The following is a 57,671-nucleotide window of genomic DNA, read 5'->3' as shown; positions in this document are numbered from 1 at the left end:
ATATAGGCTTCACGGCGTTTCTCCACTTATTCTTATTTTGTATGGCACCTAATGTACGGAGGTCGTCATTGATGATAAATACGCAATTTGGGGAATGACTTTTTCCAAAAGTGCTATAATCGCTCAAATATTGAATACAAAGAAAGCATAACGGACATTTTATAAACAAAAAATAGATTCAAATAACGGCTCAGTTGTTAAAAAAGAAGAAATCTGAGAAGGAAGCGCTACTGCTTGAGGCACTAGAGATCGTCATGGGCTATGTATAGTTTAGCCTACCTATTTATAGTTCAACCCATTTATAGTTTAACTAGGTAGGCTAACTTCGGAATAAATGTCTGTTTGATTCTAATGATATTTCTATGGCTAGCGGAATCTCTTTGCCACTTGATGATTTGTATCAAGTGTTTGACTCCAACACTCGCCGTAACATTAGTTACTAGTTCTTTTTCATCATCGGTATCTTGCAACATAAAACTACCCAATGCCCCAGATACCGCTTCATATAATTTATTTTTGGCCTAGTGCCATTCCTTTTGAACGTCATGTAGTTTTTTTCAACTCGCCAAAGGTAAATCACTCAAGTTATAATCTTTCTACTTTCTCAAGCTCAAAGCGCAGATGAGCTTTATTCATTTTTCAATGTTTTACTAGAAAAACCTAGTATTAGGCCAAAAATTGCTATTAAAAAGAATGATAGAGGGAGAAGAACTTCCTTATCCTGTAGTTTAAATGAACCACCAATTGTTGCAGCAATTAATCCAAGTAACACTGCCAATATAGAAATAATACTTATGCACACTGCTATCATGACACCAAGCTCTTGTGTTTTTTAGAATCATTGACTCAACCCAAGGCAAATATTGTTGCTATACTATTTTTCACATCATTTATTCTTTAAAATATCTTTATTTCTATATACATCCAGCAAGAATTTTTCATTTTTGTTTATGTCACACTTTATATTATATGGAGACACACCAAAATTCTTAATCTCGAAAAATTATATTAACTCTGGAACATTAAAGCATTTTCCACGACATTTAACATAAACGAGTAATTATTCCCTTCACTCTTGTAATACTTGCCATATATCACATAATTATTTAATCTTTTTCCTTACTTAAAACAATTTTTCACATAGAATTAGTCTAGTTTTAGTTTATCAATCATTCTTTTAATGGAGTACAAGCCTGATGGGTGAAATTAAAATAAATAGTTCTGTTGGCAAAAAAGCTAAGAATCAAGCTATAGATGTTAAAAAAGTATATGCATTAATTAATGTGTATTTACGTGCACAACAAAAGAGTAGCTTTGATATCTCCGAAGAGAATTCAGAAGCTCTTGAAGCTGCGATAGCAGTGTTTCAAAAAGACTACGTCAGACTGTCGAACCCGGATTCGCTTATCAGCCCGAACGGCAAAACAATAAAGAAACTCAATGAAGTTTTGGAAAACACTTTTAAGCCTTTGGACATAACAAAACCAGATTTCGGTCAAGTAACCTGGGATTCAGAAGGTACAGAAGGCGGCCGTTTTCACAGCCGTAAGCTCCATGTTCCATCTTCTGCCTCAGGTTTAACAATTGGTAGAGGGTATGACTTACGTCGAAAAACCCAAAACACAATTCAAGCTGATATGACCAAAGCTGCTATAGATTCAGAAATAATTAACATTCTTAAGGAAGCAGCAGGGCTATCGGGTGCTACAGCAACTCAATTTATTATTGATAATGACTTACTAGATTTCCAGATATCTAACACTGCACAAAAAGCGCTTTTTAAAATTAGTTACGACTTTGAGGCTAGCGAGGTAAAACGTATTAGTGAAAAAGCTGACGTGGTTAAAATTTACGGTAAAACAGATTGGCATAAACTCAACAACAAAATTAGAGATATAGCAGTCGATTTAAAATTCCGTGGCGATTATACTCCTTTGGCACGTAGGAAAATTCAAAAATCTATTGCAGATAATAACTTATTGGACTTCAAGAAAGAGATTATCGATCAAAAGAACTGGCCAGACGTGCCTGCAGATCGATTTAGTCGGCGTGTTAAGTTCCTTTCGTAATGGGCAATATTGTATATGTATAAGTTCTTGCTTGTGTTTTGTTGTGTGCTTTCATTTTTAGCCTGTGCGCAGACAAGCAGCACAAGCACTCCTTATATTCCAGTATCTATTGATGCTGTTGAAACTCATCGTATAGGCGACGACTTGATAAGAGTGATTAAGCACAATATGGAAATTTCTCCAAAACTGGAGCTAGAAAGAATGAGCTTACCAGGCTTTAAAGTTCTCGAACAGAGATCTATTTCTTCTATTCAATTACCCAAGGAAAGGCTTATATTTGAGAATTCAGAAGGCGTCTTTGTAGAAGACGTTCAGGTCAAAGATAATACTATTTATATGGTATTCGATTACAGTTTTTCTGGCGGTGGATCTGCACTTATTAATTGTACCCTAACTGTAAGAAAAACCTTTGGAAAACTCATATGCGCAAGGGGCAAGTATCGCTAAAGATACGTCTATCAGCCATTGAGATTTTAATTTAATTCACAGCACCTAAAGCAATCACCAGATCAATCGCAAAGTATCCCGTGAAAGATGCTGTGGTCAATAACATGCCATACGACATTAGGTCACAATCAGCATGAACAGAGTCTAAAATACGTTCAGCTTACTGTCACCAGAGTCTATTTACTTAATAGATATACCATCAGACCAAAGCCTGAAAGAAAGGCAAGAGCAATGTTGCCGACAACGCCAAATACCAAAACTCCTACAGCAACTCCAGCTGCCACTTTAATAATCTCCATACTACTCTCTCCTTTTCCCCTTAAGCTTCTTAAGCGCTAAAATGAGTTGGTTTTCCGATTACATGTAATTTTTATATATTACATGTAATGTACATTATCACTTAATTTTTTAATGCACAAGCTAAATAGTAGGTTTAATAAACAGCTCATCCCTGCATGATTAAGGCGCTTTAATTTCGGATAAAAAAAGAGGAGTGAGCATTTGCTCACCCCTCTTATACCAATTGGGAACAACTTATTTGACGCTAAGAGTTAATGACAAACATCCCCTGTAACATCTGATACATTCGCATCTCCATTTGCAATAAAACCAAACTCCACAGTTGATCCAGGATTTATCGTACTATTCCAACCAAGATCCGTAGCTGTATAACTGCCTGTTATATTTGCGTTCCAACTAGATGTTATTTCAGTGCTATCTGAATAACTCCAGTTAACAGTCCAGCCAGAAACGGGCTCGTCACTGTTGTTGTGAAGCTTAATAGCTCCCTGAAAAGTGGTTCCCCAAGAGTTTAAAACAACATGCTCGCAAGTTACTTTGGGCACTGGTAGAGGTGTGGGCTCAGGGGTAGGTGTAAATGTAGGTGCAGGGGTGGCGGTAGGCGTCGGTGTATTTGTTGGAGAGTTACCAATCTGTGAAATATCTAGCCAATTAAGGTTGAACAAAAACCCATCAGGCCCACTAAATACCAAGCGCAGTGTCTGTTTTCCTGAATTAAGATGTGCCGACACATCCACATTAGTAAATACTTGCCAGTCCCCAGTAAAAGGCACCGTGGCTTCAGCTAGTTTAATATCATCAGCAACAATAGCAATTTTACCGCCGGCACCTGCACTAGAAACTCTAAAGTTAAATTTATAATCCGCTGTTTCTGCCACAGCTACATCAAATTCAACATAGTCTCCATTCTCAATAAAGCCGACAACCGATCCACCTCCAACATCTTCCGTCTGCTCTGTGTTTATGCCTAACTGTCTATAATAACTTTCCGCTTCGACCTTGCCTGGAATTGTGATTCGCTCCAACTCTAGAGCATCCATCGGAGGATTCATAATCGCATCCTCTAAAGCTGGAAAGTTCCAAGTACGCGATCTTCTTTGATAGGAGTAAATCCAGGCAATAGGGGTAATATCAAAAGCTTTAGAAGCCGCAGAAAATACTTCATAGTATTTTACTCGTGCCTCTATATTATCTTTGTTTGCCGCACCCCATTCTCCCAGCACAACAGCTTGCCCTTTACTAGTAAAAGCCTCGTGATACACTTTCAGAGAATCAATTAACTGTGCTTTTTCCGGCGTGGAACCCCACTCATCAGTGCCTCCATCTTTAATCGATTGGAGAGTAAATGGAAATGGATGATAGTTATGGATAGAGACAATAATTCTCTCATCATTATTAGGAATAACCAAATCTGATATTGCAGCGCCACCGTGGGCACCGTACTGTGGCGTCATTATAAATCTAGAGGCATTGTTTCCTCCTGTGGCTCTTATAGCGTTAACTGCAGCAAGGTTTAATTGATTAATGACGGCGCGATGCTCAGGTGTTCCACCGCTCCACTGCTGAGGTGTGTCAACAGCACGAGGTTCATTCATCGTTTCAAATATTAGATAATCACCGTAATCCTTGAATCTTTCTGCAATTTGAGTCCATACTTTTTCAAGCTGGTCGATTGTTTGTTCTTTTCTCTCCACTAGAGGGCTTAACCATTTGCCTTTATCCTCTCCCGGTTTATAGTCATCATGGTGGATATTGATAATAACGTACATATCGTTAGTAAAAGCATAATTGGCAACTTCTTCAACCCTATCTAGCCATGCACTATCGATGACGAAATCTGGCCCAGGCCCCATATGGTTATACCAGGTCACAGGGATTCTAAGCGTTTTAAAACCTCTATCACTGATGTCGCTGATCATTTCTAAGGTGGTAATAGGGTTACCCCAACAACCCTCATCACCTAAGCCAAAATTACAACCGTGAGCATCTAGCGTATTCCATAAATTTGCGCCAGGCGACATTTCTGCAGCTATCTCCATTCCAGTAATATTTTCTCGCATACCTGTAGAAGCTGTATCCGCTATAGCGGCAACACTTGCTAAAGAAATTAAGGAGACTAAAGGAAATATTTTTTTCATATTTACGCCTTATAGGAAGGAATAATGAATTAAAAAAGCCATAGTTTTAAATTATGACGAACTAAGCTTGTTAGATTATCTAAAGGACTAGCCGAACGAGTATTTTTTATTTTATAAATGACGTTCGATAAATATTAAGCAATTAAAGGGCTTTTATATCTATGGTAAAAATATTGCTTCATATACAATAATTTTTTATTCTATAGCTACAAATTTTTTTTTAAACTATTTTAGACGTCGATATAAAATTTTAACAAAATATTAATTTTAAGCTAAAACAAGTGACAAAAATATCGTTTTGACTAAGAAGATTTAAAGCATACACACCGAAGAACACGAATCATGTAATTCAATACAACCATATTTTTTTGAGGAGGGCAGATTAATATACTTTTTAATCTATCTAACATATCTAGATAAATTCAAATAGCGATTTGAATATTTTGAAGTTTATTCGTCCTTGAATAAAATTTTTTATTTTTTATATTCCGCAAAGCTCTTACCTTCAAGCGCAAGCTTTTCAAGCAATGGTGCAGGCTCCCAGTAACCAAACTCATTTCCAAAAGTATCTCGATAGCGGCAAATGGTATCGTAAACCTTTCTCAGGCCTATCTGATCTGCATAAAACATTGGCCCGCCACGGTAGGGAGGAAAGCCATAGCCATTAATCCAAACCAAATCAATATCACTTGCTCGCAAGGCAATACCTTCTTCCAAAATACGTGCGCCCTCATTAATAAGAGGATAAATACAGCGAGTAATTATTTCTTCTGTATCAATTTCACGCTGTTCTATGCCTAGACGTTGAGCTTCGACTGCTATTAGAGCCTTTACTTCAGGTGAGGGTTGAGGAGTGCGTGCTCCGTCTTCATAGTTGTAAAATCCAGCAGCGGTTTTTTGGCCAAAGCGCCCAAGTTGATATAGTTTGTCACTAATAAGATTATCTCTCTCGTCTTTAGATGCGAAGCCATCTTTAGCTCGTTCTTCACGAACTTTAGCCCCAACGTCGTTACCGGCCAGGTCGGACACGGCAAATGGCCCCATAGGAAAACCAAAATCATAGACTAACTTATCAATTTGCTCAGGCGTTGCTCCTTCCAATAACATTAAACCTGCTTCTCTACCGTAGCCATGTAGCATTCGGTTACCAATAAAACCAAAACAAACGCCACTCATAACGCCTATCTTGTTAATTTTTTTACTGAGCTTCATTGCTGTTGCAAGTACGTCAAGAGCAGTATGTTCACCACGAACAACCTCCAATAAACGCATAACATTGGCAGGACTAAAAAAATGTAACCCCAAAACATCAGCTGGACGCTGAGTCACTGCGGCAATCTCATCGACATCGAGTGTTGACGTATTAGTCGCCAACATAGCACCCTGTTTACATACCCCATCAAGCTTACGAAAGATTTCTTTTTTGATCTGCATGTTTTCAAAGGCGGCTTCTATAACGAGATCTACTTCTGATAAATCGGAATAATTTATAGTGGGAATAAGCAAGGACATAAGCTTTTCAATATCAGCTTCCGTCATTTTACCTTTGCTCAGTGCTCTCTCATAATTTTTACGAATTGTGGCAAGGCCACGTTCAATTGCTTCATGACTAATGTCAACAATTCGAACAGGGATACCTATTTGAATAAAATTCATGGCAATACCACCACCCATGGTACCAGCCCCTACAACCGCAACTTGTTTTATTGTTCGCGTTGGCGTATCCGCATTAATATCAGGTATCTTCGCAGCTTGGCGCTCAGAGAAAAATAAATGGCGCAAAGCCTCAGATTCTGGTGATTTTAAGCACTCAATAAAGAGCTCTCTTTCTTTTGCAAGGCCATCATCAAAACTAGAACTAACGGCAGCCTGTACCGCTTGAATAATTCGTTCGGGGGCAAAATAACCTCGTGCCTGTTTAGCGATTGACCGACGATACTCGCTAAAGCTATCTTCGCTAACATGTTCAGCAGACATATTTCTCACAGGTCTAAGTGGAGCATTATCTGCCAGTAACCTTTCCATATAAGCAATAGCAGCGGCGACAAGCTCATCATCAACAACTTTATCTACAGCACCGATAGCCTCGGCTTTTGACGCTGATATTGGTTTGCCAGATACCATAATATCAAGGGCTGGAATTGCGCCGACCAAACGGGGTAGACGCTGAGTTCCTCCGGCACCAGGAATAAGCCCCAATAGCACTTCTGGTAAACCAACTTTAGCCGAGCGTTCTGCTAACCGGTAATCACACGCCATTGCAACCTCGAAACCACCACCAAGAGCAGTGCCGTGAAGCGCAGCCAAAACAGGCTTACCATTGCCTTCAATTGTGGAAATAACAGCATTTAAATCAGGGGACAGAGGAGGTTTACCAAATTCGGTAATATCCGCACCAGCAATAAACGTTCTTCCTTGGCAATGAAGTATAATGCCTGCCACATCATCATCTTTTTGCGCTGCAGTAAAACATTCAATTAACTCACTTCTCACTTGCTGAGAAAGGGCATTGACCGGTGGAGAATTTACGGCAATTAGTGCGATAGAGTTATGTTTGGTCAGGGTTACAAGGTTATTCATATCGTTATCACCTTCTAATTTCAATCGTTAGTCATCTTTATTATCAGTATTTTCAATGACATTGATGGTTGGGCGAGAGCAGTCAGTTGGGCTTATATCGTAACGCGCTTTTGCAATATTACCTAAAGTCCAGTTCTAATTATTGGACTCCGACCTCAGGTTAAGGGCGAGTGCGCCTTATATAAGGCGTACTCGCGTGCTGTATATCACTCCCGACCAGCGTAAACACACAGCATATACCAAGACTTTTGATATACATAGCTCCCCTCTCAAATGGCATGTAATGTTATGCACATAGCGACAATATCAAAACCTTAGGGGTAGTAAGTAAGTAATGCTTCAAGTATTACTGGCGTTTAATTTTGTCATCGTACTCTATGCAAGCATAATATTTATCTTTGACTAACAACGTAGTTCAACATTTCTACAACTTGTTCTGTTGTCGTTGCCCATGCAAAAGCTGCTGCATCAACCTCTTTTAAAGGATGAATAATATCTTCACTATGAAGGGTGATATAAGGTTTCCCCAGTGCAGCACAATAACCTGCATCAAAAGCAGCATTCCACTGTTTGTATTTATCGCCAAAACGTATAATCGCTATATCAGATTTCTCAATTAGTGTTTTAATTCTAATTGCATTCACCTTTGCAGATTTGTGATCACGCCAAAAACTTTTCTCTTCATGGCCCAATAAATCACCTGCAGCATCACTCGCTTCATGATTTGTAACAGCTGAAAAAAATGAAAAGTCATGTCCCTCACAACCTTTGATAATTTCCTCTCTCCAATTTGTATGTATCTCGCCCGAAAGATATACATTGAAACTCATATTTTACTTCCTCATAACCATGACTTTTTCTAAACTATTAACCTGGCGAGCTAATAGCTAATATGATAAAAAATATCTCACTATTATACTAGTTAGTGAGATATTTCACTTCTTTTTCAACTTATCAAAGGTATCTAACAGGTCTATTATTCTTGATAAAACGACACCTGTGTTGATTTCGCTTTTTATAACCCCCTTTCTCAGCAAATAGCACTAGAATTTACATTACCCTATAGATAGTTACTATTATTCACGCCACTCACTAGAGCTCAACTCTAGGATCTATGAACTTCAGCCATTGTAGACTCACTATCAGCCTATATTAACCAATATAACGTAGCATTTGGCGACATCCATTTCCAATTGATTACCCTTTTTTACTTATCTTTTACCTATGTGTGCATTTTTTATAGGGCTTTTACTAATGATAGTAATGTAAACAAGGCATAGAAAAGGAGAGTAGAATTCGTGCAAGAAGCATGTTGGATGCAGAGCATTTATCAAAAGAGATTAAAATACAAATTGGCCCTATAATTGAGCAGATCGAAATATTACACAATCAGACACAAACTATATTAGGCCTTCTCGCGAAAAGTTCTAAAGAAATAGAGAAAGTGGCAAGTTGGTCAAAACGTTTGTCTGTAGCAAGCGGAAGTATTTAATGAAGACCTCATTAAAATAAAAAATGTTATTTTAGTGATTAATGCTACTGCAGATACTTCAGGCTCAGTAAAAAATATGAAAGTGGGACAGCAACTAGTTGCACATGTATCAGAACTGAATAAACACTAAAGGATTAGAACCCATAGTCTAATCCCACTAATTTAGGTTGTTAGTTTCTATCATATCCACTGTCGTCAATCATATAATTTAGTGGTGAATATATGTGATATCCTTAATTCTATTAGCAATTCTAATCGTCCTCTAACATATGGAAATCAACTTTATGACTCCCAATGCATATGCTTTCGATAATTGGATTAGAACAGGATTTATTGAAATAAATACTGCTTTAGAAGAATTATATTTTGCTCAAGAAAATAAAGCGAATACCATTGATATTGGCAATGACTTAAAACAACAATTAGTTAACGAGGGGCAACACTATATCCAGGCCTTACTAAGAGAAGGTAATACCGATGAGGGTTTCGATGCAGGTTTTGATCTGCTTGGTAATGTGGGCCTTTATATGGGCGCTTGCAGACGTCATGAAATATCAGAATCCGAGCAATCTAAAAATGCTTCAGCATTGGCACTGCAACTTGGCGCCTCTCTAGGAGTTACACCTCGTTTTGCCACTAGCCATCTAACTACCCACAATTTCGCTCAGCATGGTGTTTATAAAGCATTTACATCTCTGCAAGCAGAAGCATTTTTTTTAGAATATAACACTCGGGGTATTTTTGCTTATAAACGCGCGGCAGATTCCCTGGTGCGTATTCTGCCCATTGGCATTTCACATCCCGTCGCCTGCGATCTGCTTGCAGCGGCAACACAGGCTATCGAAAATGTTATTGAAAACAATAATGAGCTATTTAGCAGACTTGATGTGGACCGCTTTTTTTATAATGTGCGACCTTATTACAAACCTTATAAAGTGGGGCAACAGGAATATCGTGGTGCCAACGCCGGAGATTTTGCTGGTATCAACGAGTTAGATGTTCTACTAGGACTATGTCAGCCAGAAAGTCCTCATTATTCGCAATTACTTGTAGATAAATTCTTATTTATGATGCCCGAGGATCAGGCCCGTTTACGAGACTGTATGCGTCGTAAAAGCCTGCTTGACCAGTTACTTGAAGAAATACCCAGGTCTCAAGCTAAGCCTTGGTTTACAAAAGTCGTTCAGGAGTTTTTAAATGTCTGCCATGCTCACGGTGAAGCAGCCTCCCAACACCACCATCAATTGGTAGAAAAATATATTACCAAACCATCTGAAGATATAGATCAGCAGTATCTAGAAAAGATTACTGCCAGCGGCCCGCCACTAGATGTACTACTACGCTCATTAAATAACTTAAAAGACCTTCGTATCGCTGCTAAACGCGATGATATACCCAGCCGTTATGCGGATCTTGAACGCTTACGCACAGCAATTAATACTAATAAAAAATAAAAGGGAAGAGCAATGATCAAATCCCAGTTTAAAGTTCCTGATGGCTCTTACCTTCTTAGTCATTCAGTTGGATTAATGCCAAATAGTACACCCACGTATTTTGAAGATCACTTTCTAGCACCATGGAAAAATACTCCACATCAAGTCTGGGATACTTGGCTGAAAGATATCGACAATTTCAGGAAAAGTTTAAGCCAGCTCCTTGGAGGAACATATACAAGTTTCTGTCCGCAAACGAATCTCTCTAGCGGTCTGGTAAAATTACTTTACGGTTTACCATTTCGAAAAACCCAATCCCATGTATTACTCACTGAGGCAGCCTTCCCATCTCTTGCCTACGTATTTAGCAAAGCCGGAAGCCAGTGCCAATTTATTCAACACGATCAAGATGTCCAAAATCTTGACTTGTGGGAAAAAGCATTACGTGATGATGTGGATATGGTACTGATTACCCACGTACACTCGAACACAGGGGAACGTCTACCCGTCCAGGAAATTATTGACATTGCTAAATCATTAAATGTCATCACTATAGTTGATATTGCACAATCGGCGGGGATTTTACCTATAAGCATAGAAAAATGGGATGCCGATTTTGTGATCGGTTCATGTGTTAAGTGGCTTTGTGGTGGGCCAGGTGCAGGCTTTTTATGGGTCAACCCCAATATTATCAATCAATGTAAGCCGGTAGATGTAGGATGGTTTTCCCATGAAAACCCGTTTGAGTTTGATATTTACGAGTTCCGCTATGCAGATGATGCACTGCGTTTCTGGGGTGGAACACCATCTGTCGCACCCTACGTAATTGCCAATAATTCCATAACTGAATTATGTGAATATGGCATAGAAAAAATCAACAAACATAATCAAAAGTTAACACAGCTTTGGATCGACGCCCTCGATGAGCGCTGGCTTAATGATTTGCTAGAACCAAATCAAAGAGGAGGGACGATAATACTTAAGCTCGACGACAAATGCGATGACCTTTCAGCAAAACTAAACACCGAAAATATTCACCATGACATAAGAGATCGAAGTATTCGTTTATCGCCCCATATTTACAATACTGAAGATGATGTAAAAAAAGTCATCGATTGCTTAAGGTAAATATTATTAGCTTATAAAATATTTGCATCACATCTATAATGTTTTTAAATACTCAAGTAGCTCTTTCTTTTCAATATTTGTTAGCTCAACCACTCCATATTCATGTCCTTCATTGGAGTTACCCTTTAGGCTAGTATCATAGCGGAAGACCGGTGCATCATCTAAAGTCGATGTTGAAATATAACCGACATTCACAGGATCAAATTCTCTACTTCCCAGATAAAATACCTTAGACCTTTTATCTGATGGCAACAGTAACTCATATAGGCTGGGTACGGAGCCATTATGTAAATAAGGTGCAGTCGCCCAGATTCCGTTTAAAGGCCTTGCTTTGTAAACTTTGAAAGCATCAATACCTGAAGGAGTAGAGGAAGTTTCCTTGTCACTAGATACGTCAGGTGTTTTCTTATATTTATTTTTAAATACTGTAAGCTTTTGCTTAAAAATGTTACGTGGATGATGGTCGAGGTTTTCATCGATACCGTCGCTCGCTTGCTTAGCTGCTTCCCCACCTTTATATTCCGTTATCGCCGCTTCAAGAGTATCAATAGGGTGTTCTAATAATGAACCAACAACAGCATTCACTAAAGGTGCTAAACCATTAGTATTTTCTGGGATAACATCCCCAGCTAAAACAAACTCCTTCCTTTGGGCATACTTGCCAGCCTCTCTTATTTCTAACATATTAATAATTTCTTGTGGGTCTGTCCCTACTTCAGATTGAGGCGTTAGTACAGCGGTATATTTTTCCCCTTCATCTGACCGTTTTATTAGCTGATGGCAGTTGACACAATATTTGGCATAGTGCTTTTCACCTTCAGCTGCACGTACAGCATCGATCGCTGGCAAATATTCAGATGGCCACATTGGAGATCGTAACTCGGCGACCCATTCTTCAAGCTTACCAAGATTTTCAATCTGAATAGATGATTGGTAATGCTTAACAGATTTATCGTCCGGTATAGTGAGTTGTCCGTAAACACCTAATACTTCACCACCATTACGAATTAATGCACCCACACTATCAGGGCCGTTAGGAGCAAATCCCGTCCACTGTACGACATCTGATTGATGTGTGCCCCAAAGAAATGGATAACTGACAGGGGCATCAGATGCACGAGCATTATTCGGCATGTCATTCGATTTTGAAAGTATCTGGTTAAAGATAGCCCCTATAGCATCAACACGTCCATAGCCATAAGCTGGCTGTTTAGGATCTGGATGATTCGCTTGATTACGCTCAGCTAATATTTCTGTTTGTTCTAGAAGTGCTCGTCTAAGTATCACTTTGTCATTTGCGCTATAACCTTTTTCTAATACATTTTCGGCAAAACGATCAAACTTTTCTTCAGACTGATATGTCTCATTCATAGCTTTGACGAGAACCTTATTAAATTCTTCAAAATCGCCTAATGTCGGTCCACCATCGATGCGGATATTAATGCCTTTATATTCTATTTGGGCTGTGTGGCATGCTGCACAGTTAAACCCCATCCACTCTTGTTTTGTCTTTTTATCTACGTCTTTAACAAAACCAACCGCTAAACCATCTGGATTCCAGGTTGTTTTATTCTCAGGTAAATAACGCAGCTGAGAAATATGTTTATTATCTCGAAAAAGCATTTCGGAGCCTGCTTTTTCTAAATACAAGAACCATTTATAAGGCAGAATACGTGAACCCTGAGAGGTAAAATAAAAAGCTTGCTGAGTATCAGTAGTCCAGCTCTGATCTAAATTAACAACATTAGGGAAAGCTCCGGTAACCTCACTACCTTGTTCAATAGCTTTGCCTTTTTGTTCACTAGAGCAACCAAGAACAAAAGCTAGCGAGGCGGAAATAACAATTAAGCAACTATGTTTCAACGACAGACACTTGAACGACATAAGTTTTTCCTTATTAAAAGTTAGCAAAACAAAGGACAAAGTTATTTAAAATATGTTTAATTAATTTAGACGTTTTGTTTAGAACTATTTAGAGCCATATGGATGCAAGATCTCATTATCAGCTAAAAGTATTTTTATTAGTATTAGCAGGCCAATATAATCGTAGAATATTATTTAACTGTGTTCAAAGGGAAGTGAATCTAAATATGCTTTTAGATAAGAAAAAAATAGCTTTTGACACTTAATATTGCTTTTAAAATATGGTCAGCAAGTACCTTTAATATACGGCATTAAGAATGAGAGTAATTGTTATTAGCTATTAATATTAAGTAACGATAGAAATAAATTAAAAGTAGTAATAGTTAACAATACTTGAGCTAAACATTAAGGTATTAAGTGAGTGCTAAACCCAAGTATTAATTGAATAAATATCTTTTTAAAAATACAAAGGTTTACTGTATGCGTGCTATACGACGATAGATATCTTGTGCCGAAAACCACGATTCACAATCGCCAGTATCTAATACTGCTACGGCAACTTCACGCCCTGTCGCTTGAGCAGACAGCAACATTGAATACATACGTGCCCGACCTTCTGGAGACATGCCTGAGCTAATCGCAAAATAATCTTTATCTGAACATTTCGGAACATTAATACCAGGTATAGACAACTTAACTAATATTGTTTCTGCATGTGCGTAAGTAACAATATCCTCAACTTTTCCAATACTATCTACCCAACCCGCATGGGCACTATAAGACAATAATAGCCCCAAAATAAACAAAATAAACTTCATCTTAATATTCCTTGGAATGACCTAGAAGGTTTAACGATTTTACATATATGAAAGAGGACTTATTAGAGCAATTATGCATCCAATAAAAACAATAGGAAGAGAGTGAAGTTTTGCTCCATATTAATATAACCTTAACCAAATCCATTCTATTCAACCTACCTGTAACCTCTTACTCTATAGCACCTTAAAAAATAACACGTTACATTCTTAGCATTACATTTGTGAAACAACACTGTGCAATGCTTACACTAGGGTGGACAGATATTAACTATATACGGGTCTTACTCTTTCTCAGGGTAGTTGTAGCAGCGGCCTCTTTCATCACAATATCTACCAAGTAACTGAAAAAGACTAGAAATGAAAATGGATTGCTTTAAGCATGTAGGTATTGAGGAAGTAAATTTGGATAAAATCTTTATGCCTTGATTTAGGAAACAAAATTATGGGCTTCTCAAAAGTTATGGCATTGGCTGAACTCTAACAAAAGAACTTGCTGAGAAAGATCATGGCAATATATCTGTTACTAGCCAAGTAGAATACTGCTTTTACTATACAATTTGAAAAATCAAAGGTAGCGACTCGTACATTACTAAATAATCATGTGCTGCGTAATTTTTCTGATCTTATATTTCGGACATACTGCTGATGCAAGCAAAACTAATAGCTAGAGGTATACCAAGGGGCTAAGCACGAAAACGCTTGCGATATTCGTTAGGGCTAATATGAATTCGGCGCATGAAAGCACGGCGTATAATATCTGGATTAGAAAAGCCACTGTGCGATGCTATACGTTGTAGTGGTAAATCATTCTCTTCCAACAACCGTCGGGCAGCATCAACTCTGGCTTGCTCTACAAAATCAGCAGGGGTCTCACCAGTCTCTTTTAAGAATACACGGCTTAGATTTCTCACACTCATACCGACTCGATTACCTAATGCATTGAGCGTCAAATCTTCATCCACATGATCGAGAATCCAATGCTGCAACTCTTGTATTCTATCTTCTGTGGCGATCTGGGCAGCCAGATGAGCACTAAACTGAGATTGGCCACCGGGGCGGCGCAAAAATACTAAGAGTTTTCGTGCAATTTGTATAGATAAGTTGCGACCATGGTCATCTTCGATCATTTTAAGTGCCAAATCGATACCAGCTGTCACTCCCGCAGAAGTATAGAGCGGACCATCTTGTATATAAATGGAATCTGCTATCACTTCCGCTTTGGGAAAGCATTCTGCAAGTTCTTCAGCTTGCTGCCAATGTGTTATTACCTGTCTGCCATCTATAAGCCCTGCAGCCCCGAGAAAAAATTTACAATTACTACATAATGACCCACTTACAGTGCAGGAAAGATACTTCTGTGATAATCATCCAAAACCTCGGAACCTACTTCTAAACTAAAACCCAAATTCATTTGACATTCTAGGAACATACTTAAGGCAAGTGTAAAGTGGTAACGCAAAATAATACATATATTGTTCGACGGTTAATTGCTCATCCTATAAGTAGGTTATTTGAAGAAGTATATGAGTATTTTTGCATAAAAAAGAGAACCCCTTCTTAGCGTCGTAGCTTTATGTTGTATAAAGTTTGGCACCTCGGTGAGGTGTTTATCTAAAGCTTGGAATGACTCAACCTTGCCCACACTTGTATCCTAGCTTTACCCGTACCTAGTATTTAAATCAGGAGTTATAATGAAAAGCTTGCTTACACGAATGGCTGCTTTAGTAGGGGCATTCTTTTTTTTCATAGCAACCTTGCTTGTATATGTTTGTTTGATAAATAACGTCACTACTTTACCATCATTAATTATTTTCGTTCCTTTTTCTTTAATTATTTCAATTGTTTTTTCTCAAAAATATCCAAGAAAGTTTTCTGTCTTAGCTCTATTTGGGATATCGCTAATATTGAATGATAGTGAGTCAGGTTCTGCTAATGCATCGCAGTCTAGACAAGATTTAAAAGAAGGTTTTTACGGCTGGGTATTTCAAGTATTACATTTGTTTGGGTGGATTGGACTAATTGTAACAGCGTTCTTTACTGATCCTGGTATGATTCAGCTTCTCATTATGATTATTTCTTCTGTTGCTGTATTCTTCCCACTCGCTTCAGATGGTATGACTAAAGTTAGTTTCGAGTAATTTAGATATTACTCTTTCCATTTAACACGCTTCTCAAAGCATGATGGCTGGCAAATAGTATTCAGGCCAGGGCCGAGATTCGTCATCAGCCACAAATAATATAACTTCGAGATTATTAGGGATAACCAAGCCAATAATCTCTAGACCATCCTCATCGTCGTAACTAATAGTTTTAGCAGGTACTGACAATGACTCCCACCACCATATTTTTCTTTCATCATCAAGACACCATTGAAGTGCACGATAAGAAGTTGGTTTTTACTGTGGGTTAAAAAAATACGTCACCAGTCTTTAATAATTGGCGAAAATTTTAATAGAAGGCATTGGCAAAAAGTATAGAAATAAGTGACAACATTCAAAATACTACCACAGCGCCTTGAGCGTAATAATATGATATTTTTTACCAGTATTAACTTAACTTGCCCATGATGAATGCCGTTACTTCGATAGGGAGTGATACGAGAAAGCGCGAAAAAGAAAGTGCAGAAAAATAATAAGGTATCTGTACACCTGTATATTAACAAGCACTAAGCAGCTACTTGATTTTGACCATTATAATTATTTTTATCGTAACCAATAGAAGGGCGAATACAACTGACTAAATATTCGAGAATCGGTGATACTTCTGCAGGAGCATCTAGATAATGGGGATAATAAATAGGCGCAACCACTAGTTGACGTTCAACCATTTCATTAATAGTAGGTAAGTAATCAAATCCGGTTTTACCTACGTAAAGATTCTTGATACTTTGGTTTTTATACAGTTCTAGCGCTTTGCTAACACCGTTAAGATATAGATAATCTTTGGTAAACCCACCTCCTCGGTGCACTCTTACAGCAAGTTTGAATGCATCTTCTTGAGTTAGATGATGCTCTTCCACTAAGTAACTAAAAGTACGCCTGAAATCATTGTGATCAAGCATTTGCCTGACCGCGAGCACGCGAAGAGCCAAGCCATGTAGCCTGTTCAGGCTCATATTTCCTGAGAGGTACTCGTTTAATATCGCCAACCCTTCCTGAGTGAGAGTATTTCCTGGTAGACCCAATGAAAATACTTTTAAACGCTGTGAACTAGCATTGAGAGTTGTTGCCATATGCACACCAAGCTCATGATGAACGAGAGCTCTAGCTTCTATAGATGAAATATTAAGATCTTTGGCAATCATCAGCGACTTACGACTATTTGAAACCATTGCTGCTGCAACAAGTTTGCTACTTGTTTCTATTTTACAAGGCATTTTCCATTTGGATGCAGCAACCTTCATCTGTTTTTGCAACTCTTCAGCTGTCAACAATTTTTCATTAGCAGCATCTAGACCACTAGCGTGTAGCAAGAAACGTGCATTTTGCTCATCGGTTTGGTCTGGCTCGCCATAGTATTTTAACGATTCGTATAAAAACCCTGGTCTGCCCGCTTTAACCAATAATCCAATCTTTTCGCTTAAAGAATCAATCACATCACGATAGAGAGACTGAATGCTAGGATCTCTAATAGATTCTACCGGTAAACGGTAAAGCTGTTCCCTAAACTGATACGGATCAATATTCAGCTGCCGATATCTGAATTGTGGCTGGTAATTACCATTACACCTTAAGAAAGACTTTCTCTCATTAGGAATATTAATTGGATTGATATAGAAAAGTGTTTCCAGCCCTTTTGCTAATTGGTACAGCGCACGGTCGACTTTGATAACAGCAGAATCCATTTTCTCTGCAAGGATATCGGATTTTCTTGCCCTTTTTTTGGAAGTATAGCGACGGGAAAAAAACGCGGAAATTTCAACTAAACACCCTTTAAATTGCTGATTAAGTGACTGCATGACGAGAGGATAAATCTCTCCGCTTAGCTCGTCCATAAAAACTTTCTTTACTTCAAGAGGCAAAACAAGAGTATTCTGGAAACGGCTGTTAATATGAGAAATCATATAACCTCGACCATAAAAAACAGCGTTTTCACAAGCAAGAGTAGGCATATTAGGTAAACTAATATCTAATAATTTAGCTAGTGATAACCCAATAACACTTTTCCAACGATCTAAATCTATTTGCTCAGTCCCAAGATTAAATGTTGGCGAAGCATCTTCTCGGCGAAGGTGATTATACGAGTGTATATCAAAAACTAATGCAGCTCGGAATAACTTTTCAACTTTTTCTACTAAAGCGTCTAAAACCCTATAAAATGTCTGATGTTTATTTGTGCTTTCTTTCCTTTCTCTACCAGATAACCTTTTTTGCCAAACCGTTTTCCCCCAAGCCTTAGAATAGATGCAATTTGCAATAGGTCGATTTAAGTCGTACTCGTAACGAGAGTCACGGGCAATCAAAGTAATAGGCATGGCTTGAATTAGTTGGTCGGTAAACGGATCTTCCTCATAAAGCCTTTCTGTTTCAGACAAAGCACACTTGGAAATCAAATTACTTCTTAATTTATGTCCTGCGTGAATAGCAGTACATATCACAGGAGTATAGGATTCAATTTTTATACTAAAGCTTCCATCTAAAAGCTCACATTCAAACTGATCCCCGGATTTGATTCGCTGGATAATATCCTGCTCAGATAGCTTCAGCATCTTCAATTACCTTGCGAAAAGAATTCTTGCGCTCAATTACTAATTCACGAGCAGACACGACATTTTCGATAAAATCTATGATATGTTTTTGCAGCCTAGTTCGGTTCAGTTTGTTTATCCGAGTGATTCCTCCGGGGCTTAACACATTGACTTCGATAAGTTTTCCGTTAATCACATCCAGTCCAACAAGATATAAACCATCTCTCACTAGTTGCGCGCCAATTGCCTTGCACAGACGTTTCTCATCTTTCGTGATAACGTGTTTGACTTCTTTACCACCGGCATGAATATTTGAGCGAATATCCTTTTCAGATGGGACACGACGCATTGCTCCAATGGGCTCGCCATTGAGCATCAAAATTCTAATATCACCATAATTCGCACCTTCAACATATTCTTGCAAAATCACATAGTTTTCTTGATCACCGCCAATGTAAAAATCTAAAAGTGATCGAAAATTTTGCTGAGCACTTTTTTCGACGACAATAACCCCTTGCCCACCAAAACCATTCAGGGGTTTCATAATCATTTTTTCCGTGGGCGACTCTTCTAAAACTTGCTCCAGGTAGTCTTGACTCTTCGATACATGAGTCACGGGAATAAAACGCGCTGCATCTCCACTGAATGAAGCAGGATAGAGTTTGTTATTTGCAATACGTAAACCATCGATATCATTCATAATGAATACGTCGTTGCGCACAGAGTCAAGAAAATTTAGTGCAGTGGTATCCAACGGTGGATTCGCACGCATAATAATGACATCGAATCCTCCCATCGGTAACTTACACCGTTTAAATTCCGCCGATTTATAGAAAGATGGAATGTTAGTACTGACCTTGGTGGTTTTTTTTAAAACATTACAAAATGCATAAGCCACACTTTCTCTAATAGTCAGATTATTTGGCGTGGTGAGTACCACAGTTAAACCCCTTAAAGCAGCTTCGTGGATCAACCGCAGAGTGCTATCTGTTTCAGGCTCGATACGTTCCCATGGGTACATTAAAAAACAAATTTTCATGCCAGTACTTACCACTCTTCATCATCGGAAGATACCGTAGTACCAAAATCCTGCAGTTGAGGTTTGCCAGAAAATGATTCTCCTGTATTTCGTTCTTTAATCTTATGGCAGTAATATATCCAAACCATTTCGTGCTTAGTTTTTGGTAGCCTCTCACCATTACAAACCAAAACAAAATTTCGTTCCTCATCATTCACAGGCTGTCGCTCACCTAAATGTAGTTCTCGATAAGCGCTACCGTACTCTTCTAGGAGTTTCGCTTGGTCCTGGTTGAACTCGCCACAACGGGATAAACCATAGGGGAAGTGATCCTTGGCATAAAACTTTTTATTGGTGAAAAATGAGCTTAAACTTTGCATTTTAATCAATATCTCTTATCGCCGAACTAAACTGCTATATATTATTTTCTTGATTCTCGCTTCGGTAAAATGATAGATTTTTGTAGTTATTGATAAAAATTTTTGATCGAAGTGTTGATAAATGAATACTGATCTTTTAAGAACTTTTCTTGAAGTTGCTAAAACGCGACATTTTGGCCACTCTGCAGAGAATCTATATTTGACTCAATCTGCAGTTAGTTCAAGAATCAAACAGCTGGAAGCAATGATAGGAGTGCCAGTTTTTACCCGACAACGCAACAATATCCTGCTAACAACGGCAGGGGAGCGCTTACTTCCGCATGCCGAGAGCCTATTAGCTTCTTGGCAATTAGCAGTTCAGGAAGTAGGGGTTCCGACCAAAAAGAACGCGCAACTATCTCTCGGCGGTACTTCAAACTTATGGGATACGTTTTTGCAATCTTTACTGCCAAAGCTGGCCATAAAATTTCCCAATCTATACATGCGAACAGAAATTAATAATTCTCAACACTTGGTGCGCTCATTATTAGGAGGCAGAGTAGATATTTTCGCGACATTAGATCCACCGGCAAACAACGACTTTGAAGCTGAAGTAATAGGCGACCTTGAGCTTATTATGGTGTGTAACCATGCTGGAAAGCAGATTGAAGACATACCTAACCTGGGTTATGTGTTTGTTGATTGGGGTACTGCATTTAATATTCAGCAAGCACGACTATTTACTGAACCGGTAGCTCCTATTTTACATACAGCACAGAGTCGGATCGCTTTGGAATTTATACTAAGCCACAGAGGGGCAGCTTACTTACCTAGGGCCTTAGTACAATCCTATTTGGATGATCAGAATCTATTCCAAGTTTCGGACTGTTTAGAAGTTAAACAAGAAGTCTTTGCCGTATACATAAAAGGATCTGATACTAGTCTATCTTTGGGACCGATTATTAACTTTCTAAAAGCTAGAGATATAAAACCTGAAACAGCTCTGGCACCAATCGAAGATGAGTTCTAGATATAAAAATTTAAAGGGCTTAATTCTATCGAATCGATTTTATCACTGATTTTAAAGTACCAAATAGGAAGTGTATATCGAAGTAGCACACAGTTACTTTGTTAACTAGTGTATATGATAGGTCTCTAAAAGCTTATATCGCGGCAAGGTTATAATGAGAGACTATCTAAAATTTAAACTACTCGGAACATTGGCTTTATTTCTTGTTGGCTGCGGAGGTGGTTCGAGCGATAGCTCTTCTCTGCTAAGTGGAGAAAATCCAAGCCCAACAGCAACGCCGACAGTGCCTCAGCCCTCGGCAATACCCGAGCCGAGTATCGCACCATTGCCCACGGTTTCACCGGTAACCACTCCTACACCGAGTGCACAACCGAGTCCAACTCCTACGAGCACAACTTCACCCCCACCCGTTGCTAGAACTTCTATAGAAGCTTGGAAGCAATTTGTCAGAGCCAAAAATAGTGGCGAGCAATTACCTTTTCCTGATTTTTCTTATGCAGGTTTTAAACAAGGCGAAGAAGCAATTCCAAACCCGTCCTGGCAACAGTTCGATGTTACGGACTTCGGAGCAAAACCAAACGATAACAAAGATGACTTAGCCAGTATCAAAGATACGATAGCAGCGGCTCAGAAAGCCGACGGTGCTATTGTTTTTTTTCCCAAAGGTCGCTACTTATTGAGTGAGCAAGATGATATTTATGATTCTCTAATTAACATTAACGGCTCCAAATTAATTTTACGCGGGGAAGGTTCAGGTGTTGGTGGTACAGAACTATTTTTTCGCGAACACCTTTTGAGTAGAACACCAGAGAAAATGTGGACGACGCCACCAATGATTTCAATCAATGGTTCTACTTCAAGCTCTTCGGGAAATAAAATAACGAATATCACGAGGAATGCGAAAATAGGTGATTTCCATATTACGGTAGCCAACGCAAGCGCCTTGCGGGCAGACGACAATATTATTATTAATTTGAAAGACCCTAAAGCGGCAACTGATGATGCACTACAACCTTACAAAGTAGAAGACAATTGGACTGAGTTTAAAGAAGGTGAGTTTTCACGAGAGTTTCATAAAATTAAAAGTATTAGTGGTAATACTATTACTCTCACAATGCCTTTAGCTATGAATATTAGCAAGGACTATAATTGGGAGCTAAGAAAAATAACATTAGGCAATAATTTTGGCATTGAAAACATAGCCTTCGTTGGTAATTGGAAAGAAAAATTTCAACACCATAAAAGTATTATTCATGATAGCGCTTGGACAGCAATTCGTATCAACAAATATGAGAATTCGTGGTTAAAAGACATTCGTTTTAAAGACTGGAATCAAACACTCAGTATCAATGCAAGCCACTCCTTTAGTGTCATAAACTCTCTTGAAGAAGGTAATAGAGGACATCAATCAATTCTTGTTCAAAATAGTTACGGTGTTCTTGTCACCCACTCTCACGACAAAATTGATACGGGCATGCACCACGCTTTTGGTGTTGCATCAAGAGCGGCCGCCACGGTTTTCCATCGCAGTAGTTGGCCAAAAGAAACGACTTTTGACTCTCACGCCAGCTTTCCCCATGCCACTCTTTTTGATCGCATTGATGGTGGCTTTAGTGGGGCAAGTGGTGGTCATGGCGGTTCTGATAAATCACAGCCAAATCATATGCACGATTTAGTTTTCTGGAATTTTAAAGATCTTGGGAATAACGACGGCATAACCAGAGACTGGTGGCGTACAGATAGTATATACAGCCGCTTTTTAGAGATTAAGATGATAGGCTGGCATGGCGCTCGAGCAAATTTCATCGACCCTCAATTAGCGCGCAATGATTCTTACGGAAGAGATGTTAACCCGGAGTCTCTATACGAGGCTCAATTAGAATTACGACTCGGAAAATTGCCAAACTGGTTAAACCAACTAAATAAGGAGGCAAAAGAAAAATAAGTTACCGCTTTGATATTTAATAGGATAAATTTATTAACAAATCTTAGCTGACCTAGGCGTCTTAGTTTAAGTATGCCTTTTCTCTTAGGTATAGGTATTAGTAATTGTAAAGCACTGTGCAATTTCATAGTGCATTAAGAAAATGTTCCCTACCAATTTAAGCTGCGAGGTAATAAATTCAATGCCGCTTAAGCACCTATTTCAAGCAAGCAATAGGTCTATTGTTCATAGATACAAAGTTACCCACCTAGAAGCGAATAAAAATATTGATAAAACAAACACAGCCAAGTGTAAATGAGAATGATTCGTGTTATAGTGCGCCACCTCTAAATCTTTAAGCCTTTTTATTCTAGGAATAGGAATCAATCCATGCGCTTTTTCGCCCCATATTTAATTGGTATATCGTCAATGCTGCCTAGTGCATTGAGCCTTGCAGATGACGATACAAAGGAAGTTGAAACAGTTTCAGTGATCGGAACACGTCAAGCCTACCAAGGTGCTTTTGAATATAAGGAGGTGCCAGCAGCATCTCAGGAAATTGATCTTGAATTAATAAAAGATGCCGGTGTACTCAACCTCAGTGAAGCGCTTGATTTATCCGCTACTGTGGCGCGCCAAAATAACTTCGGAGGGCTGTGGAATAGTTTCGCAATTCGAGGGTTTGCCGGTGATGAAAATTTACCCAGTGGTTTTTTAGTTAATGGATTTAACGCTGGCCGCGGATTTGGTGGCCCAAGAGACTTGGTAGGTATTGAAAGAGTTGAAGTTTTAAAGGGGCCTAAGGCAGCGCTTTTCGGCCGGGGTGAGCCTGGTGGTGCAGTAAACCTTGTGACAAAGCGCCCCGAATTTGAAAAGGGTGGAGAAATTCGAACTACCGTTGGTAGTTGGGAGCAACTGCGCTTTGAAACTGATGCTCAAACGGTACTTGGCGAAGATGAAAATGTCGGTGTGCGCTTAGTAGGCTTTTTTGATGACGCAGAAAGTTTCAGAAGAACAGTAGAAACTAAGCGCGTTGGCTTTTACCCATCGATTGCATGGGAAGCTTCAGATAGTACCACTGTTAACTATGAGCTGGAATTTACCCGGCAAGAATTGCCTTTTGACCGTGGTGTCGTTTCTTTAAATGGCGAACTTGGCATCATGCCAATAGAAAACTTTATTGGTGAACCTGGCGATGGTGATATTGAAACTGAAGTAATGGGACATCAGTTGGAAGTAGAGCATGAGCTTTGGGATAATTGGACCCTTCTTACTGGGCTCGGTTTAAGGGATACCACGTTTGTTGGTTTTGCTTCAGAACCCAATTTCGAGGGGCGTCAAACCCTATTTTTAGATGGCCGCACACTTTCTAGATTTAGGCGCTTTAGGGACTTTGATACAGAATATGCAGTTGTGCGTGCAGAGCTTTCGGGTGAATTTAGCACCGGTACTCTTGAGCATCGTCTTATTGTTGGTGCAGATCTCGATCGTTTCGAGAATGATCAAATTATTCTACGTGGCCGTCCACCGTCAATCCCTGACGGCGCAACCTTAGATCAACTCGACCTCGATCAGTATCTTGTATTAGATATTCTTGATCCTGTATATGGGGCTGTCCCGCTGCTTGAGTTAGGCCCTAATACTGATCGCTTAGAAGTGCAAAAAGCATGGGGTATTTACATTCAAGACCAGATAGATATCACTGAACAATTTCAAATCCGCTTAGGCGGACGTTTTGATGACTTTAGCCAAGATATCGACAACCGCCGGGCAACCCCAGTAACAACCACCTCCCAATCAGATTCCCGTTTCTCTCCTCAAGTGGGAGCCGTTTATTTGGTGAATGAAAATACCAGTGTCTATGCCACCTATGGCGAAGGCTTTAGGCAATTAACTGGCTCAGATTTCGCGGGTAATGCCTTCGACCCCAATAAGTCAGAGTCTTCAGAAATCGGTATCAAAACTGATTTACAAGGGTTTTTTGATAGTGTATCCGGCGTCGCTACGCTGTCACTTTTCGATATCCAACAAAGTAATATTCTAGTTTTCGATGATCGTCCTGAGGCCTCTGATGGTTTCTTCTTAAGACCAGCTGGAGAAGCAGAGAGTCGCGGCATAGAACTTGATATCAATGCTCAATTCCCTGGCAATGTAGAGTTCTGGTTTTCCTATGCCTTTATCGATGCGGAATATACTAACGCGAACCCCGATGCAAACTTTGGTGCCACCATCGAAGCAGGTGACCCTCTTATTAACGTTCCTGAGAATCAGTTAAGTGTGCAATTAAGCAAGGGCTTTACATCATTGGGTGTACCTGCAAAAGTTGGCGCAGGTGTTCTTTACGTTGATGAGCGCTTAGGTCAAACTGCGTCTGACTTTTTCTTACCAAGTTACACAACCGTAAGAGCATTTGCAGAGTTAGAGGCCTCTCGGGATATTACTCTTCGAGTGGATATAGACAATCTATTCGATGAGGAATTCTATACAAACTCTTTTGCTGATATCTGGGTTGAACCAGGAGCACCAAGACGTTTCCGTTTTACCGCAGCATTTAAGATTTAAGTACTATTGAAAAGCGAAGGCTATGGCTATGAACCATAGCCTTTCACTGTCAATTTAAATTGTCACTTTAAGATGCAGGAATACAATGTCGGTTAGTACATCTATAAAACAGTCGAACGACACTGAAGGCAAACCTATTAATGCGTTAAGATTAGCCTCAATAGATCTCTTGCGCGGCTTGGTTATTCTTATCATGATGCTTGATCACGTGCGCGAACGTTTTTTTATGCACACATCAACCGGTGATCCGATACATGATACGGTAGCACCCGAACTGTATTTTACCCGCTATATTACCCACCTTTGTGCACCAATTTTTATATTCCTTGCCGGCATCTCTGCCTGGTTATATGCACATCCAGCTAATGGTAATTATCGTTCTCCCACAAGTTTTTTATTCAAGCGTGGAATGGTGCTTATTTTTATTGAAGTTGTCTTTTACTATCTGCTTTGGATCGACACAATTGCTACTACAATTTGGCTTCAGGTACTGTGGGCAATTGGTGTTAGTATGATCTGCTTATCTCTTGTGTGCCATTTAAATTATTGGCTCATAGGCAGTATTGGCTTGGCAATTGTATTTGGGCATAACGCGTTGACACCAATTGAGTTTGCGCCCGATGAATTCGGTTATACTTTATGGTCAATTCTTCACGATCAAAATAATATCGGTGAAGTAGGTGGGTTAACGATCAGAGCATCTTATCCCGTACTCCCCTGGATAGGGGTGATTCTACTGGGATACTTTACAGGGCCATTATTTGAAGAAAAAATTACAGTTGCTAGTAGGCGTAAGACTTTAATTATAACTGGGGTTATCTGCTTACTTACCTTGCTCATACTGCGCGGATTTAATATTTATGGTGAGACATTGCCCTGGAGTGTCCAAGATACTGTTATCGATACTGTAAGGTCATTTCTTAACTTTTCAAAGTATCCGCCTTCGCTGGACTATCTATTGATTACACTGAGCACTGGCCTATTTTTATTAGCTTGGTTTGATTCCTTACGCAGCCAAAACTTTTTTTTAAAGATTCTTAAAGTTTATGGCTCAGTACCCATGTTTGCATATCTGGTGCACCTTTATACTTTGCTTGTAGCATATTGGGTTCTTTATCTATTTTTCGGCCCCACTCATGGAGAACGCTTTGGCCTAAGTGGTGTTTGGCAAATATGGGTTGGCGCAATAGTTCTGACACTGATGCTTTATTACCCATCCAAACTATTTTCTAGCTACAAACACAAGGAAAAATACCGTAAGCCTTGGTTGAGTTATCTATAGCAATAATAAAATAGGCCAGATATCACCACTAAATGTCCTTACTAACACTCGCCGTCATCGCGTAGCCCAATAGAATATACCTAACAGCCACTATTCGTTTTTGGTTTAGGTATATTCTATGAAGATAACCATAGTCTCAGGTGACGCACTCCACCAACAACCGTGTGGATATGAATATCAGCAAAATGAAGAAAAGCGTCCGATGGCATTGGATGTGCTAATTCAAGCAAAAGCTTCTGCTATGCCTGAACTAGCTTTTCGTTATGGTTGTCGAAATGAGTTGTGTGGTGTTTGTACTATCGAGGTAAACGGCAATCCAAGACTTGCTTGCCGTTGTCGAGTAGATGAGGGCGATGTGTTAAGCCCATTAAGTACGCTACCTCATATTCGTGATTTAATAGTCACACGCAGCCAGGTGAACCGGCAACTGCAAAATACTATCCCCCCAACACCAGCTGTATCTCAACGCTCACCGTCTCCTGAAGAAATTAGTCTTAATCGTTGCATTGAATGTTATAGCTGCTTGTCAGATTGTCCGATGTATGAACGTAATAATATTTCTAAAAATAATTTTTCCCAAAAAAGTGACCCAGAAAATAAACAAACGGCTGAAGAGTTGAAATACGGTAATCCTTATACCTTGTTAAAAATTAGACAGGCAACATTAGCTGAGCAATACAGTGACAAGAATAAAAACCAATTAGTCGAGAATACGATCGAGCTAGGCTTAGATAGTTGTTTGGATTGTGATGGCTGTAAATGCCAAGTGGGTATTAGCTTAACAAGCGAAGTGATTGGGCCACTTTTAGCCCTTGCCGCAGCTAAGAATAGCCGGTTTTAATTGTTTGAAAATAACAGTAAAGGCTGAGGTGTATTGCCATGTTTAAAATCAAAGATAAAACATTCGATGTGGTGATCATCGGTAGCGGCGGAGCTGGAGGCGCAGCAGCTAGTGCTGCCGTTCAACAAGGTGCGAATGTACTTGTTGTCAGCAAAGATCCTTTGATATGCAGTGATAGCAAGATTTCTGAGGGCATCGTTACAGTCAGAAATGTGGGGGAAAATAAAGACAGCGAAAGTAACCTGTCTACCAATATGCGAGTTGAAGGTAGCGATATAGGCGATCCTCAGTTAGTTCAAGCCTTCGCTAAAGACTCAAAAAAAGCCTACAAGTGGCTCGAGAAGTGGGGGTTAAAAGCCAACCGTAGTCATAACAATGACAACAAAAGATCTCACGCTGAACTTGGTGGTCACAATAGGCCGCGCTCAATTATTCATCCTAACGGTGGGCTAGATTATGGCCATTCCGTTTGGCAAGCGCTGTTACAAAACGAAAACGCTATTAGCCTACTTGAAGACGCTTGGTGTTTAGAAGTGATAACCGATGAGCAAGGTAAAACTAATACTAAACAAGTTATCGGGTGTTTGATTTATCACGCTGTCAGTGGCGAAATATGGCGAATAAAAGCCCCTTCGGTTGTGCTAGCGTGCGGAGGACTCAGTACTCTCTACTTCCCAAACACAGATACTATGCGCGGTAACACGGGCGACGGCTATGCAATGGCAGCAAGGCTAGGCTGCGAATTGGTCGATATGGAACAAGTCCAATTTATTCCCTTTGCACTAGTGGGGCCTAAATCTTTTGAAGGCTTGGTGGTGGGCGAGCCGGCCAGTGCAGGCCCTTTGGGAGTTTTACGCGACCGCAATGGCAATATTTTAATGAAAGGCATCATGCGTCGAAATCGTGCTGAAGTAGCTGCTGCTATGGCGCAGGCGATAGCACAGGGGAAGGGTACAGATAAGGGGGGATGCTACCTGGATTTAACTCGTAATGTAGAGGGACCAAGCGGAGCAATGTTTTATCGCTTGTTTAGCACTGTTGGCCATGCATTTGTAAAGAACATTAGGGCTGCACAAGGAGTGAAGGCATCTCTATTACAAGAACCTTGGGAGGTAAAACCATGTGCTCATTATTGTATGGGAGGGATAAGGGTTAATGAACAAGGAGAAGCAATAAGCCAAAGAGATATAAAAGGATTATTAGCTGCAGGTCAGGTATTAGGCGGCTTACATGGTGGCAACCGCCTGGGTTCAACATCGTTAGCCGAAAATGTCATATTCGGATTGCGCGCTGGCAACCAAGCCGCTTGGATTGCTAACACGCAAACAATAGATCACAAAGTGTGGCAACAAAAAACCCATGCTGCGTTGAGGCAATATACCTCATTGCTCGGTGCTAAGTATCCTTCATCTGCTAGCGAACTTACTATTCAATTACAAAAAGTCGCTTGGGAATACCTTGGCCCTACGCGCACTGGCGATAAGATTAAACAAGGTATTAAAAAGGTCGCAGTGTTAAAGCAAAAATTGCAACGAGTAAAAATATCTAATAATACGATTTGGAATCAAAGTTTTATTGATTATGTTGAGCTTTGCAACTTGATCACCTGCGCCGAGTTAATAGGGCTATCTGCATTAAAAAGACCACTTAGCGCAGGCGCACATGTCAGATCAGATAAGCCAGCATTACTGTCCAAGGTTTTTGATTGTCTGCCTTATAGCTTATCCATCAAAATAGATAAACCTACAGCATCACTTAGTTCCACAAGCGTTTGGAATACCACCAAAATCAAGCGAGAACACACACCACTAATGTCCGCTTTAGCTCATAAAACCAAAAAACAGGTGGGAGTATTGAGTCTGGCATTGCTGTATGGTGTTCCCCAGCAACGCTTAACTCAGATTCTGAGCAAGATATATCGCAAAAAAGCCAAAGAAATGGGTGTTGTTTTACCTGATGAGCAAACTATATCTGAAAACATACCAGAGCAAATTCAATCCTACTCACTGCGCCTAGTAGAAAAATTACCTCAAACTCACGATAGTGTATCATTTCGTTTCGTAAAAAATAACACAAGAGCATTTTCTTTTAAGCCTGGACAGTTTGGCAATTTTACTTTTGTTATTAGAGGTAAAGCTATTACCCGTTCCTATTCTTTTTCTGCATCGCCGAATCAGAAAGACTTTATTGAAATTACTGTCAAACGCGAACCAGGAGGATTAGTTTCCAATTGGATGATTGACCATTTAGCCGTTGGCGATACAGTTGAGATGAAAGGGCCTCTGGGTACATTCACTTTACCACCCCATGGTGCACCGTTACCGCCAAAGAAACTTTTATTAATTGGAGCTGGCAGCGGCATTACACCTCTGATATCTATGGCTAAGTGGATCGTTGATCAGCAATTTGAAACGAATGTTATTCTAATTTATTCGATGCGCACCAGAAACGACTGTATATTCAGGCAAACCTTATATGATCTAGCTAGTAAGTACAGTAACCTTCGAGTTTGTATTAACTACACTAGAGAGAATAATATCCCTATCAATATAAATGATGAAAATGATATCGCTCTGGGAAGATTATCGATGACATTGCTAAAGCGGTGGGTACCCGATTTAACAAGGCGTCATGTATACATGTGTGGGCCAAATCTATTTATGCAGCAGATTCAAGACAAACTTCAGCATCTCGGCTTAGCGAAGCGAAAATTACATCTTGAACATTTTAGTAAGGCTTTAGATATGGATGCATTCTCAGATATCGGCCAGTTCAATATTCATTTTACTCGATCCAATATCAAAGCAGAAAGCATCCCTGCTAAATCTATTCTCGATGTGGCAGAACAACACGGTATGGATGTGAGTTTTAGTTGCCGCAGTGGTACTTGTGGGGAATGTAAAACACGGAAATTATCAGGTGATATTCGTATGCTTTGCGATGACGGCCTAACTTCTGCAGAAAAACAAAATAACTATATTCTTACCTGCACCGCATTGCCGCTAAGTGATTGTAAACTAGAGATGTAAAGCATCTTAAAAACTGTATTCATCTAAATCTAAAAAATTCTAAACCCTAAAATCACTGGGCCGCTTACCTGTCCATCGTTTAAATGCGCGGCCAAAATTTGATTTGTCAGCAAAACCCACATCATATGCAATTTGATTGATAGGTTTATTAGTAGTGGTTAAATACTTGATAGCAATATTCTCGCGTACTTTATCGAGCAAGGTCTGATAAGTAGTGTGTTCTTTCTGCAATTCACGTCTAAGTGTTCTTGGCGACATAAAAAAGTGGGCTGCAGCTTCGTCTAAAGAAGGAAATTTTCCTTCTTGTTGTAGGATAAATTGTCGGACTTTTACCGCCAAAATGTGTTGTCTTTCTAATTCAGATAATTGTTTTTTACATAGGGCGTTAATGGCATTTTTTGTGGCTGGATCGGCCGCAACGCTTTCTTTTTTTAGCACATCGGATGAAAAAACTAGACGATTATATAAAGCCCCAAACACTACAGTGCAACTCATAGCACTATACACAACTTCCCAATCCTCAGGCTGGGGAACGGTTAGCTCAACACGTTCGACTATATTGTCTTGGCTTTCATTCCCTTCACCAGTACCCCCTTTGCTGCAATAGTAACTCAACAAATTGGCAGCGCCACTTAATGCACTACTCAACAAAAAATACTCTATTTCTGCAAAGTCAATGTTGCTATCAATTTGCAAGGCACTTTTGTCTTTCAAAGAGGCGTACGGTGTATCGATAGAAGTGAGTAATTTGAGGCTATACAAGGGCGCACGTAGCTTAAAATATTTAGCAATGGTTTGCAGGGCTTCCTCCACTGAGTCGCAGCTCATCGCAGCATACCCCAATAGGCCTAACGAACTTACATTTAATTGTTGCCCAAACCACCATCCTAAATGAGAATTGCCAGTGACTTGTATCGCATTGAGAATAAACTGTTTATGCTCGTTGAAGCTAATTCGTAGATTTTCATCCAAAAAGCTGTCAGACGTAAGATCAGTAGACTTAAGTAGTTGCTCAGAAAGAATCCCTTTTTTACAAAGTACGCGATATAAAACACTAGGGAAAAATATAGGTAAGATAGCTTCATCTTCAGAAGACTCTGACGCTGTCACTTGGGTTTCCTCATATGCTTTGCATTAGTTGATTACCGCTAAGGCATAACATAACTTAACTGGCCAAATATGACCACAATATGTCCCCATACACACTTTTTCTGTATACAAAAAGTATTACACTGGGAAATCCTTGGCGAAACTATCTTGATTGTATTGAAATGAAAAAATCGCTCATGCCCTATGTGGCACGCACTATTTCAAGTGACGCTTTACTCAAAGCTAAACGTTCGCTGTTTAATTTACGTGCCAAACTCAGTGGCCAAGCGTATGTGATTAACATATTTATTAAGCCTGATGATCCATATAGCTACCTACTACTTCAAGCCCTACCATCTATTCAGGCTCGTTTCTCTATTGCCATGCGCTTTCACGTGATCAACGATCTTGACGAGCAGATGTATCCAAGACTCGACATGTTAAGGGCTTATGCGACTTACGATGCACATCAACTTGCCCAGCTATATAGCCTCGACTTTCCCGAAGAGGTGCCTCATGTAAACCAGACAGATACCGAGACCTTGTCGTATTACCTTGTTGCTTTGAAAAATGACGAATCATTTATTACGCAAGCAAGACATCTGCTTGAGCAGTTTTGGTTTAATGGCAACGTACCAGAGAAAATTCTTGAGGGAATATCAGAGCGACAAAACAAGCTATCAAATAACTTTGAGCTATTGAGTAAAACAGGTCATTATCAAGGCGCTATGATAAGTTTTGACGGCGAATGGTATTGGGCAATAGACAGGCTTGACCACCTAGAAGAACGCTTACTTCAGATGGGCCTGGCCAAGCAGCCAGATGAGAAAATATATTTTGACAAAACATATAAGAATTTTTGTAAGACCCAATTTAATAACAGCGAAACTACTGAGCCCAATACACCCTTAACACTATTTTGGTCGGCCAGAAGTCCTTATTCGTACATAGCGATAGAAAAAGCTGTGACAATGGCGCAACACTACCACCTACCTCTCGAAATTAAACCGGTAATGCCCATGATGATGCGTGGCATGAATGTGCCGCATACCAAGAAAATGTACATTTTTTTGGATACAAAAAGAGAGGCACGAAAGCTAGGAATTCCTTATGGATTTGTTGCCGACCCTCTTGGTAAAGCCGTTGAGCGTTGTTACGCACTCATTGATTACGCCGACTCAAAAAATCTACTTAATGCGTTCTTACTAAGTTTTGCCAGAGGCGTTAATGCCCAAGGAATACGCGCAGAAACGGACAAGGGAATGAAAGAAATAGTGACAAGGTGTGGCTTAGATTGGTCTATTGCCAAAATGAAACTGAACAATGATCAATGGAAGCTACGAGTGCAGAAAAACCTCGATGAAATGTTTGCTATGGGATGTTGGGGTGTACCGTGTATTCGATACGAAGATCAACATTATTGGGGACAAGATAGGTTTGCCATGCTAGAAAACCATATCTTGAGAAACAAATAGTAACCATTCTGTTCTCCAGCTCTTAAGAAAGACTTCAGCATAGCACTAGTACTAAGAACAACGAATCCCAGCAGTAACCCGGCAGACTAACCTCTTTGCTACTTTACGGTATACATCGTTTGCAACCATAATTTTGAAACAATAGCTAAGACGAAATCCCATAGCATCCACATTGTAATATTTCCTTACTAATATAATTTTTTCCATAAATTATACACATCATGGTCATTATCTCGTATTTTTTATTGATTTTAGGCGATACACAGGTATATTAACGACCATGAATGACATTGATAAACAAATCGCCAACATTATTCAGGCTGATGGCAAGGCATCAAGTGCCGAAATTGCCAACCACGTCGGAATATCTGTGTCTTCGGCTAATGAACGCGTTCGCAAACTAAAGTCAATTGGCGCAATTACACAGTGGCGCGGCGTTTTAAACCCCAGTGCTTTTGGCGTTGAACTTCTGGTATTTATTTTTGTAGATATGAGCTATGAAGGAGAGTATGAGGCAACCTGTGCATTAACCGAGTGCCCAGAGGTTCAAGAGATCCATCATATTAGCGGCCCTCATTCCTACCTACTGAAAGTTCGAGTTAAGAATACTGTTGCCCTTCAAGAGTTCATAAACACATCTGTGAAACCCCTTAAAGCAGTCGTTAAAACAGAGACGCTAATGGTTCTTGACACGTCTAAAGAAACCACTGAAATTGATCTCGGTCATTTAAATAAAGGGGGATAATTTTGCACAAACAACTCGAACATATTGCTATAGTCGGATGCCACTTTACTGGCATAGCGCGCTTCATCAATTCGTGGCAACAGAGGAGAGCTAGATGAAATCTTTATATATTCCTTTTACTGTATTAGTTTCCGTTTTTATTTTTTCATCTGGTTGCCAGAAGAATAATGCCCCCAGCAATCATAATGTCACTGACGCCAGCGCGTCCGATTCAAGTGGTTATATTGTTGTCACAGCGAATCCGCACGCAACCAATGCAGGTAAAGAAATCATTGAAGCGGGTGGTTCCGCGGTTGATGCGGCTATTGCCATTCAGTCGGTTCTTAGCCTTGTCGAACCTCAGAGTTCTGGATTAGCAGGTGGTGCTTTTATGATGCACTATGATGCCTCTGAAAAAAATTTAACGGTCTATGATGGCAGAGAACGCGCACCCAAAAGTGCTACCAAAGATATGTTCTTAAAAGACGACGGTACTCCTTTCTCTTATTTGGATGCTAAAAACAGTGGGTTATCCGTAGGCGTTCCGAGTGCTATTGCCATGTTAGAAATGGCGCATAATGATTTTGGAAAACACTCTTGGAAGTCACTTTTTGGTTATGCGAAGGCGTTGGCAACAAATGGTTTTTCCGTATCGCCCCGCCTTCACAACATACTAAAACGTTACGGTCGTCTGATCCCATCAACCCCAGAAGAAGGGCCAATGGAGGCATATAACTATTTCCATATTGATGGTGAGCCTCTTCCAGTCGGCCACATTTTGAAGAACCCTGATTATGCTGAAGCATTAGACATCATCTCTGCAGACCCATCAGCTTTTTACAAAGGTTCAATCGCAGAAAAGATAGTAGCAGAAGTAGCGAGAACGCCACGCGCCGGCGCAATGACACTTGAAGACCTCAGCTCATACAAGCCCCAAAAGCTTGAAGCATTGTGTTCGCCCTATCGTGAAATGTTAGTGTGTGGCCCGCCACCGCCTTCTTCTTGGATTGCAGTGAGTACAATCATGTCTTTGCTCGATAAAAACCCTTTCCCCGAGCAAAATAAAAACAATAGCAGCGCAAATTGGCAACACTTTATCAATGCACAGCGACTTGCTTATGCCGATAGAGATCATTTTATTGCCGACCCTGAATTTTCTAATGTTCCTATCGATGGCCTTTTAAACTCGGATTACATCGCGGAACGTGCTAAGAAGTTGAGCTCACAGGCACCCGTTGCTATTGAGGTTGGCAATCCATGGAAGTTTAGTAGCAACAAGCAAGCGAGTTTAATCGGTAAAGATGCAACAAATGATGTCGCAGGTACTAGCCATTTCGTTGTCGTGGATAAAAACGGAGATGCTGTATCGATGACGACAACAGTAGAGAGTATCTTTGGTTCCTCACGTATGGTCGGCGGTATGTTTTTAAACAACCAGTTAACGGATTTCTCGTTTAGGTATCAAGATGAAAAGGGCCTTCCTATAGCCAATGCGGTACATCCAGGAAAGAGACCTCGATCCTCAATGTCGCCAACAATTATCCTTGACGAAAACCGCGAATTTTTAATGGCAACCGGCTCCCCAGGGGGTAGTAATATTATTGCCTATACCGCTAAATCCATCGTTGGAGTTCTCGATTGGGGACTCACCCCCCAGCAAGCAGTAGCACTCCCGAATGTAGTGGCGCGCGGCGATATTGTCAGAATTGAAGCAAATACTGGCTCTGAAGATCTGGTCCAAGCGTTTAAAAAGGCGGGTTATAATGTAGATGGCTCAAGAGGCGAAAATTCGGGCCTAAGCATGGCCGTGCGCAAACCCGATGGCAGCCTTGTAGGTGGAGTTGATCCGAGACGCGAGGGTACTATTGGCAAACCCGAGTAATTTATTTACAGAATGCTCAAGGTAGCTTTCACTCAGAGGGAAGGGATTCCCCTTAATACATTCTCCTTTACCACGACTCATATTGTGCCTAGTGCACTGCAACTGTTCTAATGACGAGTTTGCTCACGAAATTCTGACGGTGTCATTCCAACCTTTTTCTTAAACAAACGAGAGAAATATTGCGGATATTCAAATCCCAAAGCATAGGCGATAACAGAGACTGAATCATCGGAACCAAGCAGCATGTTTTTGGCTCGTTCAATTTGGTAGAGATGAATATTTTCTAGTGCTGTGTGGCCTGTCTCAACTTTTAAAGCATCACTCAAGTAGCGAGCCGTAACATTTAGCTCAGAAGCGATTTTTTCAACACTAGGAATTTGGTCAGAAAGCGTGTTTTTTAAAGCTGCAGAAAAACGTTGTTTTAATGTCGACTCATGACTCTCCATTCGTTGCTGAAACTGACGTTGATAAAAGCGCTCCGCGTACGTCAATAAGGTTTTGAGTTGTGAGATCATAATATCCTTACTAAAGGCATCGTGATTAAGTCGGTATTCTTGTTCAAGGGTGTCGAAAATAGTTTTGAGTAATGTTTCTTCACTCGGTGATAAATGTAGGGCTTCATTTACCGCATAGGTAAAATAGGTCGCTTCTTCAAAGGCGGACTGAACATTTGTCCCACGTAGAAAATCTTCGTGTATTAGTATTGTTCTAGCGCTACTTTTGGTCTTCACGTCTTTTGTTACAACCTCTTGACGAGGAGCTATACAAATTAAGCTTCCATTTTTAAAATCATATTTTGTTCGCCCATAGTGAATCTCACCTTCGATGATCTGTTTCAGGCTAATTGAATAAAAGTCAGTGCTCAACACGAGTGGAACATCCGGGCAATTAATCGGATTTGTAGTATCCGTCTCGATATGAGAGATAGAAAATAATGGATGCTCAGGAGCAGGCAGGTTGAACAGCCCATGAAATTCATGCAAGTTAGAAATATGTTTCTTTTGAGTCACAGTTCTGCTCCTAGTTATACTCCAGAGTGCTGAGCTTGAATGTATGCTAGGCCAGCTTATCGCTGGCTGCTAGCAATTTTCCACCATCACTAACGTTACTAATTATTTATTAAAGAATTCTGCCACTGCATCCGCTGATATTTTTACAGCCTCTGGTTTGTGATAGAAATCTACATGGCCAAACTCTTCTAAAGCTATCACTTTATGTTCATTTGTAAGCTTTTCAATAAATGCCGTTGAGCAGATAGCAGTAAAGGCAGTTTTACTGTAAATAATCAGAGAAGGCTGCACAATCTTGTCTGCATAAGCTTCCCCAATAGAAATAAGCGATTGCATTGCTTGGTCGCCAATATGCATATTAGTATAGTTTTCAACGGTTTTAGGACCTTTAATTCCATCTCTGCCATAATAGTCATAAGATTCGCCAGCCATTGGAGACCCTACTGCTGCAATATGTTCCTCTCTTGATTGTTCATCATCAAGTCCAAAAGGAGCAACATAATCTGGTTCTCCTGTTTCATATATAGCCTGTTTTGAAGCATTTGCAGCCGCAATCAGTTGGTTCGCCATAGCTTTATCAGCCCATTGGAAGGCATCAGCTGCCATCATTCCTGAAACTGTCGCTATTTTCTTAATTCTGTGATCTGTCACTGATGCCGAGGCTATGATTGAACCTCCCTGACAAACACCTAGTCCATAAATTTCTTCTACAAAAGGAAGTGTTCCCAAATAGGAAACGGCATCCCATGTATTTTCCAAAAGTCTAAACATATATCTAGATTGTTTAAACTCTCCTGGTAATGCCGGTGAGTCTCCCATTCCCAGATAATCAAACCCTAAGAATACGAAACCCCTGTCGGCCATTTCTGGTCCATAGGTAGCTAGAACTTGCTCTTTAACCTGTGGAAACGGACTAGCGCCAACGATGGCTTTGTATTTTTTGTTCTCATCAAAACCTTGCGGGAGGTATAAATCACCAACCAAATCTACGCCAAATGATTTAAACGTTACTTTTTTAATATTCATATATTTATTCCTAGATTTAATTATGTAAAAAGATAATGGCATAATGATAGATAAAGCTGTTTCGGTGATCACTACACAAAACTACATAATGTGGATACAAAACAACGTCAAAATATTTCAATAACGAATAGGCTCTACTAATTATGGTTATCCAGCTCCCGTCTCAAATCACTTGGCGACCGACCAAAGTGCCTTTTATATTCTCGACTAAACTGTGTCACGCTCTTATAACCGGATTTACTCGCCGCATGATTAACTGATTCTCCAAACATTAGCAGCTGGTGTGCATTATTAAGCTTGAGCCTCTTAACGTACTGCATCGGCGGAAGTGTTGTTGTTTTTTTAAAGTTATCATGTAGGCTTGACTCACTCATTCCAAAACGGCCAACGAGATCTTCAATTGTTATATCTTCAAGTAAGTTATTCTCAAGATAATGTAGGACAGGTGCTAGCTTGTGTGCTCTAGCATGCTGAAGAGCACAATTTCGCATGTACGTGCCCGCTGTACTTTTAAGTAGAAAATAATATATTTCGCGAAGGTACTGAGCGCCTAATATTTTTTCATCCATAGGGTTACCCAAAATACCCAATAGTTGAGCAACCAGTTCATAGAGCTCTTCAGAAGCATCAATAGTGGTTATAAGTCCATCAACTTTAGTATCAATTTCTTTATCAAATTGGTCATATTCAATTAATAGTTGGCTAATGACAGAAGCATTTAGAAGTATGGCCATCCCTAGGTATGGCGCACCTACGCTTGCTTTTTTTAACTCGGCGTATATTGGCAGTTTAACTGTTCCCAAAAGGCAGCGATCTTTATTGTATATATACTGTTGTTCGCCTATATAAATATATTTTTCTCCTTGGCCTACCATACACAAACCCGGCGGTAATACAGCACTAGTCTTAGCAACTGGAGCTGTTAATTTAACAAGTATCACTTCATCTATACTTGTTTGATTCACGCCTTCCTTAGTTATTTTTTGTTCAAGTAAATCTTTGATCATTCTAAGCCTCAGAATATTTAATCCGAATTTAATATATCCCTTACTTTTGGGCAACGCACCAGAAGCAAAATCGGAGTTTTAGGCAAACATATAGCAGTTTTGAGCTGACATGCTTAAACAGGATTGTTTAACCTTGAATTAATTAATAAAGAATAGGAAAAACGATATGTGTAAATAATAGGGGGCAGCACTGCACAACTAAATAAACAAAATTACGCTTTCTTTATACAAATAAGATAATAACTAACCCTTTATAAGGGTTAGTTATTATCTTATTCAAAGTGAAAAGTATTTTTTATGGAAATAATGAGCCAGTATAGAATATAAGGCTCATTTCACATGATCTTAGCTAAAAAGCGAATATAACTCGCGTCATATAAACCAAGTTGATGAAGTCATTGAAAATATATCATTAAAGCGTCATGATGATCATTTTTAATAATCTTTACTTACAACCATTAATATTATACTCCAGGGTTAAAAATTTCCTTGTTGTTAGCTTTTTTAATGGAGCATCTATCAATTATTAGCATCTTTTATCTGGATGCTCTAAGTCTTACTCAACTGTCACCGATTTAGCCAAATTACGAGGCTGATCCACATCAGTGCCGCGCATTACAGCAACATGGTAGGACAGCATTTGTAAGGGTAGGGTATAGACGATCGCTTCTAAACTTGCAGGAACGTGGGGTAGGCTGAAAACAACGGTGTTTTCATCTTCAGTAAAGCCACTATTTCTATCGGCAAAAACATAAAGTTTCCCCCCTCGGGCTTGTACTTCTTCTAAATTAGATTTTAATTTTTCCAGTAACTCATTATTTGGTGCGACAGTAATAACCGGCATATCACTGTCAACCAAGGCAAGGGGGCCGTGTTTTAGTTCTCCAGCTGGATAGGCCTCAGCATGAATGTAGGAAATTTCTTTGAGTTTCAATGCGCCTTCAAGTGCAACAGGATATTGCACACCACGGCCTAAAAATAGTGAGTGGTGTTTTTCTACAAATTGTTCACTAATTTTTTCTATTTGTTCATCTAGTGCAAGAACTTCTTTACATAATTCAGGCAAAGTCCTTAATTCTGAGATAAGCGCCTGTTCTTTTTCCTCGCTCAAACCATTATTGCGTCCAAGGATAAGTGACAGTATTTGCAAGGCAACAATTTGAGTTGTAAACGCTTTAGTAGAAGCAACCCCAATTTCTGAACCAGCTTTGGTCATTAACGCAAATTCAGACTCACGTACCAGCGAACTACTAGGGACATTACAAATTGTCAGTGAAGAAAGATAACCAGAATCCTTAGCCTTTCGCAGCGCCGCTAAAGTATCAGCCGTCTCCCCTGATTGGCTAATAGAAATAAGTAAGGCATTATTAGGTGTGATCACCTTGCGATAACGATATTCAGATGCGATATCAACTAGGCAAGGAATATTTGCCCACTCTTCAATAAAATATTTAGCGATAAGGCCTGCGTGATAACTCGTACCACAGGCAACAATTTGTACGTTCTCTATCTTAGGTAGTACATCTTTCGCGTTAGCTCCAAGAAACTCTGCAATAACACCGTTATCACTTAGACGCCCTTCCAATGTATTGGCAATCGCTTTGGGCTGTTCATGAATTTCTTTTTGCATATAGTGGCGATAGCCCGCTTTATCGGTGGGGTCGACGATATCAGTAATGGCCACTTGCTCTCTTTCAACAGGCTGATACTCGCTGTCAAATAGCTCCACGCTGTCTTCTTTTATACGGGCAATATCTCCTTCTTCTAGATAAATAAATTTATCCGTTACCTGACGCAGAGCCAGTTGATCTGAAGCCAAAAAGTTTTCTTCAATGCCTAAGCCTACAACAAGGGGACTGCCACTGCGCGCGCCCAATATAACACTTGGGTCATCGGTCGACATGACACACAAGCCATAAGCCCCTTTTAAGCGGGCGATGGTCAGTTTTAGAGATTCAAAAAGATCACAATTTTCGCTGTAGATTAAATGCAAAAGATGGGCAATGGTTTCTGAATCAGTGTCAGAATTAAATGTATAACCAGCTTCTTCAAGCTCGTCTCGCAGCTCTTTATAGTTTTCAATAATGCCATTATGAACAACAGAAATGCTGCCGGAAACATGAGGATGTGCATTGCTTTCGCTTGGCGCGCCATGGGTTGCCCAACGAGTATGAGCAATACCTGTTTTACCTGGCATAGGCTTGGCTTCTATAAGGCTCGTCAATTCTTGAACCTTGCCAACCGCTTTGTTAACCAGTAAATTTTTTTCTTGATCGATGGTAGCAATACCAGCGGAATCATAACCACGATATTCTAAGCGGCGCAAACCCTCTAATAAAATTTTGACAACATTTCGCTGGCTGACACCGGCTACAATTCCACACATATTGATACTCCTAAATTTTAAATTCGTTTACTGCCCATAAGGTGCACTAATCACTTTTACACTATGGGATTCAATACTATTTCTATCATGAGCAGTGATATCACTATCGGTCACCAGTACATCTACCGATGACCAAGGCAGCTCAAGATTATGAATTTTGCGATTAATTTTTCCAGATTCGGCCATAACCACAACTTCGCGGGCAACGTCAGCCATAACGCGACTGAGGTTGTATAACTCGTTATAGGTAGTCGTACCACGCTGAACGTCGATACCATCTGCCCCAATAAACAGCTGATCAAAGTCATAGGCGGTAAGTATTTGTTCAGCAATCTGCCCTTGGAATGACTCTGAACGAGCATCCCAAGTACCGCCAGTCATTAGAATAGTCGGCTCATTTTCGAGTTCGCGCAGCTTATTGGCCACATCCAAAGAATTCGTCATCACCACCAAACCATTTTTATTCTGTAGCAAAGGGAGAAGAGCGGCGGTGGTGGTGCCACTATCAATAATAATTCGGTTGTGGTCGCGGATTAGCTCGGCTGCAGCCGCTGCAAGCGCTTGCTTACGCTCATTGTTATCCCTGTGGACAGTGGCTCCTACCATCTCTGTAGGGATGGGAATAGCGCCACCATGACGGCGTAAAAGCAACCCATTGGCTTCAAGCTCGGCCAAGTCCTTTCGAATCGTAACTTCTGAAGTTTCGAAGTGTTGTGCGAGAAAATCAACACTTAATTCACCTTTCTCACCTAAAAGCGTGACTATTCCGCCTCTTCTTACTTGTGTAAAGCGCTTTGCCATAATTCAAATCGTTTTCTATAAGCCAAAAACTTTCATATCGAAAGATATTCTAGCAAAACGAAAGGAGATTACAATAAGAAAGAACTAATCCAAAAAAAATACTACTTAAGGACATGGAAAGTGCGGGAAGATCGGGGGAAAACCCATCATCACCATTTTCACACTAATTTTTAATGAAAATCAGTATCTAGCTATAGTCGCTTAGGTTTACTCTCAAGTTAAGATGCAATCGCTTAAGAGTTTCCGCAGCGCAGCTAGCAAGCCCTTTAAAGAGGCAAGCGCTAAATTTCGCCTGTAATGGAAAAGGCTACAACCAATATCGGGATTATTCTATAGCGCTAGACATTGGAAGTGTCGTGGGCTTTTCTACATAGAAAACGAATTTGGCATGTAATATATGAGACCCTTGAATTTAGTCAGATCTAACTCTTCTCCATCATTAATACAGGCTAGCGATACAGGCACAAAACACGTAGACGGGAGAAATGCTCTCGCTCAGAAAATACAGTCTGTCAAGGCTATGCCTTGCAGTCTCACCCCTATAGAAATAAAGGTTTCAGCATCGTGGTTGGATAAAGACACTAGACCTTCTCGTAAATACTCCCCAGTAAAAGTTAGTAAAGACCCTAAACAACTCGAAGCTATGCAGAAAGTGGAGGAGAATAGAATTAGCATATCCAGAACGCTTGCTTCAAATGGTAAAAATGGATCTAGTTGGCTTTCCTTTATAAGAGACCCCAATGATATTGAAGGTCGATACCATAAAAAAAACACACCAGCAATAGTTATTAGTGGGGGGAGTGCTAAGAAATTAGCTAATGAAATGAGCCGTAATTATAGTTTGGCATTTCACCCAAAGAATATGCGAGGAGAGCCAGTATATATTATGGTTCATAAAGAGGATTATGAAACTTACCATTCTGAACTGAATACTCTTATGACTCAGAATAAGAACTTGCACTTGGTTGGATGGGATGGAGGTAAACTAACAGGTTTTGGCGCTTCTCGCGCTGCTGCATTATCTTTTGCGGACTCTCTGCCATATAAGCCAGATAGGGTTTTAATGATGGATCAAGATGTTGTTCAGACAGAAGGAACCAGACATACAAGACCAGAAATCAAATCAAACATTAGCCGCATTCATAATGATGGAAAAAAAGTAATCGCTGGATATGGTGTAGGCTATCCAACAAGGCAGGAAGTACCAAGTCCTTTTAGCGAATTAGAAGCCCCAACGGCCTCAGACTTTAACTCACCGGCACAGCAATTCGTCTCTATCGAATCTCCATTCCGAGGACGCTTAAGCGACGGGATTTATCCTGCATACATGATTACAGGCGGCGAAGATATGCTGATGGGATTAGACCTTGAGTTAGTTGAAAATGGCCATAATAACTCTGTATTGAATGAGCGAATAATAAAAAAACAACTCAAAGGAAGTGCAGATACTCCTAATAGATACTGGAACGAAAGCAGAGTTGAAACCTTAAAAGAACTTTTTGAATCAGAGAAAGACACGACGTTTTCATTTGAAGGTCAAACCATAACATTAGATGAATTAATGAAATTATTTGCGGATAGGAAGTGGATTTCTAAACATCCAAGTGCTGAGTCCTATAATACAGCCAGTTGCGTTATAGAAAGAGTAATACTTCGACGCAACAAACTAGACAAAGATAAAATGATAACGGATAAATCTATATTCAATAGATTATAGTCATCGTCAGCAAACCATTGGCTTCAAGCTCAGCCAAACCCTTTCGAATCGTAACGTCTGAAGTTTCGAAGTGTTGTGTGAGAAAATCAACACTCAGTCCACCTTTCTCACCTAAAAGCCTGACTAATTCGTCTATTCTTACTTGTGTAAAGCGCTTTGCCATAATTCAAATTGTTTTATACAAGACAAAAACTTTCATATCGAAAGATACTTTGGAAAAGCGAAAGTAGATTACAATAAAAAAGAACTATTCGGACGAAAACACTACTTAAGGTTATAGATATCCCAAGTGAAATTGTTAGCCTCACCAGGTGAGGGCAAAAAAAAAGAAAAAAACAATTCGATAAACATCATTTTATATAAACTAATAACTAAAGGTAATATCCAGCTATGGTAGCTTCGGTTTCTTCTCAAGTTAATATGCAATCGGTGCAACACATGCTTAGGAGTGCCGGCAGCACCGCTAGTAAGCTTTTCAAACAAGCAAGTTCCAAAGCCCCTATGATGGGTAATGCGGCAGCTAATATGATGATGAACGTTGCAAGCTTAGCAGCAAAAGCTTCTGAGGCTTCAGGTAAAGTTGCACAAGCAGCAGATAGAGTAACAATAGCAAATGTAAAAACTGCGTCTCTCAGTCATCCGGACGATCCGTCCACATCAGATATTATGCTGAAAGTTGCAAGAAGCACTGCGCAAGCTGCAAAATTTGCGGACAAAGCCTCTAGCTTTGCAGACAAAGCAGCGGAAGGAGCGGCCAAATTTGCAACGCGTTTAAGCGTATTGGCTGATACCTCTGCTTCAAGCACCGAGAGCCCTTCTGCTTCTGAGGATACTCAACCTGCAGGACGCAGGCAAGATGGGCCTCCCATTTCAGAAAATCCCAGCGCCACAACTCGACCAGCCCAGGACGAAACACCTTCTACTCAGCTAACGGGTTCAAAACGCCTTAGAGAAGATGACAGTCAGATCACTGATTCACCTGCTACCAAAAAGCCTAATACAGCAATGGGGCGCGAAGCTGGGCCTCCCATTTCTGAAAACCCTGACGCGATTACCAGACCGCCCCAGGATGAAACACCTACTACTCAGCTAACGGGTTCAAAACGCCCTAGAGAATATGACAGTCAGATCACCGACTCACCTGCTGCCAAGAATGCTAAGGTAGATACGCCTGCAGAAACTGCACCACCAACAGCATCAAACATTCAGCCGACACCAGTTGTAAGTGATACCGCAGCGACAGAAGAAACACAAGCAACAGAGACATCTGCAACACAAGAACCAAACGAAGCCCAATCTACCAAAAAGAAAGGTCTACTGAGTAGACTCACAAAAGGAATTGGTAAATTCCTAGAAAAGAATCTACCTAACTTAAATTCAGGAATTAAGGAGCTGGCTTCGGATTCCGAAACGACTGCAGATGAAGGAGGGAGTAAAAAAGGCAGATTTGAAAAGTTTGCTAGCTCCCTCATAGAGGCTAGATCACAAATTAAATCAGAAACTAAGGAGAGTCTTAAGGATCTCAAAAAAGACTTAATGTTATATATACTCTCTCCAGAACAGTTTTCTAAAGATGATTTAGCAAGTATATTGACAAAAATAGATGACGTACATGATCAGGTTAGTAAATCTGTCACAGGCCAGCTACAGGGCTTTATGGAGAAAGGGCTTATACCAGAAAAACTTGTAAACAAACTAGGTGGCGATAAAGCTCTTGGACAAATGGGGCGTGCTATTGCAGGTGCCCTAATGGGAAAAAAAGAAATCTATAAATCAATGCAAGCTGCCAAGCAGAATTCAATAAGACAGCAGAATCCAATGATGGCAGGCAACAAGAATCAGCAAATCAATAATCTGTTGCAATTAACGCAAAATCCTCAGCTTATGGAAATGCTGGTCAAAGATCCGAGCCTTTTAAGTACATTCATGCATAATTCTAGCATGATGTCGCAATTACAGAATCAATCAGTGAGCGGTAATCCCCAGCTTATGCAAGCACTGGTCAATCAGTCAAGAATAGGTGGAGATAGTACCCAAAACAGTTAACACTGGAGCCAGTAGTTAACATGTGTTCGACAAGTAAAACATAGCAACTATTCTGAGACTGTCTTTAGCCAAATAAGGCAACGCCTTTAAACTATGGTGGATGCCTTTAAAATTATAAAGGGCTTGCAGTATCTTTAGTTGCTATGATTTGAAACCCACTGAATATTCAGTGGGGCGAAATCACTAGCATTGATTACAAAGGAAAATCTTAGGGAATTAAATAAGCCTATAGTTTCATTAAAAACTATGAAATTACCACTCACCATTGTCTAATAGACTGCTATCTTCGCACTTGGATAAGAGTCATAAGAATTTTGTTTAATAAATTTTTTCATAGCTAGAGCATAATCATCACTTTGTATTCCCAGAATTTATATTCCTTTTTATCGCCATAAGTAAAATGGCTCATATACTCTTTACAGAAAAACTTGTTATTCGAACCAATGCGGTCTTACCAATAATATCCAATAACTCGACGTTTAGGTCTCAAAATAGAGTTATAACTTCAAATTAAAATAAATCTTAAATAGTTTCTCTATCAGTGAAAGTATCCACATTTCTATAATTACTAGAGAATTAAGTTGTTGGTTCGGTAGGTTATTTATGGGATATAACCCTGTTCCAGTGCTAACGCTATGGCTTACTTTTTTATGATACCTGGTATCTTTTATATATTTATTTTTCATTTACGAACACTTTAGTTATTGACGCCATTTAGACAAAAACACGTTAATGACTTTGATAAGTATAAATCTTCAAATTCTTGTAATACTCTCACACTTAAATATGAGTATTAATTTAGTGAAATAACCCTAAATTAATCAATCGCTTCTAATAAAAAAGCCAGATACGAAGATCAAACATAAAATAAAGGGTAGCTTTTAATTTTATGTTTTCTACTTTTTATTTTTTATTGTGAACAATTTTTAGATTAATCGGCCTAATCAAAATGAAAGAAAAACTAAAAGCAATTATTGCAGAAATAAAAAAGATTGATGTTAATAATATTGATGACGAAGCCAACCTTTTAGATGATATAGGATTGGGATCATTAGATGTTGTATCGTTGATGTTTAAAATTGAAGAAGAATTTGATATGGAAGTTGATTTTGATAGCTTTCAATATGAATATTTATCGTCTCTATCGAAATTAGTAGCTTACTTAGAAGGTAGTACGCCTACCGTTGTTAATATAATTTAGATCCGAGTGTCAATATAAATGAAAGTCCAAATAGGAGCATTTGATTTTGAACGTTTTTTAAATGCTCCGAATCAGACACTATTGCCTAGTTTTTCTAAATCCAGTGCCAATAATTCAGTATTAGCGATGGATGAGCTTCAATGGGTATTTACTTCATCTTCTAATGATCTTTTGTTAACACTTTTACCTTTTTCAAGAGACTTACAAGAATATCTAAAAAAATTAGGTTTTTTTTTCAATACTCGACACTTGGTAGATACAGAAGAAATAAGTCAGGAACTTTATCAACAAGATATATTTGAAATTGCTGCTATTGATCAAGATCTTAAAGCTGAGCTATCAGGTAAAAACTATAGCCTTGATCCGTTTTGTATATTACCAGGTACTGAAAAATTTAATAAAAGCTTAGATTTAGTCGCTCATATACCAGACTTTAAGATAGTACAAGAGGTAAACTCTAAAAAGTATTCCTATGAACTTAGGTCAAAGATAAATGCAAATAACAATATAGGTTGCATTGTATATTCTGCTGACCAGCTACTAAAGGAAGGCGACCAACTCCTATTAAAAAATAAATTTTTAGTTAAAGATTTTTTTGGTGTTTCAGGAAAAGGTAATCTTTTAGTTGATTCTCCTGTTATGTTGAATGCCCTTTGTCGACATTTAAAAAAACAAGAAAAAAATGGCAAAAAAACATTTTTCTTGATAGAGCCCTTGCTTGATAAGAAATATGATTTTTGTTGTCAATTTAGAATTGAAAAAAATGGAGATCTTACTGTTATTTCGACTAATACGCTACTAAACAGTCAATTCTCTTACTTAGGAAGCAAAGAGATGGATTCAGAAAGTAAAGCCTTACTCGAATCTAAAGGATACTATTCTGTCATAAATAAAATAGCTCAGGCTTTATTTAATGATGGGTATTTTGGAGATGTTTGTGTAGATTCAATGATGTTAGCCGATAACACACTAATGCCTATTGTTGAAATCAATTGCCGTAAATCTATGAGTTTATTGAATTATCATTTAGGGGAAAAATTATTGAGAGATGATTTATTTGGCCAAATGATTGGGCTTAATATTAAATTAAATTTAAACTTCGGGTTTAATTGCATTATGGAAATACTAGATAACAGCAGATTATTGTTATCAAAAGTTGGTAACGAGGGTGTTGCTATAATTTCATGTAACACACTAGAAATTAATAAATATAGCTCTGACAGAAATAAGCAGTTCTATACAGGCAGAATATATATGTATTTATGCTCAAAAAACATTGAGCAGTTATTTAAAAAATTAAAAGAATGCTTGTTGAATGCCAAAATAGAAGTTTTCGATTGAGATAAATATGACAAGTAACCATAGGATAGCAATATTAGCTTCTGCTACAACTTTGGGTGTTTATGTGCCAGCATTGACACTATATCACCAGTTAGTAGATGAATATGGTGAAAGCAATGTGTTTTTCTTTGTATACGAAGATTTGTATGGTGAAAATCTTCAAAAAAATATACAAGAAGTCAAAAAACTATACCACTCAAATTTTAAAATAGCGTTAATGGGGCAGAAGATATCTGTTCAAAATAATAGTAGCAAAGTTGATCAAAGCATAACAAATGATTTGCTTGGACTATGGTATAAATCAGGGATTAATAAATTTTTAGTTTTTTCTGGTTTTTGGACACCAGTATTAAACTATTTTTATAAACAAAAAAAATTCTCATGTAATACAATTATTTTAGATGCGATTGAAGCTCAATCTTGGAAATCAGAGTCTCCCAAATTCCCTGTTTCCAGGTATGAATTATTTTCTATTGACAGGGAAGAAGTAAACTATTTTATTAACATTAAATCCGATGAATATCTGGAAGAAAAGAGCAATAGTATTATTGTGCATGGAGGGGGTTGGGGTATTGGTACTTATCAAAAAACAATTAAAGACTTAGACCAACTGGATAAACATATTTATTGCTTAACTTATTTCGAGGACGACATAAAAACTGGAAGTAATACCGAATATTTATGTCAAGATCCTTCTTGGAGGCCAGGAAGTCACTTTAATAGCTTTGATATTTGTTTTCCTAGATTAATACCAGTATCAGAAAATGCTCCTAAAATTTCTAATAGCTATCAAAAAATTTCAGATTTATATGAGCTTGTTAAAAAAAGTAAAGCCATCGTTAGTAAACCCGGTGGAGGAACACTAATCGACTCATTCTCAGCAAATACACCTATTTTATTTCTGGATCGATTTGGTGACCACGAAGAGGCCAATGCTCAACTTTGGAAAAAAATGGGTTTTGGTATGGAGTATGATGAGTGGAAGAATCAGGGATTTCCAGACGATTCCTTGTTGAAGATGTCAAAAAATATTCAAACTTATAAAACAACTAGATCAATTAAAAACTTGATGAGAATCATAGCATGAGACCAGAAAATAATGTGGTTTTAGACCGAGAGTCATTTAAATGGGTAAAAGAATCTATGCGGCTATCTGCTCAGTCAGATAGAGCCAGAAAAATTAATCCGTCATTCGCGACTCCCTATCCACAAGAAATTGGTATGCAGCTCACTTACCAGTGTAATTTGCGCTGTGGTCATTGTTTTCAATGGAATGACAAGGGATTCTTTCATAACTATGAAAAGGAAATTCAGAGAAAAGAAATTGATATTGACGTTGTCATCGATACTCTAAAAGTAACAAAATCGGTAAAGTCGAGGCTTTATTTTTGGGGAGGGGAGCCACTCGTTTATTCTAAATGGGATAAGCTATGTGAATATATGATGGATGACCCAAGACCAAGTGTCATTTGTACTAATGCTTTAAAACTCAATGATAACTTCCAATCTATTGTTGACTTACCTGAACACCCTAACTTATTGATAAGTGTTGATGGCCTAAGAGAGAGTCACGACGAAATAAGAGGTAAGGGGACCTTCTTGAAGGTATGGGATAATATTATGCCATTTATTGTGCTTAAACAGCGTAAAAAATACAAAGGCAACATTAATATTAACCTAGTTTTAAATGATGACAATGTTGGTGAATTGTTTGATTTAGCTGTCATGGCAGAAAACATGGGAGTCGATGCTATTTATTACTGCTTTCCATGGTTTATTCCAACTGATGTTGCCGAACATATGGATGAATATTTCAAAGAAAACTTTATGTGGTTAAATCCTACGTTTGGTCAAAACGGTGTAAAAGCGAGTTGGCATTCTTATACTCATAGGATTAGTGAGGAATCAAAAGCTATATTGGACGAGCAGGTTGCAAAACTAAATGCTCGTACTTGGAAAACAAGAATACGCTTCAGACCTGACTTAGGAAAAGAAGAATCTATGGGGTTTTTAATGGGCACTGAGACCCCGGGACAAAATAGAAGAACTTGTCATGCCGTTAGTAATAGGCTTGATATTTTAGCGGATGGCTCCGTGAGTTCTTGTAAGCTTTTCCCAGAATTCAAATTAGGTGACCTTAATACCGAAAATGCGTTAGATATTTGGCGTGGCGAAAAATATCAAAAACTACGTTCAATTATGTATAAAGGGCTAACTCCAATCTGTTCAAAGTGCATACAGTTGTATTTAAATGGAAAATAATAATCAATTCGGTACCGTTCCTAGGTGGTTAGTTTTTCAACTAACTGAAAATTGTAACCTACGATGTCATATGTGCTATCAATGGGGAACATCGGGTATTTACTTAGATAAATCACCAAAAGAGATTTTAAAACTGGATCCCGAAATTATCTATAAAACCCTTGAAGATGTTAAAGATTTTAATCCATATGTCGGTTTATTTGGTGGTGAACCCCTACTGTATAAGAATATCTGGGACATTATTTCCCTAGTTAAAAGTAGGAATGGGGAAATCTATATGGACACTAACGGAACCACATTAGAAGCGCATGCTGAAAAACTAATTAATTATCAGCCCGATCGCTTGTGGGTTTCACTGGATGGTACTGAAGAGGCAAATGATCAGCAAAGAGGAAAAGGTGTTTACAGAAAAGTATTAAGAGGGATTAGAACACTAAGTATGCTTAAAAAACAGAGAGGTTTGAAAAAACCGGAAATTGGTATCACATTTATTGTTACCGAGCTTAACCAGGATGTTATTGCTGATCTCTTTATAAATAAACTTGATAGTAATGTTATAGATAATATTAGTATTGAATTTCAAAATTTTGTTTTGGAAGATGAATGGAAAGATTACGATATTTTACTGAAAGATAAATTCCAACAATCTAATGGTGCAGCCTTTGCTAAAGGTTTGGTTCGTAAAAAATCTGATTTCGATAAATTAGACTATAAAAAAATTAGCTGTCAGATAGAAGAGGTTAAGTCATTTTATTTATCGAAAGGTAAAAGATTTATGACATCTCCAAAAGACTATTCTGTAGAGAATATTCATAATTACTTTTCGGCACAGTGGGATAAGATTTCCGATAGCAAAACCTTTTGTCCATTACCTTGGAAATATGCTGAAGTAGCAGCAAATGGTGATGTAACTCTATGCCACACTTTTTACGACAATACTATTGGTAATGTTTATAAAAATAACTTTATGGATATATGGAATGGTTCCAAGGCAAAGGATATTCGAAATCACTTAAAACGAAATATGTATTCTATATGCACTGGTTGTGCTAGATATCATACGGAACTATCAACTAAAACATAGGTGACTAATGAATATTGGAATTCTTGGTACAGGTTTAGTTGTACCCCAAGCAATCATTCAGCCTTGCCAGTTTGTTAAAAACATAAAGCCTTATGCTATAGGTTCTAATGATGGTGATAGAAGCAAGTTATTAGCAGAAGAGTTTGGTATTCCTAAACATTACGCAAGCTATGATGATGTTATATCTGATCCTGATGTTGATGTCGTATATGTTGCTTGTGCTACCAATTTGCATACATATTGGGTTTTAGAAGCAATAAAAAATGATAAGCACGTATTGGTTGAAAAGCCTATTACATTAAATTTAAATGAGGCCGAAAGTATTCAAAAATCGCTTGCTAATAAAAAAAACCTCTATGTATTAGAGGCCATTATGATGCAGCACCATCCTTGGCAAACTAAAACATTGGAGCTTGTAGAAGAATATGAGCTTGGCTCTTTAAATGAATTCAATACAACATTCACCTTTAACTTGCCTGCTCCTAGCTATGAGGGCTCTTACCGGTATAGCGATCAGAGAGGTGGAGGATGTTATTTCGATAACTACCCCTACTGGATGCAGCCTTTACAAAAATTTAAAGGAATTAAAGAAGGTAAAATTGATATTATTAAAAGCCTCAATACTACTAGTCCTGACGGTGATATTTACTGTAATACTTTTGAGATAACAGTGGAGTATGATTCGAACTTCAAATCTTCATTTTTATCTTCTTATCAGGAAAATTATAAGGCCATACATGAGTTTATTTTTGATAACGGCAAATTGAAAATAAGGAATTTCTCTAGACCTTGTTATGGCAACCAAAAGCTAGTGATTGAATTATACTCAAACAAAGGTAGAGAGAGATTTTTTCTCGAACCTGAGAATTATTATCTGAATCAAATTCAGCATTTTTATGATGTTCTTTCAGGGACTAAGAATTCTATTCCGTTTCAGAAAACAATAGAACGATCAGCTTTTAGTCAAAGGATAATGGATTACAATAATCCTAATATTAGTGCTCCGCTATCATGTTAGATAATATGACTATGAATTCTACAATGAACTTGGAAACTTTTTCTTTAGAAGGGAGAAAGGTTTCTTATTTTTTAGCAGGGCAAGGAAAACCGCTTGTCATATCGAATGCAATGGGAATACACCCAAGTTTTTGGGAACCGTTTATACAATTAAATAAAAATAAATTTAAAATATTTCTTGTTAATAATAGAGACACTTGGTATGGCGATGATTTAGAAGATGATGATAAAAGCGTGTCAGATCATTACTCTGAAGACTTGGCGGCAGTTATAAATCATAATGATTTAAAAAACTACCTTTTGTTGGGCTACTGTAGTGGTTGCTTACCAATGAGCAAAGCCTTAAATCTTGTTCATGCTCCGCCATTAAAGGCAATTTACTTGTCTTCTGTTTTTGATCAAAAAGTCGATCTCAAAGCACAGATGTTTAAAAATTTAATTGATCGAAGAATTGGCAGCGGAAAATCATTGCATGCGATAAGACATATTGCGATGAATAGATGTCATGAAGATTTTCAAGAAGAAATGGAAAATCTTTTACTGGATGAAAAAAAATTGAAAACCTTTTTAAGGTATTTGATAGATCTTAATTTTACTCCTTTATTAAGCGATAAGGTAGATCCTGGAAATAGTATTATTGTTAATGCAGAAAATGATATTGATGGTGTCAAATTATCAAATGGTGAGTTATTAAACGATAATAAGTTGTCTGATATTGTTAAAACTATTCCAGCTTTGGGGCATTTTGCGGCATTTGAATCGCCAAGTTACTTTTCTGAAGTCTTTTCCAAGATTGTCAATAATGAGTGGTCACAATGAAAAAACAAGTTATTTTTTTAACCGGTTCAACAGGTTTTCTGGGCAGTAGAGTGCTTAAGCGATTGATGAATGATGAATCGCTTAAATTATTCTGCTTAGTTAGGTCTACTGCTGGCATAAAAGGCGCTAAAAAAAAGATTGAGAAAGTGAATAAAATTGATCTCAGCCATTTATCGAATGTTGAGGTTGTCGCCGGTGATATAACAAAAGAAAAATTTGGTCTCGATCACGAGATTTATAGCCATCTACAGAACACAATTACTGATATTGTGCATTGTGCTGCATCTACTAAATTTTCCGCTCCGGTTGATGAATTGCGAAAAATTAATGTTGAACCTGTAGAGCGTTTAAAGCAGCTAGCGATTGAGATTGATAAACAAAGTGATAGGAAAGTCAATATTATTCATGTCAGTACTGCTTATTGTGTAGGTCACGCTAATGGTGTGATTAATGAACATGAGCACGCAAAGCCTGAGTCTGGTTTTAAAAATAATTATGAGCGATCAAAGTGGCAGGCAGAAAAGCGTTTGCTAAAGGACAAAGATAAAATTAAAACTGTCATCGTAAGACCTTCAATTATTATTGGTTCCGATAAGGGCGAATGTAATCGCAGCGGTGTTGTTATACCTTTATTCTCTATCATGCGAAAAAATAGTAAGAAATATCCAACACCTATACCGCTACCTCGAAAGATATTTTTTGATATGGTTTCGGTAGATTATGTTGCTGAATGTGTCATTAGTGCACTGAAAAAAGTCGATCAGCTAGAGAGTGGTGATATTTTTCATGCGACAGCCGGGTTGGGGAAAGAACTGACTGGCAAGGTTTCAGTGAAGTCATTTAATACTAAATTTGGCATTAAGATGGTGGGGTTAAATACCTCAGTATATTGGTGGCTATTACGCTTTTTAGCGAAATACACCAATCTTGTTAATGCAATTGACAGAACGATTATGGAAGCTTATGCAAACTATTTTAAAACTCATCCAAGGTTTGATAATACTAAAATGCTGGGTTTGCTTAATGATGAATATAAATCTATCGATGCAAAAGTTCTGTTAGAAAATACGATTGATTATTGGATTGCTAATTTTGACCGAAACTAATATTTATTTTAGGAGAAAACAATGAGTACCGAAATTTTACCTAGACTTAAAGAAATTTTTGATGAAGTGTGCGATATCGATGGCGAAGAGCTACAGCCGGAGGTGAATGTTATATCGGATTTGGGTGTGGATAGTATTGATTTTTTAGATATTACTTATGAAATTGATAAATCATTTAATATTAAATTACCTACCGAATCCTGGATAGAACAAATAAATAGTAATCAAAAATCAGTAGCAGATTTTTTTGTTATCAAGAATCTCATTGCTAATATAGAAGAGTTAGTTGCGGAAGCTGCATAGTGAATTTTGAAACTTTTCAAATGATTCAACACATTGTTGAGTTCGATTGCAAAAGGCAAGTGATTTGTTGTTATTCAGTAGCGCCAACTGAGTCGACTATTTTTGATTACCATTTTCGAGACTTTGCTGTTATTCCTGGAGCTTTACTTACTGAAACTATTGCTCAAGCAGCGGGGCATTTATCTCTATTAACTTGTGATTTTAAGCAAGTAGCTTTGTTTTCTAGTATTGATAAAGCCAGGTTTAGGGAGTTCGTACTGCCTGGTGATGAGTTGACTATTCAGTGTCAGTGTACTCAGCAAGGCTCTGGATATAGTGCGTATTCTGGAGCTATTTATGTGAAAGATAAGAAATGTATCGAAGCAAAATTCAGACTAAGAGAAATGCCTTTTCCAAATGAGAAAATGAAACAACATCTGAAAAGTCTCGTAATGAGCCGTATCAACGAAAATACTCGTAGGTAAATATATGAATACTGGTAATAGGGTCTTTGTGACAGGTGTAGGCACTGTTAATAGTGCAGCAGATTCAATAACTCAATTTGTGGGCTTAGAGGACATTAAAAAACCATCGCTGATGAATACTGATCAGGAGAGCTTTTATCCATTTTTGGTAAAGGCCTTTCCTGAATATAATTTATTGTGTTATCTCAAAAAAAAAAGTGAGTTAAGAAGCTTAGGAGAGGGGCAGCGCTTAGCGTGTTTTGCTGCTGGAAAGGCATTAGATAGTGCTGGTTTAATAGAAAATCAACCTCTATTAAAGAAAACAGCTATTATGATTGCTAGCGGCAGTGGTGAAAGGAGCGATGAAATTGATGAGTCCATTATAGAAAAGTGCAGTGAGATCGGTGGAAATAATAACGAAATATTGAATTACAATACTATCCTATCGAAGTTAAGGCCCTCGTTATTTCTAACCCAGCTTCCTAATTTATATGCGGCCAATATTTCTATTGTGCATGGTGTTACTGGATCTAGCCTGACATTTATGGGGGAAGAGTCAGCCGCTGTTGATGCATTAGAAGTGAGCATTCAAAAAATCAAAAATGGCCAGGAGGATCTTATTTTAGTAGGAGGCGCATTCAATGCTAATCAAAAATTCTTGCACACCTACTATGGTGCTGCGAATAAGCTAGCGAGTGTGCATGATGTTGATATAAATAACAAAATGATTCTTGGTTCAAGCGGTGCTTTTCTAGTCCTCGAATCAGAACGACATGCTAAATCTAGAAGTGCGAACTTATTAGCTGAAATTAACGTAGAAGAACGAACTGATTACTCAACTAAAATTACTCATCAGTTATTGTCTGATCAATTTCCTAATAGTTGTTCGGATATAAAGGATACATATATAATCGGAGATTTAGATTTTCAAAATTTAAATACTGATCATTCAATGAATAAATATTCTCTTTGCTCACAAACACTGAGAGGATCTTGCTTCGAAGCGGCGCCATTTACAGATATTATATTCGGCACATGGTCTTTAGCATCTAAGCAGTGTCTATCTACTACTGAGTCGGGCATTGAAAAACATCGTATTGATGATCTTGACAAAGTACTTATTTATTCACGTACTGATGATCAGTGTGCGTCGCTAATTAGTTTGAGGAAGGCTTACAATGATTAAATCAGATCCTGTTATTAGCGGTTTAGGATTAATCACGTGTTTAGGTAATGATGTTGATGAAAACTGGCGCCAACTGAAAAATGGGGCAGCTAAAATTGGTCTTATTGATCGATTTGAGACTGAAGGTCAAAAAACGAAGTTTGCAGGTGTTGTAAAAGGTTTTGACCATGACAGTGATCACTCATTATTGGAGCGTATGGCTATGCAAGTGGCTATGGAGGCACTTGCCGATTCAAATTTAAGTGAAGAAAAACCCATTGATCGACTGTTTTTAGCTGTGCCCGCAGGAGAAATTTCCTGGCAGCAGCGTATTGATTTAGCTAAATGTTTCAATAGCAAACAACTGAATAGTAAAGACTTAAATGATGTTTACAAATTTAGTCAGCAACAGCCTTGTGATTTAGTTAAAACACAACAGAACTTACGCATCGGAAAAAAAATATGCGAAACCTTTGGTATAAAACGCTCCCCTGTATTGGTGACAACCGCCTGTGCTTCTGGGGCTAGTGCAATAGAGCTGGCACACGAAGCTATACGCCGAGGTGAAATTAGTCGTGCTATGGTAGTCGGCTCTGATTCTACCGTAAATCCAGAAGGCATTATGAGGTTTACGCTACTATCCGCTTTATCAACTCGTAATGACGACCCGAGTCGTGCATCTAGACCGTTTAGCAAATCGAGAGATGGCTTTGTTATTGGTGAAGGGGCTGCCGCAATCATCCTTGAAGACAGTGATGTCGCTGCAA

Annotated in this window: 50 protein-coding genes (2 of these 50 only partly in view); 29 read left to right on the top strand and 21 right to left on the bottom strand. The window is 38.8% G+C overall.

Going from position 1 to position 57,671, the window contains the following annotated elements; translation table 11 throughout:
• From BVC89_RS01000 to BVC89_RS00995, 3 genes are all read right to left on the bottom strand, one after another.
• Positions 1-13, bottom strand: the start of a protein-coding gene (locus tag BVC89_RS01000) for a TRAP transporter substrate-binding protein (RefSeq protein ID WP_086929443.1). 1,073 nt of this gene lie to the left of the window's left edge; the window shows 13 of its 1,086 coding nt (coding positions 1-13); its start codon is at positions 11-13; the stop codon falls past the left edge of the window.
• A 286-nt stretch (positions 14-299) separates the two neighbouring features.
• Complete coding sequence (locus BVC89_RS29485; RefSeq protein ID WP_158657733.1) at positions 300-473, bottom strand: hypothetical protein; 174 nt, start codon at positions 471-473, stop codon at positions 300-302.
• Positions 474-628: 155 nt separating this feature from the next.
• A complete protein-coding gene (locus BVC89_RS00995; RefSeq protein ID WP_086929442.1) occupies positions 629-811 on the bottom strand; it encodes a hypothetical protein in 183 nt (60 codons plus the stop codon).
• Positions 812-1,196: 385 nt separating this feature from the next.
• Here BVC89_RS00995 and BVC89_RS00990 point away from each other — a divergent pair, with 385 nt between their 5' ends.
• Together BVC89_RS00990 and BVC89_RS00985 are read left to right on the top strand one after the other, a co-directional pair.
• Positions 1,197-2,069 carry a lysozyme family protein gene (locus tag BVC89_RS00990; protein ID WP_086929441.1) on the top strand — a complete coding sequence of 291 codons (873 nt, stop codon included), beginning with the start codon at positions 1,197-1,199 and terminating at the stop codon, positions 2,067-2,069.
• A gap of 15 nt (positions 2,070-2,084) precedes the next feature.
• On the top strand, positions 2,085-2,516 hold the full coding sequence (locus BVC89_RS00985; RefSeq protein WP_086929440.1) for a hypothetical protein: 432 nt from the start codon (positions 2,085-2,087) through the stop codon (positions 2,514-2,516).
• 176 nt (positions 2,517-2,692) lie between these two features.
• On the opposite strand, the gene BVC89_RS30475 is transcribed toward BVC89_RS00985, so the two are convergent.
• The 4 genes from BVC89_RS30475 to BVC89_RS00970 all read right to left on the bottom strand — a co-directional run bounded on the left by BVC89_RS30475 (position 2,693) and on the right by BVC89_RS00970 (position 8,364).
• Positions 2,693-2,815 carry a hypothetical protein gene (locus tag BVC89_RS30475; RefSeq protein ID WP_281260978.1) on the bottom strand — a complete coding sequence of 41 codons (123 nt, stop codon included), beginning with the start codon at positions 2,813-2,815 and terminating at the stop codon, positions 2,693-2,695.
• Between the two features lie 252 nt (positions 2,816-3,067).
• Entirely contained in the window at positions 3,068-4,954 is a 1,887-nt protein-coding gene (locus BVC89_RS00980) for a cellulase family glycosylhydrolase (RefSeq protein WP_086929439.1), read from the bottom strand.
• 474 nt (positions 4,955-5,428) lie between these two features.
• Positions 5,429-7,534, bottom strand: a complete 2,106-nt coding sequence (locus tag BVC89_RS00975) for a 3-hydroxyacyl-CoA dehydrogenase NAD-binding domain-containing protein (RefSeq protein WP_086929438.1) — start codon at positions 7,532-7,534, stop codon at positions 5,429-5,431.
• A gap of 392 nt (positions 7,535-7,926) precedes the next feature.
• The gene (locus BVC89_RS00970; protein WP_086929437.1) at positions 7,927-8,364 is read right to left on the bottom strand and encodes a YtoQ family protein; all 438 of its coding nucleotides are present in this window, start codon (positions 8,362-8,364) and stop codon (positions 7,927-7,929) included.
• A gap of 479 nt (positions 8,365-8,843) precedes the next feature.
• Here BVC89_RS00970 and BVC89_RS00965 point away from each other — a divergent pair, with 479 nt between their 5' ends.
• The 3 genes from BVC89_RS00965 to BVC89_RS00955 all read left to right on the top strand — a co-directional run bounded on the left by BVC89_RS00965 (position 8,844) and on the right by BVC89_RS00955 (position 11,587).
• Positions 8,844-9,026: a hypothetical protein gene (locus BVC89_RS00965; protein WP_086929436.1), complete on the top strand. Its 183-nt coding sequence runs from the start codon at positions 8,844-8,846 to the stop codon at positions 9,024-9,026.
• 284 nt (positions 9,027-9,310) lie between these two features.
• Positions 9,311-10,480, top strand: a complete 1,170-nt coding sequence (locus BVC89_RS00960) for a PrnB family protein (RefSeq protein ID WP_086929435.1) — start codon at positions 9,311-9,313, stop codon at positions 10,478-10,480.
• Positions 10,481-10,492: 12 nt separating this feature from the next.
• A complete protein-coding gene (locus BVC89_RS00955) occupies positions 10,493-11,587 on the top strand; it encodes an aminotransferase class V-fold PLP-dependent enzyme (RefSeq protein WP_086929434.1) in 1,095 nt (364 codons plus the stop codon).
• A gap of 33 nt (positions 11,588-11,620) precedes the next feature.
• Here the strand turns inward: BVC89_RS00955 and BVC89_RS00950 are convergent, their stop codons facing one another.
• The 3 genes from BVC89_RS00950 to BVC89_RS00940 all read right to left on the bottom strand — a co-directional run bounded on the left by BVC89_RS00950 (position 11,621) and on the right by BVC89_RS00940 (position 15,479).
• Positions 11,621-13,471, bottom strand: coding sequence for a di-heme-cytochrome C peroxidase (locus tag BVC89_RS00950; protein ID WP_216825069.1), 1,851 nt, complete (start codon positions 13,469-13,471; stop codon positions 11,621-11,623).
• 452 nt (positions 13,472-13,923) lie between these two features.
• Positions 13,924-14,268 carry a hypothetical protein gene (locus BVC89_RS00945; protein ID WP_086929433.1) on the bottom strand — a complete coding sequence of 115 codons (345 nt, stop codon included), beginning with the start codon at positions 14,266-14,268 and terminating at the stop codon, positions 13,924-13,926.
• Between the two features lie 683 nt (positions 14,269-14,951).
• Positions 14,952-15,479, bottom strand: a complete 528-nt coding sequence (locus BVC89_RS00940) for a helix-turn-helix domain-containing protein (RefSeq protein ID WP_086929432.1) — start codon at positions 15,477-15,479, stop codon at positions 14,952-14,954.
• Positions 15,480-15,959: 480 nt separating this feature from the next.
• Here BVC89_RS00940 and BVC89_RS00935 point away from each other — a divergent pair, with 480 nt between their 5' ends.
• Complete coding sequence (locus tag BVC89_RS00935; RefSeq protein WP_086929431.1) at positions 15,960-16,406, top strand: hypothetical protein; 447 nt, start codon at positions 15,960-15,962, stop codon at positions 16,404-16,406.
• A gap of 33 nt (positions 16,407-16,439) precedes the next feature.
• Here the strand turns inward: BVC89_RS00935 and BVC89_RS29480 are convergent, their stop codons facing one another.
• The 4 genes from BVC89_RS29480 to BVC89_RS00920 all read right to left on the bottom strand — a co-directional run bounded on the left by BVC89_RS29480 (position 16,440) and on the right by BVC89_RS00920 (position 20,353).
• Entirely contained in the window at positions 16,440-16,595 is a 156-nt protein-coding gene (locus tag BVC89_RS29480) for a hypothetical protein (protein WP_158657732.1), read from the bottom strand.
• 338 nt (positions 16,596-16,933) lie between these two features.
• Positions 16,934-18,976 (bottom strand): flavohemoglobin expression-modulating QEGLA motif protein, encoded by a 2,043-nt coding sequence (locus BVC89_RS00930; protein ID WP_086929430.1) that lies wholly within the window; start codon positions 18,974-18,976, stop codon positions 16,934-16,936.
• Entirely contained in the window at positions 18,960-19,994 is a 1,035-nt protein-coding gene (gshB, locus tag BVC89_RS00925; protein ID WP_086929429.1) for a glutathione synthase, read from the bottom strand. The genes BVC89_RS00930 and gshB overlap by 17 nt, the downstream gene beginning before the upstream one ends.
• Positions 19,995-20,002: 8 nt before the next feature.
• The gene (locus BVC89_RS00920) at positions 20,003-20,353 is read right to left on the bottom strand and encodes a MaoP family protein (RefSeq protein WP_086929428.1); all 351 of its coding nucleotides are present in this window, start codon (positions 20,351-20,353) and stop codon (positions 20,003-20,005) included.
• 121 nt (positions 20,354-20,474) lie between these two features.
• Between BVC89_RS00920 and BVC89_RS00915 the strand changes: the two genes are divergently transcribed.
• From BVC89_RS00915 to BVC89_RS00890, 6 genes are all read left to right on the top strand, one after another.
• A complete protein-coding gene (locus BVC89_RS00915) occupies positions 20,475-21,362 on the top strand; it encodes a LysR family transcriptional regulator (RefSeq protein WP_086929427.1) in 888 nt (295 codons plus the stop codon).
• 154 nt (positions 21,363-21,516) lie between these two features.
• The gene (locus BVC89_RS00910) at positions 21,517-23,307 is read left to right on the top strand and encodes a DUF4955 domain-containing protein (protein ID WP_086929426.1); all 1,791 of its coding nucleotides are present in this window, start codon (positions 21,517-21,519) and stop codon (positions 23,305-23,307) included.
• 369 nt (positions 23,308-23,676) lie between these two features.
• Positions 23,677-25,848 carry a TonB-dependent siderophore receptor gene (locus tag BVC89_RS00905; protein WP_086929425.1) on the top strand — a complete coding sequence of 724 codons (2,172 nt, stop codon included), beginning with the start codon at positions 23,677-23,679 and terminating at the stop codon, positions 25,846-25,848.
• Positions 25,849-25,933: 85 nt separating this feature from the next.
• Positions 25,934-27,130, top strand: coding sequence for an acetyltransferase domain-containing protein (locus BVC89_RS00900; protein ID WP_086929424.1), 1,197 nt, complete (start codon positions 25,934-25,936; stop codon positions 27,128-27,130).
• Positions 27,131-27,248: 118 nt separating this feature from the next.
• Positions 27,249-27,971 (top strand): 2Fe-2S iron-sulfur cluster-binding protein, encoded by a 723-nt coding sequence (locus BVC89_RS00895; RefSeq protein ID WP_086929423.1) that lies wholly within the window; start codon positions 27,249-27,251, stop codon positions 27,969-27,971.
• Between the two features lie 38 nt (positions 27,972-28,009).
• Positions 28,010-31,000, top strand: a complete 2,991-nt coding sequence (locus BVC89_RS00890) for an FAD-binding protein (protein ID WP_086929422.1) — start codon at positions 28,010-28,012, stop codon at positions 30,998-31,000.
• Between the two features lie 39 nt (positions 31,001-31,039).
• Here BVC89_RS00890 and BVC89_RS00885 read toward each other — a convergent pair whose 3' ends face one another.
• On the bottom strand, positions 31,040-32,110 hold the full coding sequence (locus BVC89_RS00885; RefSeq protein ID WP_086929421.1) for an AraC family transcriptional regulator: 1,071 nt from the start codon (positions 32,108-32,110) through the stop codon (positions 31,040-31,042).
• Positions 32,111-32,271: 161 nt separating this feature from the next.
• On the opposite strand from BVC89_RS00885, the gene BVC89_RS00880 reads away from it, so the two are divergent.
• From BVC89_RS00880 to BVC89_RS00870, 3 genes are all read left to right on the top strand, one after another.
• Positions 32,272-33,564 (top strand): DsbA family protein, encoded by a 1,293-nt coding sequence (locus BVC89_RS00880; RefSeq protein ID WP_158657731.1) that lies wholly within the window; start codon positions 32,272-32,274, stop codon positions 33,562-33,564.
• A gap of 280 nt (positions 33,565-33,844) precedes the next feature.
• Positions 33,845-34,309 (top strand): Lrp/AsnC family transcriptional regulator, encoded by a 465-nt coding sequence (locus BVC89_RS00875; RefSeq protein ID WP_086929419.1) that lies wholly within the window; start codon positions 33,845-33,847, stop codon positions 34,307-34,309.
• Positions 34,310-34,403: 94 nt separating this feature from the next.
• On the top strand, positions 34,404-36,170 hold the full coding sequence (locus BVC89_RS00870) for a gamma-glutamyltransferase family protein (RefSeq protein WP_086929418.1): 1,767 nt from the start codon (positions 34,404-34,406) through the stop codon (positions 36,168-36,170).
• Positions 36,171-36,277: 107 nt separating this feature from the next.
• Here BVC89_RS00870 and BVC89_RS00865 read toward each other — a convergent pair whose 3' ends face one another.
• The 5 genes from BVC89_RS00865 to BVC89_RS00845 all read right to left on the bottom strand — a co-directional run bounded on the left by BVC89_RS00865 (position 36,278) and on the right by BVC89_RS00845 (position 42,400).
• Positions 36,278-37,180: a helix-turn-helix domain-containing protein gene (locus BVC89_RS00865; protein ID WP_216825068.1), complete on the bottom strand. Its 903-nt coding sequence runs from the start codon at positions 37,178-37,180 to the stop codon at positions 36,278-36,280.
• A gap of 102 nt (positions 37,181-37,282) precedes the next feature.
• Positions 37,283-38,206: an alpha/beta hydrolase gene (locus BVC89_RS00860; RefSeq protein WP_086929417.1), complete on the bottom strand. Its 924-nt coding sequence runs from the start codon at positions 38,204-38,206 to the stop codon at positions 37,283-37,285.
• A 137-nt stretch (positions 38,207-38,343) separates the two neighbouring features.
• Complete coding sequence (locus BVC89_RS00855; RefSeq protein ID WP_086929416.1) at positions 38,344-39,213, bottom strand: AraC family transcriptional regulator; 870 nt, start codon at positions 39,211-39,213, stop codon at positions 38,344-38,346.
• A 556-nt stretch (positions 39,214-39,769) separates the two neighbouring features.
• A complete protein-coding gene (gene glmS, locus BVC89_RS00850) occupies positions 39,770-41,599 on the bottom strand; it encodes a glutamine--fructose-6-phosphate transaminase (isomerizing) (RefSeq protein WP_086929415.1) in 1,830 nt (609 codons plus the stop codon).
• Between the two features lie 27 nt (positions 41,600-41,626).
• Positions 41,627-42,400 (bottom strand): DeoR/GlpR family DNA-binding transcription regulator, encoded by a 774-nt coding sequence (locus BVC89_RS00845; protein WP_086929414.1) that lies wholly within the window; start codon positions 42,398-42,400, stop codon positions 41,627-41,629.
• A 568-nt stretch (positions 42,401-42,968) separates the two neighbouring features.
• Between BVC89_RS00845 and BVC89_RS00840 the strand changes: the two genes are divergently transcribed.
• The gene (locus BVC89_RS00840) at positions 42,969-44,117 is read left to right on the top strand and encodes a hypothetical protein (protein WP_158657730.1); all 1,149 of its coding nucleotides are present in this window, start codon (positions 42,969-42,971) and stop codon (positions 44,115-44,117) included.
• On the opposite strand, the gene BVC89_RS00835 is transcribed toward BVC89_RS00840, so the two are convergent.
• Positions 44,104-44,280 carry a DeoR family transcriptional regulator gene (locus tag BVC89_RS00835; protein WP_086929412.1) on the bottom strand — a complete coding sequence of 59 codons (177 nt, stop codon included), beginning with the start codon at positions 44,278-44,280 and terminating at the stop codon, positions 44,104-44,106. The genes BVC89_RS00840 and BVC89_RS00835 overlap by 14 nt on opposite strands.
• A 227-nt stretch (positions 44,281-44,507) precedes the next feature.
• Here BVC89_RS00835 and BVC89_RS00830 point away from each other — a divergent pair, with 227 nt between their 5' ends.
• The 13 genes from BVC89_RS00830 to BVC89_RS00765 all read left to right on the top strand — a co-directional run.
• Positions 44,508-46,163 (top strand): hypothetical protein, encoded by a 1,656-nt coding sequence (locus BVC89_RS00830; RefSeq protein ID WP_086929411.1) that lies wholly within the window; start codon positions 44,508-44,510, stop codon positions 46,161-46,163.
• A 949-nt stretch (positions 46,164-47,112) separates the two neighbouring features.
• The gene (locus BVC89_RS00820; RefSeq protein ID WP_086929409.1) at positions 47,113-47,364 is read left to right on the top strand and encodes an acyl carrier protein; all 252 of its coding nucleotides are present in this window, start codon (positions 47,113-47,115) and stop codon (positions 47,362-47,364) included.
• 18 nt (positions 47,365-47,382) lie between these two features.
• Positions 47,383-48,705, top strand: a complete 1,323-nt coding sequence (locus tag BVC89_RS00815) for a hypothetical protein (RefSeq protein WP_086929408.1) — start codon at positions 47,383-47,385, stop codon at positions 48,703-48,705.
• 7 nt (positions 48,706-48,712) lie between these two features.
• On the top strand, positions 48,713-49,792 hold the full coding sequence (locus tag BVC89_RS00810; protein ID WP_086929407.1) for a glycosyltransferase family protein: 1,080 nt from the start codon (positions 48,713-48,715) through the stop codon (positions 49,790-49,792).
• The gene (locus BVC89_RS00805) at positions 49,789-50,967 is read left to right on the top strand and encodes a radical SAM protein (RefSeq protein ID WP_086929406.1); all 1,179 of its coding nucleotides are present in this window, start codon (positions 49,789-49,791) and stop codon (positions 50,965-50,967) included. Before BVC89_RS00810 ends, BVC89_RS00805 begins: the two co-directional genes overlap by 4 nt.
• The gene (locus tag BVC89_RS00800) at positions 50,957-52,051 is read left to right on the top strand and encodes a radical SAM protein (RefSeq protein ID WP_086929405.1); all 1,095 of its coding nucleotides are present in this window, start codon (positions 50,957-50,959) and stop codon (positions 52,049-52,051) included. The genes BVC89_RS00805 and BVC89_RS00800 overlap by 11 nt, the downstream gene beginning before the upstream one ends.
• A 7-nt stretch (positions 52,052-52,058) precedes the next feature.
• Positions 52,059-53,069 carry a Gfo/Idh/MocA family protein gene (locus BVC89_RS00795; protein ID WP_086929404.1) on the top strand — a complete coding sequence of 337 codons (1,011 nt, stop codon included), beginning with the start codon at positions 52,059-52,061 and terminating at the stop codon, positions 53,067-53,069.
• An 11-nt stretch (positions 53,070-53,080) separates the two neighbouring features.
• Positions 53,081-53,887 carry an alpha/beta fold hydrolase gene (locus tag BVC89_RS00790; protein WP_158657729.1) on the top strand — a complete coding sequence of 269 codons (807 nt, stop codon included), beginning with the start codon at positions 53,081-53,083 and terminating at the stop codon, positions 53,885-53,887.
• Entirely contained in the window at positions 53,884-54,993 is a 1,110-nt protein-coding gene (locus BVC89_RS00785; RefSeq protein ID WP_086929402.1) for an SDR family oxidoreductase, read from the top strand. Before BVC89_RS00790 ends, BVC89_RS00785 begins: the two co-directional genes overlap by 4 nt.
• Before the next feature lie 21 nt (positions 54,994-55,014).
• Positions 55,015-55,296 (top strand): acyl carrier protein, encoded by a 282-nt coding sequence (locus BVC89_RS00780; RefSeq protein WP_086929401.1) that lies wholly within the window; start codon positions 55,015-55,017, stop codon positions 55,294-55,296.
• Positions 55,296-55,760: a 3-hydroxyacyl-ACP dehydratase FabZ family protein gene (locus BVC89_RS00775; protein WP_086929400.1), complete on the top strand. Its 465-nt coding sequence runs from the start codon at positions 55,296-55,298 to the stop codon at positions 55,758-55,760. Before BVC89_RS00780 ends, BVC89_RS00775 begins: the two co-directional genes overlap by 1 nt.
• A gap of 4 nt (positions 55,761-55,764) precedes the next feature.
• Complete coding sequence (locus BVC89_RS00770) at positions 55,765-56,925, top strand: beta-ketoacyl synthase N-terminal-like domain-containing protein (protein WP_086929399.1); 1,161 nt, start codon at positions 55,765-55,767, stop codon at positions 56,923-56,925.
• On the top strand, positions 56,918-57,671 hold the 5' portion of the coding sequence (locus BVC89_RS00765; RefSeq protein ID WP_086929398.1) for a beta-ketoacyl synthase N-terminal-like domain-containing protein. The gene runs 500 nt beyond the window's last position; 754 of the gene's 1,254 nt are visible here — the first part of the coding sequence; its start codon is at positions 56,918-56,920; the stop codon falls past the right edge of the window. The genes BVC89_RS00770 and BVC89_RS00765 overlap by 8 nt, the downstream gene beginning before the upstream one ends.

The sequence above is a fragment of the Agarilytica rhodophyticola genome (assembly GCF_002157225.2).
Taxonomy (GTDB): Bacteria; Pseudomonadota; Gammaproteobacteria; order Pseudomonadales; family Cellvibrionaceae; genus Agarilytica; species Agarilytica rhodophyticola.
Note: the sequence above shows the minus strand (reverse complement) of the source record. Positions and strands in the feature narration are given on the sequence as shown.

What these genes read in the sequence shown, in the direction of transcription:
- BVC89_RS00895 (WP_086929423.1), top strand. Translation starts at nt 27,249, where the DNA reads ATGAAGATAACCATAGTCTCAGGTGACGCACTCCACCAACAACCGTGT.
- BVC89_RS00930 (WP_086929430.1), bottom strand. Translation starts at nt 18,976, where the DNA reads ATGCTGAAGCTATCTGAGCAGGATATTATCCAGCGAATCAAATCCGGG.
- BVC89_RS00875 (WP_086929419.1), top strand. Translation starts at nt 33,845, where the DNA reads ATGAATGACATTGATAAACAAATCGCCAACATTATTCAGGCTGATGGC.
- BVC89_RS00910 (WP_086929426.1), top strand. Translation starts at nt 21,517, where the DNA reads ATGAGAGACTATCTAAAATTTAAACTACTCGGAACATTGGCTTTATTT.
- BVC89_RS00905 (WP_086929425.1), top strand. Translation starts at nt 23,677, where the DNA reads ATGCGCTTTTTCGCCCCATATTTAATTGGTATATCGTCAATGCTGCCT.
- BVC89_RS00920 (WP_086929428.1), bottom strand. Translation starts at nt 20,353, where the DNA reads ATGCAAAGTTTAAGCTCATTTTTCACCAATAAAAAGTTTTATGCCAAG.
- BVC89_RS00835 (WP_086929412.1), bottom strand. Translation starts at nt 44,280, where the DNA reads ATGGCAAAGCGCTTTACACAAGTAAGAATAGACGAATTAGTCAGGCTT.
- BVC89_RS00890 (WP_086929422.1), top strand. Translation starts at nt 28,010, where the DNA reads ATGTTTAAAATCAAAGATAAAACATTCGATGTGGTGATCATCGGTAGC.
- BVC89_RS00780 (WP_086929401.1), top strand. Translation starts at nt 55,015, where the DNA reads ATGAGTACCGAAATTTTACCTAGACTTAAAGAAATTTTTGATGAAGTG.
- BVC89_RS00945 (WP_086929433.1), bottom strand. Translation starts at nt 14,268, where the DNA reads ATGAAGTTTATTTTGTTTATTTTGGGGCTATTATTGTCTTATAGTGCC.
- BVC89_RS00980 (WP_086929439.1), bottom strand. Translation starts at nt 4,954, where the DNA reads ATGAAAAAAATATTTCCTTTAGTCTCCTTAATTTCTTTAGCAAGTGTT.
- BVC89_RS00950 (WP_216825069.1), bottom strand. Translation starts at nt 13,471, where the DNA reads ATGTCGTTCAAGTGTCTGTCGTTGAAACATAGTTGCTTAATTGTTATT.
- BVC89_RS00845 (WP_086929414.1), bottom strand. Translation starts at nt 42,400, where the DNA reads ATGGCAAAGCGCTTTACACAAGTAAGAAGAGGCGGAATAGTCACGCTT.
- BVC89_RS00985 (WP_086929440.1), top strand. Translation starts at nt 2,085, where the DNA reads ATGTATAAGTTCTTGCTTGTGTTTTGTTGTGTGCTTTCATTTTTAGCC.
- BVC89_RS29485 (WP_158657733.1), bottom strand. Translation starts at nt 473, where the DNA reads ATGTTGCAAGATACCGATGATGAAAAAGAACTAGTAACTAATGTTACG.
- BVC89_RS00990 (WP_086929441.1), top strand. Translation starts at nt 1,197, where the DNA reads ATGGGTGAAATTAAAATAAATAGTTCTGTTGGCAAAAAAGCTAAGAAT.
- BVC89_RS00935 (WP_086929431.1), top strand. Translation starts at nt 15,960, where the DNA reads ATGAAAAGCTTGCTTACACGAATGGCTGCTTTAGTAGGGGCATTCTTT.
- BVC89_RS00790 (WP_158657729.1), top strand. Translation starts at nt 53,081, where the DNA reads ATGAATTCTACAATGAACTTGGAAACTTTTTCTTTAGAAGGGAGAAAG.
- BVC89_RS00870 (WP_086929418.1), top strand. Translation starts at nt 34,404, where the DNA reads ATGAAATCTTTATATATTCCTTTTACTGTATTAGTTTCCGTTTTTATT.
- BVC89_RS00975 (WP_086929438.1), bottom strand. Translation starts at nt 7,534, where the DNA reads ATGAATAACCTTGTAACCCTGACCAAACATAACTCTATCGCACTAATT.
- BVC89_RS00970 (WP_086929437.1), bottom strand. Translation starts at nt 8,364, where the DNA reads ATGAGTTTCAATGTATATCTTTCGGGCGAGATACATACAAATTGGAGA.
- BVC89_RS00955 (WP_086929434.1), top strand. Translation starts at nt 10,493, where the DNA reads ATGATCAAATCCCAGTTTAAAGTTCCTGATGGCTCTTACCTTCTTAGT.
- BVC89_RS00830 (WP_086929411.1), top strand. Translation starts at nt 44,508, where the DNA reads ATGGTAGCTTCGGTTTCTTCTCAAGTTAATATGCAATCGGTGCAACAC.
- BVC89_RS00770 (WP_086929399.1), top strand. Translation starts at nt 55,765, where the DNA reads ATGAATACTGGTAATAGGGTCTTTGTGACAGGTGTAGGCACTGTTAAT.
- BVC89_RS00805 (WP_086929406.1), top strand. Translation starts at nt 49,789, where the DNA reads ATGAGACCAGAAAATAATGTGGTTTTAGACCGAGAGTCATTTAAATGG.
- BVC89_RS00785 (WP_086929402.1), top strand. Translation starts at nt 53,884, where the DNA reads ATGAAAAAACAAGTTATTTTTTTAACCGGTTCAACAGGTTTTCTGGGC.
- BVC89_RS00880 (WP_158657731.1), top strand. Translation starts at nt 32,272, where the DNA reads ATGAAAAAATCGCTCATGCCCTATGTGGCACGCACTATTTCAAGTGAC.
- BVC89_RS00965 (WP_086929436.1), top strand. Translation starts at nt 8,844, where the DNA reads ATGTTGGATGCAGAGCATTTATCAAAAGAGATTAAAATACAAATTGGC.
- BVC89_RS00795 (WP_086929404.1), top strand. Translation starts at nt 52,059, where the DNA reads ATGAATATTGGAATTCTTGGTACAGGTTTAGTTGTACCCCAAGCAATC.
- BVC89_RS00820 (WP_086929409.1), top strand. Translation starts at nt 47,113, where the DNA reads ATGAAAGAAAAACTAAAAGCAATTATTGCAGAAATAAAAAAGATTGAT.
- BVC89_RS00860 (WP_086929417.1), bottom strand. Translation starts at nt 38,206, where the DNA reads ATGAATATTAAAAAAGTAACGTTTAAATCATTTGGCGTAGATTTGGTT.
- BVC89_RS30475 (WP_281260978.1), bottom strand. Translation starts at nt 2,815, where the DNA reads ATGGAGATTATTAAAGTGGCAGCTGGAGTTGCTGTAGGAGTTTTGGTA.
- BVC89_RS00900 (WP_086929424.1), top strand. Translation starts at nt 25,934, where the DNA reads ATGTCGGTTAGTACATCTATAAAACAGTCGAACGACACTGAAGGCAAA.
- BVC89_RS00995 (WP_086929442.1), bottom strand. Translation starts at nt 811, where the DNA reads ATGATAGCAGTGTGCATAAGTATTATTTCTATATTGGCAGTGTTACTT.
- BVC89_RS00800 (WP_086929405.1), top strand. Translation starts at nt 50,957, where the DNA reads ATGGAAAATAATAATCAATTCGGTACCGTTCCTAGGTGGTTAGTTTTT.
- gshB (WP_086929429.1), bottom strand. Translation starts at nt 19,994, where the DNA reads ATGAAAATTTGTTTTTTAATGTACCCATGGGAACGTATCGAGCCTGAA.
- BVC89_RS00915 (WP_086929427.1), top strand. Translation starts at nt 20,475, where the DNA reads ATGAATACTGATCTTTTAAGAACTTTTCTTGAAGTTGCTAAAACGCGA.
- glmS (WP_086929415.1), bottom strand. Translation starts at nt 41,599, where the DNA reads ATGTGTGGAATTGTAGCCGGTGTCAGCCAGCGAAATGTTGTCAAAATT.
- BVC89_RS00960 (WP_086929435.1), top strand. Translation starts at nt 9,311, where the DNA reads ATGACTCCCAATGCATATGCTTTCGATAATTGGATTAGAACAGGATTT.
- BVC89_RS00810 (WP_086929407.1), top strand. Translation starts at nt 48,713, where the DNA reads ATGACAAGTAACCATAGGATAGCAATATTAGCTTCTGCTACAACTTTG.
- BVC89_RS00815 (WP_086929408.1), top strand. Translation starts at nt 47,383, where the DNA reads ATGAAAGTCCAAATAGGAGCATTTGATTTTGAACGTTTTTTAAATGCT.
- BVC89_RS00855 (WP_086929416.1), bottom strand. Translation starts at nt 39,213, where the DNA reads ATGATCAAAGATTTACTTGAACAAAAAATAACTAAGGAAGGCGTGAAT.